At 43.0% G+C, this 57,671-nt stretch carries 58 protein-coding genes, 1 tRNA gene and 1 other annotated feature (1 of these 60 running past the window's edge); of the genes, 57 read left to right on the top strand and 2 right to left on the bottom strand.

Annotated elements, in window-relative coordinates; all coding sequences use genetic code 11:
- The 8 genes from tatC to HMPREF1040_RS05095 form a co-directional block, all read left to right on the top strand.
- Positions 1–588, top strand: the 3' portion of a protein-coding gene (tatC, locus tag HMPREF1040_RS05130) for a twin-arginine translocase subunit TatC (protein WP_007392837.1). Its footprint begins 144 nt before the window's first position; only the last 588 of its 732 coding nucleotides appear in the window; its start codon lies off the left edge, out of view; its stop codon occupies positions 586–588.
- A 186-nt stretch (positions 589–774) separates the two neighbouring features.
- Complete coding sequence (locus tag HMPREF1040_RS05125; protein WP_007392905.1) at positions 775–4,209, top strand: pyruvate carboxylase; 3,435 nt, start codon at positions 775–777, stop codon at positions 4,207–4,209.
- 431 nt (positions 4,210–4,640) lie between these two features.
- Positions 4,641–5,978 (top strand): H2O-forming NADH oxidase, encoded by a 1,338-nt coding sequence (gene nox, locus HMPREF1040_RS05120; RefSeq protein ID WP_007392886.1) that lies wholly within the window; start codon positions 4,641–4,643, stop codon positions 5,976–5,978.
- A gap of 100 nt (positions 5,979–6,078) precedes the next feature.
- Positions 6,079–6,281 (top strand) — a binding site (T-box leader).
- A 39-nt stretch (positions 6,282–6,320) separates the two neighbouring features.
- On the top strand, positions 6,321–8,981 hold the full coding sequence (locus HMPREF1040_RS05115) for a valine--tRNA ligase (protein ID WP_007392815.1): 2,661 nt from the start codon (positions 6,321–6,323) through the stop codon (positions 8,979–8,981).
- Positions 8,982–8,993: 12 nt separating this feature from the next.
- Positions 8,994–10,298, top strand: a complete 1,305-nt coding sequence (locus HMPREF1040_RS05110) for a folylpolyglutamate synthase/dihydrofolate synthase family protein (protein WP_007392908.1) — start codon at positions 8,994–8,996, stop codon at positions 10,296–10,298.
- A 187-nt stretch (positions 10,299–10,485) separates the two neighbouring features.
- Positions 10,486–10,764: a hypothetical protein gene (locus tag HMPREF1040_RS05105; protein WP_007392923.1), complete on the top strand. Its 279-nt coding sequence runs from the start codon at positions 10,486–10,488 to the stop codon at positions 10,762–10,764.
- A gap of 160 nt (positions 10,765–10,924) precedes the next feature.
- A complete protein-coding gene (locus tag HMPREF1040_RS05100) occupies positions 10,925–12,163 on the top strand; it encodes an O-antigen ligase (RefSeq protein ID WP_007392848.1) in 1,239 nt (412 codons plus the stop codon).
- 87 nt (positions 12,164–12,250) lie between these two features.
- Entirely contained in the window at positions 12,251–12,901 is a 651-nt protein-coding gene (locus HMPREF1040_RS05095) for a redox-sensing transcriptional repressor Rex (RefSeq protein WP_007392845.1), read from the top strand.
- A 67-nt stretch (positions 12,902–12,968) separates the two neighbouring features.
- Here the strand turns inward: HMPREF1040_RS05095 and HMPREF1040_RS05090 are convergent, their stop codons facing one another.
- Complete coding sequence (locus HMPREF1040_RS05090) at positions 12,969–14,372, bottom strand: FAD-binding oxidoreductase (RefSeq protein WP_007392836.1); 1,404 nt, start codon at positions 14,370–14,372, stop codon at positions 12,969–12,971.
- A 183-nt stretch (positions 14,373–14,555) separates the two neighbouring features.
- Between HMPREF1040_RS05090 and HMPREF1040_RS05085 the strand changes: the two genes are divergently transcribed.
- From HMPREF1040_RS05085 to HMPREF1040_RS04870, 44 genes are all read left to right on the top strand, one after another.
- The gene (locus HMPREF1040_RS05085; protein WP_007392869.1) at positions 14,556–14,876 is read left to right on the top strand and encodes a septum formation initiator family protein; all 321 of its coding nucleotides are present in this window, start codon (positions 14,556–14,558) and stop codon (positions 14,874–14,876) included.
- A 107-nt stretch (positions 14,877–14,983) separates the two neighbouring features.
- Positions 14,984–15,409: a S1 domain-containing RNA-binding protein gene (locus HMPREF1040_RS05080; protein ID WP_007392893.1), complete on the top strand. Its 426-nt coding sequence runs from the start codon at positions 14,984–14,986 to the stop codon at positions 15,407–15,409.
- A 174-nt stretch (positions 15,410–15,583) separates the two neighbouring features.
- Complete coding sequence (locus tag HMPREF1040_RS05075; protein ID WP_007392928.1) at positions 15,584–16,510, top strand: Ppx/GppA phosphatase family protein; 927 nt, start codon at positions 15,584–15,586, stop codon at positions 16,508–16,510.
- A 2-nt stretch (positions 16,511–16,512) separates the two neighbouring features.
- Positions 16,513–17,808 carry a tRNA lysidine(34) synthetase TilS gene (tilS, locus tag HMPREF1040_RS05070; protein ID WP_007392910.1) on the top strand — a complete coding sequence of 432 codons (1,296 nt, stop codon included), beginning with the start codon at positions 16,513–16,515 and terminating at the stop codon, positions 17,806–17,808.
- On the top strand, positions 17,742–17,882 hold the full coding sequence (locus HMPREF1040_RS08400) for a hypothetical protein (protein ID WP_369688067.1): 141 nt from the start codon (positions 17,742–17,744) through the stop codon (positions 17,880–17,882). The genes tilS and HMPREF1040_RS08400 overlap by 67 nt, the downstream gene beginning before the upstream one ends.
- Positions 17,866–18,405: a hypoxanthine phosphoribosyltransferase gene (hpt, locus tag HMPREF1040_RS05065; RefSeq protein WP_007392851.1), complete on the top strand. Its 540-nt coding sequence runs from the start codon at positions 17,866–17,868 to the stop codon at positions 18,403–18,405. The genes HMPREF1040_RS08400 and hpt overlap by 17 nt, the downstream gene beginning before the upstream one ends.
- 132 nt (positions 18,406–18,537) lie before the next feature.
- Positions 18,538–20,457, top strand: coding sequence for an ATP-dependent zinc metalloprotease FtsH (gene ftsH / locus HMPREF1040_RS05060; RefSeq protein WP_007392867.1), 1,920 nt, complete (start codon positions 18,538–18,540; stop codon positions 20,455–20,457).
- A gap of 181 nt (positions 20,458–20,638) precedes the next feature.
- Positions 20,639–21,610 carry a biotin--[acetyl-CoA-carboxylase] ligase gene (locus HMPREF1040_RS05055; RefSeq protein WP_007392822.1) on the top strand — a complete coding sequence of 324 codons (972 nt, stop codon included), beginning with the start codon at positions 20,639–20,641 and terminating at the stop codon, positions 21,608–21,610.
- Positions 21,611–21,757: 147 nt separating this feature from the next.
- Entirely contained in the window at positions 21,758–22,522 is a 765-nt protein-coding gene (locus HMPREF1040_RS05050) for a type III pantothenate kinase (RefSeq protein ID WP_007392842.1), read from the top strand.
- The gene (gene dusB, locus HMPREF1040_RS05045) at positions 22,506–23,510 is read left to right on the top strand and encodes a tRNA dihydrouridine synthase DusB (RefSeq protein ID WP_007392913.1); all 1,005 of its coding nucleotides are present in this window, start codon (positions 22,506–22,508) and stop codon (positions 23,508–23,510) included. The genes HMPREF1040_RS05050 and dusB overlap by 17 nt, the downstream gene beginning before the upstream one ends.
- 77 nt (positions 23,511–23,587) lie before the next feature.
- A complete protein-coding gene (gene greA / locus HMPREF1040_RS05040) occupies positions 23,588–24,073 on the top strand; it encodes a transcription elongation factor GreA (RefSeq protein WP_007392916.1) in 486 nt (161 codons plus the stop codon).
- Positions 24,074–24,089: 16 nt separating this feature from the next.
- On the top strand, positions 24,090–25,598 hold the full coding sequence (gene lysS, locus HMPREF1040_RS05035) for a lysine--tRNA ligase (RefSeq protein WP_007392888.1): 1,509 nt from the start codon (positions 24,090–24,092) through the stop codon (positions 25,596–25,598).
- A 115-nt stretch (positions 25,599–25,713) separates the two neighbouring features.
- Positions 25,714–25,790 (top strand) — tRNA-Arg (locus HMPREF1040_RS05030).
- 562 nt (positions 25,791–26,352) lie between these two features.
- The gene (locus HMPREF1040_RS05025; protein ID WP_007392870.1) at positions 26,353–27,234 is read left to right on the top strand and encodes a phage replisome organizer N-terminal domain-containing protein; all 882 of its coding nucleotides are present in this window, start codon (positions 26,353–26,355) and stop codon (positions 27,232–27,234) included.
- A 41-nt stretch (positions 27,235–27,275) separates the two neighbouring features.
- Positions 27,276–27,464 carry a hypothetical protein gene (locus HMPREF1040_RS05020; RefSeq protein WP_007392856.1) on the top strand — a complete coding sequence of 63 codons (189 nt, stop codon included), beginning with the start codon at positions 27,276–27,278 and terminating at the stop codon, positions 27,462–27,464.
- A complete protein-coding gene (locus HMPREF1040_RS05015) occupies positions 27,448–27,987 on the top strand; it encodes an N-acetylmuramoyl-L-alanine amidase (protein ID WP_007392897.1) in 540 nt (179 codons plus the stop codon). The genes HMPREF1040_RS05020 and HMPREF1040_RS05015 overlap by 17 nt, the downstream gene beginning before the upstream one ends.
- Positions 27,988–28,001: 14 nt before the next feature.
- Positions 28,002–28,202 (top strand): hypothetical protein, encoded by a 201-nt coding sequence (locus tag HMPREF1040_RS05010; protein ID WP_007392814.1) that lies wholly within the window; start codon positions 28,002–28,004, stop codon positions 28,200–28,202.
- Between the two features lie 49 nt (positions 28,203–28,251).
- A complete protein-coding gene (locus HMPREF1040_RS05005; protein WP_007392835.1) occupies positions 28,252–28,473 on the top strand; it encodes a DUF2922 domain-containing protein in 222 nt (73 codons plus the stop codon).
- A 63-nt stretch (positions 28,474–28,536) separates the two neighbouring features.
- Positions 28,537–29,073 (top strand): sigma-70 family RNA polymerase sigma factor, encoded by a 537-nt coding sequence (locus tag HMPREF1040_RS05000; protein ID WP_007392883.1) that lies wholly within the window; start codon positions 28,537–28,539, stop codon positions 29,071–29,073.
- Positions 29,074–29,365: 292 nt separating this feature from the next.
- Positions 29,366–30,172 (top strand): pyridoxamine 5'-phosphate oxidase family protein, encoded by an 807-nt coding sequence (locus HMPREF1040_RS04995; protein ID WP_007392816.1) that lies wholly within the window; start codon positions 29,366–29,368, stop codon positions 30,170–30,172.
- Between the two features lie 51 nt (positions 30,173–30,223).
- A complete protein-coding gene (locus tag HMPREF1040_RS04990; RefSeq protein WP_007392819.1) occupies positions 30,224–31,195 on the top strand; it encodes an AraC family transcriptional regulator in 972 nt (323 codons plus the stop codon).
- A 574-nt stretch (positions 31,196–31,769) separates the two neighbouring features.
- Positions 31,770–33,221, top strand: a complete 1,452-nt coding sequence (locus tag HMPREF1040_RS04980; protein WP_007392824.1) for an S-layer homology domain-containing protein — start codon at positions 31,770–31,772, stop codon at positions 33,219–33,221.
- 364 nt (positions 33,222–33,585) lie between these two features.
- Entirely contained in the window at positions 33,586–34,074 is a 489-nt protein-coding gene (locus tag HMPREF1040_RS04975) for a molybdenum cofactor biosynthesis protein B (RefSeq protein WP_007392926.1), read from the top strand.
- Positions 34,075–34,148: 74 nt separating this feature from the next.
- Positions 34,149–34,712, top strand: a complete 564-nt coding sequence (cobU, locus tag HMPREF1040_RS04970; protein WP_007392882.1) for a bifunctional adenosylcobinamide kinase/adenosylcobinamide-phosphate guanylyltransferase — start codon at positions 34,149–34,151, stop codon at positions 34,710–34,712.
- Positions 34,709–35,455 (top strand): adenosylcobinamide-GDP ribazoletransferase, encoded by a 747-nt coding sequence (gene cobS, locus HMPREF1040_RS04965; RefSeq protein ID WP_007392907.1) that lies wholly within the window; start codon positions 34,709–34,711, stop codon positions 35,453–35,455. Before cobU ends, cobS begins: the two co-directional genes overlap by 4 nt.
- 24 nt (positions 35,456–35,479) lie before the next feature.
- Positions 35,480–36,133: an alpha-ribazole phosphatase gene (gene cobC, locus HMPREF1040_RS04960; RefSeq protein WP_007392866.1), complete on the top strand. Its 654-nt coding sequence runs from the start codon at positions 35,480–35,482 to the stop codon at positions 36,131–36,133.
- Positions 36,134–36,141: 8 nt separating this feature from the next.
- Positions 36,142–36,858, top strand: a complete 717-nt coding sequence (locus HMPREF1040_RS04955) for a pseudouridine synthase (protein WP_007392872.1) — start codon at positions 36,142–36,144, stop codon at positions 36,856–36,858.
- Positions 36,859–36,921: 63 nt separating this feature from the next.
- The gene (locus HMPREF1040_RS04950; protein WP_007392859.1) at positions 36,922–37,989 is read left to right on the top strand and encodes a Xaa-Pro peptidase family protein; all 1,068 of its coding nucleotides are present in this window, start codon (positions 36,922–36,924) and stop codon (positions 37,987–37,989) included.
- A 14-nt stretch (positions 37,990–38,003) separates the two neighbouring features.
- Complete coding sequence (efp, locus tag HMPREF1040_RS04945; protein ID WP_007392844.1) at positions 38,004–38,561, top strand: elongation factor P; 558 nt, start codon at positions 38,004–38,006, stop codon at positions 38,559–38,561.
- Positions 38,562–38,623: 62 nt separating this feature from the next.
- Positions 38,624–39,013, top strand: coding sequence for an Asp23/Gls24 family envelope stress response protein (locus HMPREF1040_RS04940; protein ID WP_007392900.1), 390 nt, complete (start codon positions 38,624–38,626; stop codon positions 39,011–39,013).
- Between the two features lie 8 nt (positions 39,014–39,021).
- A complete protein-coding gene (gene nusB / locus HMPREF1040_RS04935; protein ID WP_007392917.1) occupies positions 39,022–39,447 on the top strand; it encodes a transcription antitermination factor NusB in 426 nt (141 codons plus the stop codon).
- Positions 39,444–40,391 carry a peptidase gene (locus tag HMPREF1040_RS04930; protein WP_007392858.1) on the top strand — a complete coding sequence of 316 codons (948 nt, stop codon included), beginning with the start codon at positions 39,444–39,446 and terminating at the stop codon, positions 40,389–40,391. Before nusB ends, HMPREF1040_RS04930 begins: the two co-directional genes overlap by 4 nt.
- Position 40,392: 1 nt before the next feature.
- The gene (gene xseA / locus HMPREF1040_RS04925) at positions 40,393–41,601 is read left to right on the top strand and encodes an exodeoxyribonuclease VII large subunit (RefSeq protein ID WP_007392891.1); all 1,209 of its coding nucleotides are present in this window, start codon (positions 40,393–40,395) and stop codon (positions 41,599–41,601) included.
- Complete coding sequence (xseB, locus tag HMPREF1040_RS04920) at positions 41,585–41,824, top strand: exodeoxyribonuclease VII small subunit (protein ID WP_007392903.1); 240 nt, start codon at positions 41,585–41,587, stop codon at positions 41,822–41,824. The genes xseA and xseB overlap by 17 nt, the downstream gene beginning before the upstream one ends.
- Positions 41,811–42,698 (top strand): polyprenyl synthetase family protein, encoded by an 888-nt coding sequence (locus HMPREF1040_RS04915; RefSeq protein WP_007392929.1) that lies wholly within the window; start codon positions 41,811–41,813, stop codon positions 42,696–42,698. The genes xseB and HMPREF1040_RS04915 overlap by 14 nt, the downstream gene beginning before the upstream one ends.
- A 15-nt stretch (positions 42,699–42,713) precedes the next feature.
- Entirely contained in the window at positions 42,714–43,517 is an 804-nt protein-coding gene (locus tag HMPREF1040_RS04910; RefSeq protein ID WP_007392877.1) for a TlyA family RNA methyltransferase, read from the top strand.
- Between the two features lie 9 nt (positions 43,518–43,526).
- Positions 43,527–44,399 carry an NAD(+)/NADH kinase gene (locus HMPREF1040_RS04905; protein WP_036257673.1) on the top strand — a complete coding sequence of 291 codons (873 nt, stop codon included), beginning with the start codon at positions 43,527–43,529 and terminating at the stop codon, positions 44,397–44,399.
- 5 nt (positions 44,400–44,404) lie between these two features.
- Complete coding sequence (locus HMPREF1040_RS04900; RefSeq protein WP_007392884.1) at positions 44,405–44,986, top strand: class I SAM-dependent methyltransferase; 582 nt, start codon at positions 44,405–44,407, stop codon at positions 44,984–44,986.
- Between the two features lie 30 nt (positions 44,987–45,016).
- Complete coding sequence (gene argR / locus HMPREF1040_RS04895) at positions 45,017–45,472, top strand: arginine repressor (protein ID WP_007392863.1); 456 nt, start codon at positions 45,017–45,019, stop codon at positions 45,470–45,472.
- Between the two features lie 7 nt (positions 45,473–45,479).
- Positions 45,480–47,186, top strand: coding sequence for a DNA repair protein RecN (gene recN / locus HMPREF1040_RS04890; protein ID WP_007392911.1), 1,707 nt, complete (start codon positions 45,480–45,482; stop codon positions 47,184–47,186).
- Positions 47,187–47,245: 59 nt separating this feature from the next.
- A complete protein-coding gene (gene dapB, locus HMPREF1040_RS04885) occupies positions 47,246–48,043 on the top strand; it encodes a 4-hydroxy-tetrahydrodipicolinate reductase (protein WP_007392862.1) in 798 nt (265 codons plus the stop codon).
- A 22-nt stretch (positions 48,044–48,065) separates the two neighbouring features.
- Positions 48,066–49,100, top strand: a complete 1,035-nt coding sequence (locus tag HMPREF1040_RS04880; RefSeq protein WP_007392849.1) for an aspartate-semialdehyde dehydrogenase — start codon at positions 48,066–48,068, stop codon at positions 49,098–49,100.
- Positions 49,101–49,114: 14 nt separating this feature from the next.
- On the top strand, positions 49,115–50,008 hold the full coding sequence (gene dapA, locus HMPREF1040_RS04875) for a 4-hydroxy-tetrahydrodipicolinate synthase (protein WP_007392834.1): 894 nt from the start codon (positions 49,115–49,117) through the stop codon (positions 50,006–50,008).
- Positions 50,009–50,183: 175 nt separating this feature from the next.
- Entirely contained in the window at positions 50,184–50,435 is a 252-nt protein-coding gene (locus HMPREF1040_RS04870; protein ID WP_007392901.1) for a heavy-metal-associated domain-containing protein, read from the top strand.
- 42 nt (positions 50,436–50,477) lie between these two features.
- Here HMPREF1040_RS04870 and HMPREF1040_RS04865 read toward each other — a convergent pair whose 3' ends face one another.
- On the bottom strand, positions 50,478–51,332 hold the full coding sequence (locus tag HMPREF1040_RS04865) for a LysR family transcriptional regulator (RefSeq protein ID WP_007392857.1): 855 nt from the start codon (positions 51,330–51,332) through the stop codon (positions 50,478–50,480).
- 148 nt (positions 51,333–51,480) lie between these two features.
- Between HMPREF1040_RS04865 and HMPREF1040_RS04860 the strand changes: the two genes are divergently transcribed.
- From HMPREF1040_RS04860 to HMPREF1040_RS04840, 5 genes are all read left to right on the top strand, one after another.
- Positions 51,481–52,734: a diaminopimelate decarboxylase gene (locus HMPREF1040_RS04860; RefSeq protein ID WP_007392906.1), complete on the top strand. Its 1,254-nt coding sequence runs from the start codon at positions 51,481–51,483 to the stop codon at positions 52,732–52,734.
- Positions 52,735–53,558: 824 nt separating this feature from the next.
- Entirely contained in the window at positions 53,559–54,653 is a 1,095-nt protein-coding gene (gene tnpB, locus HMPREF1040_RS04855; protein WP_007392868.1) for an IS200/IS605 family element RNA-guided endonuclease TnpB, read from the top strand.
- A gap of 216 nt (positions 54,654–54,869) precedes the next feature.
- Positions 54,870–55,265 carry a TnsA endonuclease N-terminal domain-containing protein gene (locus HMPREF1040_RS04850; RefSeq protein ID WP_218015435.1) on the top strand — a complete coding sequence of 132 codons (396 nt, stop codon included), beginning with the start codon at positions 54,870–54,872 and terminating at the stop codon, positions 55,263–55,265.
- A gap of 244 nt (positions 55,266–55,509) precedes the next feature.
- Positions 55,510–56,025 (top strand): transcription repressor NadR, encoded by a 516-nt coding sequence (locus HMPREF1040_RS04845; protein ID WP_007392875.1) that lies wholly within the window; start codon positions 55,510–55,512, stop codon positions 56,023–56,025.
- A gap of 102 nt (positions 56,026–56,127) precedes the next feature.
- Positions 56,128–57,441 (top strand): MFS transporter, encoded by a 1,314-nt coding sequence (locus HMPREF1040_RS04840; protein ID WP_007392921.1) that lies wholly within the window; start codon positions 56,128–56,130, stop codon positions 57,439–57,441.
- Positions 57,442–57,671: the final 230 nt, after the last annotated feature.

Here is a 57,671-nt window from a genome sequence, read left to right as displayed (position 1 = left end):
GACATCGTAAGATGGCTTACCAAGCCGGCGGGCAAAGTGTATTTTTTAACGCCAACAGAAGTTTTTTTTGCCTATCTCAAACTATCCCTTTGGCTTGGCTTTTTGATCGCCTTACCCGTTTTGGTCTATGAAGGGTGGGCATTTTTTGCCCCTGCCTTTGAACCGAATTTACGGAAAATAGGGCGGCGTTTAGTCCCGGGCGGTGTTGCACTCTTTTATATAGGTCTTGCCTTTGGCTATATCCTAGTGCTACCAACGGCGATGACCTTCTTTTTGAGCTTTTCTACGCCACAATTAGCACCGTTATTTTCGTTTGGTGCGTATTTATCCTTTCTTATTATGTTTTTATTACCTTTTGGCATTGTTTTTGAATTGCCCCTTATCTTTTTCTTCTTATCGTGTTTAGGTATTGTTTCTGCGTCTACTTTACGCCATAAACGGAAATATTTTATCGTCTTTTCCTTTATTTTTGCTGGAATTATTTCGCCGACGACGGATATTTTTACGCAGACGATGATTGCTATTCCCATGCTCATCTTATATGAAGTTAGTATATGGTTATTAGCGTGGCAAAACAAGAAAACATAAGCAGATTACCAATGATGTAGAGCATATCAATGTGTATAAATATTTTTTGTATACAGTATATATTCGCTTATTATGCGTTCTATGCTTGTAATGTACGGACAGTTTGATATAATAAAAAGCATAGTGTACGATGCCATATTAGGCGTACCATTAATTGATTACATGACTTATCAGGAGGTTTTTTTCATGAAAAAAATTCGTTCGGTTTTAGTTGCAAACCGAGGTGAAATTGCAATTCGCGTATTTAGAGCCTGTAACGAAATGGGCATTCGGACGATTGCAATCTATTCTAAAGAAGATTCATTGTCATTACATCGCTTTAGAGCAGATGAATCTTATTTAGTAGGAGAAGGGAAAAAACCGGTTGATGCTTATTTAGATATTGAAGATATTGTTCGCATTGCTCATGAACATGATGTTGATGCGATCCATCCCGGCTATGGATTTTTATCGGAAAATGCTGATTTAGCAAAACGATGTGAAGAAGAGGGCATCATTTTTATCGGTCCACGTGTAGAACATTTAATCATGTTTGGCGATAAAATCAATGCTCGTATTCAAGCGAAAAAAGCGGGCATTCAGTATATCCCCGGCAGCGATGGTCCCGTGATGAACTATGCAGAAGTAGAACGCTTTGCTAAAGAAGTTGGGTTGCCAATTATGCTTAAAGCCGTAAATGGCGGTGGCGGTCGCGGGATGCGTATGGTTAATAACATGGTTGACTTGCGTGATGCGTATGATCGGGCAAAATCGGAAGCCCAATTGGCTTTTGGCAACGATGAAATTTATTTAGAAAAATGCATTATCAACCCCAAACACATAGAAGTACAAATTATGGGCGATGAACATGGTAATGTCATTCATTTATACGAACGGGACTGTTCCGTGCAACGGCGGCATCAAAAAGTCGTGGAAGTGGCACCGGCTTTTTCCTTGCCGGTTGAATTGCGGCAACGCATTTGTGCAGCTGCCATTAAACTAATGAAAAACGTGAATTATGTCAATGCAGGGACCGTAGAATTTCTCGTCACAGCCGATGGCAATTTCTATTTCATCGAAGTCAATCCGCGTGTGCAAGTAGAACATACGATTACTGAAATGATTACGGGAATTGACATCGTGCAGACGCAAATCAAGGTTGCCGAAGGATATGCCTTAGATAGCGACACCATCGGTATTCACAGTCAAGATGACATACGGTGCTTGGGTAATGCCATCCAATGTCGTATTACAACAGAAGACCCGATGAATAATTTTATGCCTGATTCGGGTAAAATTATGGTTTATCGTAGCGGTGGTGGCTTCGGCATTCGCTTGGATAGTGGTAACGCTTATACGGGAGCTATTATTACCCCTTATTATGACTCCTTGTTAGTAAAAACGGTTTCCAATGCCCTTACTCATGCTGGTGCTGTACAGAAAATGCTCCGTGCATTAAAAGAATTCCGTATTCGTGGCGTTAAGACAAATATCGGTTTTCTTATTAATGTACTAAGAGAACAATCCTTTGTCGATGGTTCATACGATGTTAATTTTATTGATGACCATCCTGAATTATTTAACTTGCCGGTAGTACAAGATCGGGGAACAAAACTCTTAAAATATATTGGTGAAACGACCATCAATGGCTATGGTGGTGCTGGTCATACGGAAAAACCTGTGTTTGAACCACTACAACTGCCGACCGTTCCTGAAGGCCCCTATCCAGACGGGACAAAGCAACGCTTTGACAGTCTTGGTGCAGAAGGCTTTTGCAAATGGGTATACGATCAAGAGCAAATATTCTTAATGGATACCACGATGCGTGATGCCCATCAATCTCTACTTGCCACGCGGGTTCGCTCCATTGATATGCTGCGTGTACTTGAAGCATCTTCCAAAAAATTATCGCAACTATTTTCTTATGAATGCTGGGGCGGTGCTACCTTTGATGTAGCCTATCGCTTTTTACAGGAAGACCCGTGGGAACGGTTGCGAGAAATGCGTGCAAAATCGCCGAATATCCTTTTACAAATGTTGATTCGCGGGGCCAATGGTGTTGGCTATACAAGCTATCCCGACAATGTGGTAAAACAGTTTGTCCAATTGGCTGCTAAAAATGGGGTTGACGTATTTCGTATCTTTGATTGCTTGAACAGTTTGGATAACATGTATGAAACCATTCAAGCCGTCCGTGAAACGGGGAAAATTGCTGAAGTCGCTCTTTGTTATACGGGTGATATACTCGATCCATCCCGTTCTAAATACGACCTGGCATACTATGTGAACATGGCCAAAGAAGTAGCCAAAGCAGGTGCTAACATTGTCGCCATAAAAGATATGGCCGGGTTACTTAAACCGGAAGCATCATATCGCTTGATTTCAGCGTTAAAAGACGTCCTTACCGTACCGGTACACTTGCATACCCATGATGGTGCAGGTAATGCGGTAGGTACGCTCTGCCGTGCCGTAGATGCAGGCGTAGACATTGTCGATGGCACGTTCTCCGCCTTTGCCGGTGGTACAAGTCAACCGAGCATGAGTACTTTTTATCATGCTATTCAAGGCAAAGCACGGAAACTTAACTTGGACGTTCAGGCGATGGAAGAAATGTCACGTTACTGGGCATCCGTTCGCCCTTACTATAAAGGCGTAGATAAAGCGGAAGCCTATCCGAGTACATCCGTTTACTTCCATGAAATGCCGGGTGGGCAATACTCGAATTTACATCAGCAAGCAAAATCCGTAGGCCTAGGCGAGCGGTGGCAAGAAATTCAAGCGATGTATCACCAAGTGAGCATGATGTTTGGTGACATCATCAAAGTTACGCCATCTTCTAAGGTTGTCGGCGATATGGCACTCTTTATGGTGCAAAATAATTTGACGGAACAAGCTATTTACGAAAAAGGCGATATTCTTGACTACCCCCAATCGGTCGTAGAATTTTTTGAAGGTCGCTTAGGTGTACCTTATGGCGGTTTTCCGGAAAAGTTGCAAAAAATTATACTCAAAGGTCAAAAGCCGTTAAGCGAACGTCCAGGGAAAATGTTAGCTCCCGTAGATTTTGAAGGTGTCCGCAAAAAATTAGCCGATGCAGGCTATAAACATGACGATGAAGACGTTAACGCTTTTTGCCAATACGACAAAGTATTCCGCGACTATAATGAAAAACTCAAAATATATGGCGATGTGAGCGTTCTTGATACCCCCACTTTTTTCTTTGGCATGAATAAAAACGAAGAAATACATGTCGAAATTGAAAAAGGGAAAGACCTCATTATCACCCTCATCAACATTAGCGATCCCGATGATAGCGGTACTCGTACGATTACGTTCCTCTTTAACGGGGTGGAACGGGAAATCCAAGTTGTCGATAAGAGTATCGACTTACAAACCGTATCAAAACGAAAAGCCGATCCAACCGTACCGGGCGACATCGGTGCTACCTTATCGGGATCTGTCGTGAAAATACTCGTCACGAAGGGACAAAAAGTGAAAAAAGGTGAACCCTTAGTCGTTACGGAAGCGATGAAGATGGAAACAACCATTACCGCACCCCTTAGCGGTACGGTCGGTGAAATTTACGCCACCAAGGGGCAACCCATCATTAGTGGCGATTGCCTTCTTGAGATTATTGAATAATATAGAGTCAGCTAGAAAACACATATTCTACATTCGTAGGATATGTGTTTTTTTGTAGATGCATAAAACGGAAGAAGTAACAGGCGATCTCATATGCGTAAACACGTATAATAAAGCGACCGGTCGTAGATAAAGACATAAGCCATGCCGGTGTTTTCGGCAGAGGCGAACAAAGAAAGGACGTAACCTAAATGATATGCTGCATACATGGGGAGGGGGAGTAATGCGACCTAGCTCCCCCGTAGGTTGTATACTGTAAGCCGCTCTTAGGGATGCTTGCATTTAGCTATGTTTTTTAGGCATATCATGTGTTAGTAATTCCTATATCTATTATTGACAAGCAAGGGGTGAAAGTTTATACTTGAGTAAAATAGTAGAAATAAAAACGTAAGGTTTTTATTTTGAGTGAAGCATATAAGGAGGAAGGTATTATGGCAAAAATTATTGTAGTAGGGTCAAACCACGCAGGTACAGCAGCAATTAACACGATTTTGGACAATTATAAGGGAAATGAAGTCGTCGTATACGATAAGAATACGAATATCAGCTTTTTAGGCTGTGGGATGGCTTTATGGATTGGACAACAAATTCATTCAGGCGATGGCCTCTTTTATGCATCACCCGAAGGCTTAGCAGCAAAAGGTGCTAAGATTCATATGAATGCGGAAGTAACGGCTATTAATCCAACAAAGAAAACGATTACCGTTACCGTTGATGGCGTAGAAAAAGAAGATTCTTATGATAAATTGATTTTAGCAACCGGTTCTAATCCGGTAGTGCTTCCTGTTCCCGGACATGATTTGGAAAATATCCAATTGGTAAAATTGTATCAAAATGCCAAAGAAGTTATTGAAAAATTACAAGCACAACCAGACATTAAAGATGTAGTTGTTATGGGTGCCGGTTATATTGGCGTAGAATTGGCAGAAGCCTTTGAACGCTTGGGCAAACATGTGGTTATGTTAGATATGGCGGATCGCATTATGCCACGTAATTTTGATGTGAAATTCACGGATATGATGATGGAAAACATGAAAGCACACAACATTGAAATTCGTTTGGGCGAAGGTGTGCAAAAATTTGAAGGTAAAGATGGCAAGGTTTGCGCTGTTGTTACGGATAAAGGCACGTATAAAGCAGATATGGTTATTTCCGCTGTTGGCTTTAAACCGAACTCCGCATTAGGTGGCGATTTGTTTGCTCGTTTTGCTAATAATGCCTACTTGACGAATAATAAATTTGAAACGAGTCAAAAAGATATTTATGCTATTGGCGATTGCACGACCGAATTTGATAATTCAACGGGAAAAGAATCATACATTGCGTTGGCTACGAATGCTGTTCGTAGTGGCGTGGTAGCTGCTCATAACGCATGCGGTACGGCAATTGAATCTCTGGGTGTACAAGGGGCCAGCGGGATTTGCATTTATAACTTGAAAATGGTTACTGTCGGCTTGACGGTTGCCGCTGCTGCAAAAGCAGGTATTGAAGTAAGTTATACTGATTTTGAAGATACGCAAAAACCGGCGTTTATGGAAGTTGAAAATCCAAAGGTTTCTATTCGCATCGTGTATCGTAAAAACGACCGTGTTGTCGTAGGGGCACAATTGGCTTCGACGTATGATATGTCTGCACAGATCAATATGTTCTCCTTAGCTATTCAAGAAAAAGTTACTATTGATCGCATTGCCTTGTTAGACTTGTTCTTTATGCCTCACTTCAATCAACCTTATAATTATGTGACAATGGCAGCTTTAACGGCTAAATAATAGGAAATTTATGCTTGATAAAAAAAGGATTATCGTTTGCATGCGATAATCCTTTTTTTGCATTGACAAAAAAAATAAACTTGTTAAAATGATATACAATAAAAAAGCAATGAGCGGAAGAAAATAGTGCGTAGCGGTCAGAGAGGCAACGGTAGCTGAGAAGTTGCTCCGGTATAGCTATTGTGTCACCCGTGAGCTGACAAGAGGAAAGGCTTGTTCGGATACAGCCGTTATCTGTATTAAGTGGTCGCAAGGCGACAATATAGGTGGTACCGCGGAAGGCAGCATACTTTCGTCCTAGGGGATGAAGGTGTGCTTTTTTAATTGTAAGGAGGCGTTTAGATGAAGTGGAATAAAGAAAAGTTAGGAAGTTATGCACCTGGTGAAATAGAAACATCGTGGTATGAGCACTGGGAAAAAGCAGGTTATTTTCATCAAGAACCGGAAGCAGGGAAGGAAGCTTTCAGCATTGTTATGCCTCCACCGAATGTTACTGGCCAGTTGCATATGGGGCATGCGTTGGATAATACGTTGCAGGACATTTTAATTCGTTTTAAGCGAATGCAAGGGTATAATACGAATTGGATTCCCGGTACGGATCATGCTGGTATTGCTACGCAAGTAAAGGTCGAAGAAGAGCTGGCAAAGGAAGGGAAAACACGCTATGACATTGGTAGAGATGCTTTTTTAGAACGCGTGTGGGACTGGAAAAACAAGTATGGTGAACGCATTGAAAAGCAAATTCGCCGCTTAGGGTCGTCTTGCGACTGGAGTCGGAAACGCTTTACTATGGATGAGCAATGTGCTCGGGCGGTGCGAGAAGTCTTTGTTTCCCTTTATGAAAAGGGACTTATTTACCAAGGTACGCGTATTACGAATTGGTGTCCGCAATGTCATACGGCTCTTAGTGATATTGAAGTGGATCATGTGGATGAACAAGGGCATTTATGGTACATTAAGTATCCCCTTGTCGGCGAAGATGCATATATTACGGTCGCTACGACGCGACCGGAAACCTTGATGGGTGATACCGCTGTGGCGGTTCATCCGGAAGATGAAAAACTACGTCAGTTTATCGGTAAAAAAGTGCGTATTCCCCTGGTTAATCGAGAAGTAGAGGTTATTGGGGATACGTACGTAGAACGAGAATTTGGTACAGGTGCGGTAAAGATTACCCCGGCACATGATCCGAACGATTTTGAAATGGGCGTACGCCATAACTTGCCTTCTATTATGGTGATGAATTTAGATGGCACGATGAATAGTGAAGCCGGGAGTGCCTATGAAGGGATGACCCGTGAAGCCTGCCGTAAAGCAGTCGTAGCAGATTTACAGAAGCTTGGTTTATTAGATCACCAAGAAGACTTAGCTCATGCGGTAGGCCATTGTTCCCGTTGTCATACGACGATTGAACCGTTTGCGACAAAGCAATGGTTCGTTTCGATGAAACCGTTGACAACGGCGGCGTTAGAAGCGGTTTCCGCGGGGAAGACATCCTTCATTCCCGAACGGTTTGTGAAAACCTATAATCACTGGTTAGAAGACGTGCATGATTGGTGTATTTCTCGTCAATTGTGGTGGGGCCATCAAATCCCTGCCTGGTATTGTGAGGATTGTGGTAAAACCTCCGTCGCACGTGAAGATATTACCCATTGTATGCATTGCCAAAGCACCAACATACAGCGTGATCCGGATGTGTTAGATACATGGTTTAGCTCGGCCTTATGGCCGTTTTCCACGCAAGGTTGGCCGGATAAAACAGCAGATATCGAACAATTTTTCCCAACGAGCGTATTGGTTACGGGATATGATATCATCTTTTTCTGGGTAGCACGGATGATGTTCATGACGTGTGAATTTATGCAAGACATTCCCTTTGAACACGTCTTTATTCATGGGTTGGTACGAGATAGTCAAGGGCGGAAGATGAGTAAATCTCTCGGCAATGGAGTGGACCCCTTAGGCGTATGTGAAACATATGGAGCCGATGCCTTGCGGTTTACCTTGGTGACAGGCAATACGCCGGGTAATGACATGCGGTTTTATATGGAACGGGTGGAAGCCAATCGGAATTTTGCCAATAAAATTTGGAATGCCGCAAAATTTGTTATGATGAATGTGGAAGATTACGATCCGACCTATGTTCCTCAACGTGATGCGTTGACGCTCGCCGATCGCTGGATTATGACGACCTTCCATGAACGGGTAGCACAGGTGACAGCCGATTTAGATCGCTTTGAATTAGGGGCTGCTGCCGATAAGGTGTATGACTTTATTTGGAATTATTTCTGTGATTGGTATATCGAATTGGCCAAACCACGTTTATATACATCCGATGATGCCGTTGATCGGCGTACCGTTCAATACGTATTGGTCTATGTATTGACGCATACGCTCGAATTATTGCATCCCTTTATGCCCTTTGTGACGGAACACATTTGGCAACATGTACCGCATGAAGGCGAAAGCATTATGCTTGCACCATGGCCAACGGCACAGGCAGAATGGCTATTTACAGAAGATGCCAAACAAATGCAAGTGCTTATGGAAGCGGTGAAAGGAATTCGTAATTTGCGGGCCGAATCACATGTGCCGATGGGGAAAAAAGCACCGGTCATCTTTGTACCGGCTAATGAAACAGCGGCGACATTGTTACAACAACATGAACAATATTTCCGTATTTTAGCTTTTGCCGATAAGGTAACGATTTTATCACCGCAAGCGGATAAACCTACGAATGCTGTCGTGGCAGTAGCCCCCGGCATGGAAATGTACGTGCAAGTGAAAGATTTGATTGATGTGGATAAAGAAATGGCACGTGTACTCAAAGAACAGGGAAAAGTACAAAAAGAAATTGAACGGCTCGAACACAAGCTGAACAATGCGGGCTTTTTAGCGAAGGCTCCTGCGGATGTAGTAGACAAAGAAAAGGAAAAATTAGGGTCTTATCAAGATAAATTAGAGATGCTCACACATCGCTTAGCAGAATTAAAGCAATTGTAAGAGGTGACAGGTATGACCTATGAAGAAGCGGTACAGTATATTGAACAGGCGAGTTCCTTTGGTATCCAACTGGGACTTTCGCGGATTACCGCCTTATTGGATATATTGGGAAATCCTCAACGGCAGTATCAAACGATACACGTGACGGGGACGAATGGAAAAGGCTCAGTAACGGCGATGGTAACAGCGGCATTAGAAGCGGCCGGCTATCGGGTAGGTCGCTATACATCGCCCCATTTGGAAACGTATCGAGAACGAATTTATGTACATGGGCAACTCATTTCGGCACCTGATTTTGCCGAGGCTATCGCTACGGTACAAGAAGGGGTCAACCAATTGACGGCATCCGGACAGGAAGCACCCACAACGTTTGAAATGCTTACAGCTGCCGCTTTTTGGTATTTTGCAGAAAAAAAGGTAGACTACGCCGTCATTGAAGTTGGCTTAGGGGGATTATTGGATTCAACGAATGTGATCACACCGGTTGTATCCATTATTACGAATGTCGATTTTGATCATATGAAATATTGTGGGCATACGATTGGCGAGATAGCTACGCAAAAAGCAGGGATTATTAAAGCGGGTGTACCCGTGGTGACAACGGCTACGGGCGAGGCCTTACAGGTCATAGCCAAAAGGGCGTATGCGAAACAAAGTCGCCTGTACGCATTGCATCATGGCTTTGACGTCATGCCGTTACCGCCGGGGGAAGATAAGACGACCCAAGCGATACGGGTGACGACAACCGCAGGCAAAACCATTGACGTGACCTTGCCTTTATTAGGACAGCATCAGCAGCAGAACGGTGCCGCCGCAGTGATGGCACTACTGGAACTGGCACGTACACGCAAGGCATTGACACGTACCGCTATTTGCCAAGGACTTGCCCACGTGCGTTGGCCCGGTCGTTTCCAAGTACTGACGGTACAAGGCAAGCAAGTGGTCATTGATGGTGCACATAACCCCGCAGGGATTACCTCCTTTTGTCAGACCTATGAACAGGTATTTGCACGTAGACCGCGGATATTCGTCTTTTCCGTACTAGCCGATAAGGATTATACGCACATGATACAAGAACTGTTTCGTTCAGATGATGAGGTCTATGTAGCTCCCGTACCCAATCCGCGTACGGCCGATCCAAAGGTGTTATGTCCGCAATTGCCTTGTCACGCTACGCCGTGTCAATCTTTGGAAGAGGCGGTTGATCGGGCGTTTACACACGCAACGGCTGAAGACGTCATTTGCCTCGTTGGTTCTCTTTATATGCAAGGTGTTGTACGAGCCTATCTGCGTGAACACTATCAGGCGAGTCTATGAGCAAGAACGTGTATACATTAATTTTGTTGTTAAATTGTAGTGCTTTTGTCATGAAAATGTGTTAAAAAAAGTTTACAAAAAACAAAAAAATGAGTATAATAAAAATATAATACTTAAGTATATACGGAATTCGTGCAAAGATTTTCGTGTATAAACATTGTGTAATATGAATGGGTGATGAATAAGGATGAACAAGCAGAGTGAAGCAGTAGAAATGGAACCAGTTCAACGAAAGACGAAGAAAAAAAATGATGCCATTAAGTTAGAACGAAAACGCAAATTTATTAAAATGTGGAAAAATTGGTTGTTTGATATCAATAAGTCAGAAGTAGATATTGCTAGAGAAATAGGCTTATCACAGCAAGCCTTTAATGCTAAGATGCGTAATGCGACAATTCGCTATACCGAATTAGCCGATATTGTTGAACAGCATGGATACACGATTGAAATAACAAAAAAACACTAACGTTAATGTAAAAATCACTCAAAACACCTATCCTGCAGATGTAGGATAGGTGTTTTTGGTAGATCCGGAAAATAGAAAAAAATGGCGGCTTTCCGTCATTTTTTTTTAGCTAGTCAGAAAGCGTCCGGTTTAGTATAATAACACGAGGAGGAAACGGACAATGGGTATTTTTACATATCATGTACGAGACCAAAAAGAAAAAGCACGGCAGCATATTTTGTACGCGTTGGCAGGAACCATCTTCTTTATGCCCTTGCAGCTGATAGCGATGGAAGTGTGTTTTATCCTTACGTTGGGCTTAGCCATTTATTATATGGCACGGTATGGAAGACCACGGCAGAGCAGCCAACCCTTAAACGTACCGGCCATATGCTTTGGTATCGTTGCCCTGCTATCCCTACATGCGACGGCGACACCCTTACGTAGCACGGCCTTTTACATCTATACGCTAGGGCAATATTTGGCACTGTATTATGTGGTACAAACCTTTGTCCGTGGCGCCGGGGAACGAAAGCAACTGTGTTATGTTTTTTTACTTGCCGCTGCGGCGGTTACCGTTTGCGGCTTTGGGCAATACATCCTTTCGCCTGTCGAAACGAATATATGGGTGGATAAAGACGCCTTTCCCTTCTTGTCGCGGCGGATGTATGCACCCTTATATAACCCGAACTTATTGGCACAATTTTTAGTCATTGCCCTTTGCGTCAGTATTAGTGTGCCTTGCAAGCATCCCTATCTGGTATGGGGCAAACGCATCCTTACGTTGGCGTTGGTCGGTGCGGTGATCTTAACCTACTCTCGCGGTGCCTGGCTCGCCTTGGCCGCCTTGTGCTTGTATTTGGGATGGGTAGAAAATAAACGCTGGTGGCTGTGGTTTTTGTGTGTCCCCCTTCTCTTTGGTTGGTACCATGACACCCTCTATGCACGGTGGATATCTCTTTTTTCCGTGAGCCAAGAAGACACCTCCCTTGCTATGCGGTGGTCCATGTGGAAAGCCGCCCTTACCATGGCCGGCACGCATCCCATTTTGGGTATTGGCTGGGGCGAATTTAAAACGATTTATCCCCAGTACAATTGGTTCATTAAGCATGCAGGCATTTGCATCTATCATGCACATAACATGTTTTTAAATATCCTCGCCGAAACGGGCATGACCGGCTTTTTTTTCTTCCTGTGGTTTTATGGAGGAAACTGGTATTACGCACGGTGTTACGACATTCATAACCATCAAGAAAGCTACATCCCCTTACTCATGGGGGGCATTATCATCGGTACGACCGTTTGTGGCATAGGTGATTTTGACTTGTTTGCAACGCAACTATCCATGACCTTTTGGCTGTGGTGCGGTATATTTGCCAATTGGTTTAGCGAAAATAATTTGCGAAATAATTCACACTAATATATAATAATATCATAGAATAGGATGTACTATCGTATGTATACTCATAATATAGGGGAAATACGCTAGTTGGAGGAATGATACGTGATGAGACATAAAAAAGGAATATCGGATGCCGTAATTGAACGATTACCATTATACTATCGAGATTTATTGTTATTGCGAGATGCGGGTATTGATATTATTTCCTCAGAAAGATTAGGGGAACGGTTAGGCATTACACCTGAACAAATTCGGAAAGACTTAACCTGTTTTGGTGCGTTTGGTAAAAAAGGGGTAGGATATTATGTTAGTGAACTGTGTCAACAAATTGTCGAAATTATCGGTTTGCAACAACATTGGAAAATAGGCATTGCCGGTATTGGCCATTTAGGTTGGGCCCTTGCTAACTATAAGACCTTTGAACGCTTAGGTTTTCGCACGATGGGGTTATTTGACGTGGATCATCGGATTATCGGACAAAACGTCGGTGGCATTACCGTAACATCAAGTGTCGATATGGGGAAAATTATTCGGGAACAACAAATTCAAATCGGCATTATTACGACCCCTGCATCGGTAGCCCAACAAGTGGCCGATGACATGGTCGCCGCTGGAATCAAGGGGATATTGACCTTTGCCCCGTTACGATTAAATGTACCTAATAACATTTTTGTTTTTCGGGAAGATCTCTCTATCGGGTTGAGTCGAATTTCTTATTACTTGACAAATTATTCAGATAAAACAGATACCTTTTAATAATATAGGTATAAGCATAACGGAAAAAACACCCTTTTTCATATAGAAAAAAGGTGTTTTTTTTGACCTATTTTGATATATCAAAGATTTTGCCCGGATTCAGTACATATTGTGGATCTAAGGCTTTTTTTATCGTTTTCATCAGGGCTAACGTGGCAGGATCGGTAAACCGTTCCATTAAATCACGCCGTTTGGCACCGATGCCATGTTCGCCGGATAAACGCCCGCCTAGTTGATATAAGGCCGTGTACAGTGCCGTTTGATTTTCGGTGACCCGTTTTTGCCAAGTAAGATATGATTCTTCGGCTGGTTTTAAAATATTAAGATGAATATTGCCATCGCCAATATGACCGGCAATGCGTGTGATAAGGTTATACTTATGTGCCAGGTCGGCAATGATGTGGAAAAACTCGCCTTGCTTTTCTATGGGAACGACTACATCCTCTTTACTGACGAGCAAACTTTCTGCCCGTACGGCTTCAGCAAAGGCCTTACGGGCACGCCAAATCTTTTTATAATCGGCAACGAGAATATCCGTTGCTCCTTGACGCTGACAAATCGTGTCGATGCTTTCTAAGGCCGGCTCTATTTCCTCTTCCGTACCGTCCATTTCGATGATGACATAATTGCGTTTGTCCTTTCCCGGTAAAGGTTCATGCAAATAGGCCTCAATAGAACGTAAGGTCGGTTCATCCATAAACTCTATACATGTCGGCAACAAGCCCGCTTGTAACAAACAAGCCGCCGTGTCGATCGCCTTCGTTGGCGTGGGAAAAATGGCGAGAATATCGACAATCTGTTTAGGCCTTGGCAAAAGCTTGAGCGTTGCTTGCGTGATGATACCCAGCGTGCCTTCTGAACCCGCTATGAGCTGTTCTAAACAATAGCCGGTCGATTGTTTTTTTAAGCGTGCTCCCGTCTGTACGATATCTCCTGTGGGCGTCACAACCGTAAGTGCATAAATCTGATGACGGGTTGTTCCGTATTTGACGGCTCGATTGCCGCCCGCATTGGTCGCAATATTACCGCCAATACAGCAAGAATCACTACTACATGGATCACCTGCATAAAATAATCCCTTAGCTGCGGCTGCGGCTTGTAAATCTGCCGTGCGTACACCCGGTTCGACAATGGCATATAGCCCCGTAGGATCAAGTGCGAGAATGCGATCCATTCGTTCCGTACTTAGGACGACACCACCATACAGGGGAACGGCACCACAGGCTAACCCCGTACCACCGCCCCGGGGTACTACGGGAAAATGGGCGACATTTGCTAATTTTATGATAGCGGCAATCTCTTCGGTCGATTGGGGAAAGACAACTGCCTCAGGTAAATGATGGTACGTCGTATCACTGACTTCATCATGGCTATACGTTTGCAACACGTCCGGCTGCGTACGGACAAACTCCTCGCCAACGATAGAGGCAAGCTTTTTTAAGGTTTTTTCTGTTAATTTTTGATACGTCATTCCGATCCCTCTTTAATTAGTTATTTTACTTCTATTATATAGAATTTTGCTAAATAAGATAGTCTTTTTAATGAACAAATCGAATTGAGCCAAAGCGATAAATAGACTATTTTTCAGAATATGTGGTATACTAACTACATATATTGGAATTATCCTAGGCAAATTAAAGGAAGGGAATATGTCGTGGCACAAGAAAATAGACGCCGTCCCATACGGGCTATAAGACGAAGAAAAAGAGAAAAAGATAAAGTGGCCTACCTATATCATAAAATACTTCTTCTTATTATCATTATCGGCTGTCTTTTCTTAGGATATCGCTTTTTTTCACTGTGGCAGATTCATGAGAATATGCAAGTAACGGTACAACAAAAACAAGTGTTGCAAAAAGAAAATCAAAAACTTAAACAACGCAAAGAACAACTCAATGATACACAGGAAATTGAAAAAGAAGCAAGAGAACGATTTGGCCTTGCTAAACCGGGGGAAATTCCTTATAAGAAATAAATTAGAAGTTATTATATTTTTGATTGAAATTTTTTAGCTTTTTGAGTATAATAACGATATACGCTTTAGCAATAATGCTGAGCATACAAGGAGGAATATAAATCAGCATGACAATCGAAGTGGGTAAGGTGTTTGAAGGAATCGTTACAGGTATTACAAAATTTGGTGCATTTGTAGAATTGCCTGATAAAAAGGTAGGCTTAGTACATATTTCTGAAGTGGCCAATGAATATGTAAAAGATGTTCATGATTTCTTAAAAGTGCAAGACAAGGTACAAGTAAAAGTTTTAGCGGTAGATGAAAAAGGAAAAATTGGATTATCTATCAAGCAGGCACAGTCAGCTCCGGAAAGAAAAGCAGTTCGTCCGCATCGGGAGTTTCACACCAATGGTGAGCATCGACATGTTTCTACCTCTTCATCTTTTGAAGATCGGTTGAGCAAATTCTTAAAAGAAAGCGATGAACGTCTTATGGATTTGAAACGAAATACGGAATCCAAACGAGGTGGCCGTGGTGCACGGCATGCTGATTAATTTCGAATGAGAAATTTAGGGGCAAAAGAGCATTCCTGCTTGGAATGCTCTTTTTGGTTTCTCGTTATCTCTTTGTTCTTGTTATTTCTTTGTTCTTGTTATCTCTTTGTGGTTTCTCATTATCTCTTTGAGGTTTTTCTTTTATTTTAATTATTATAGACTGGAGTGGTAATTATGAACGTGCAAGAGTATGCAGTAATTGATATGGGGTCTAATTCTATTCGCCTTATGATCGGTGTAAAGGCAGACGATGCTAAACCTTGGCGATTTACACCTAAGGATGTCATCATGACTCGGTTAGGTGAAGGCGTCGACAAAGGAGGGGCTCTTTCCGCAGAGAGTATGGAACGCACGCTTGAGGCCTTAGCCACATGGCGGAGTCGTTTGTTGTATGTTCCCGTCTGTGTCGTGGCAACGAGTGCCGTGCGAGACGCTAGCAATGGGAATGCTTTTTTAGCTGAAGTGCGTGCACGTTTTGGCTGGCATTGTCGTATTATTACGGGCAGCGAGGAAGCTTTATTGGGATTTTACGGTGCAACTGCCAACATGGACCCGAAGGCCTGTATATTGACCCTTGATATAGGCAGTGGTAGCACGGAAGTCGCTGTCGGTACAAGGAACAATGTCCATTGGTCACATAGTTATGACATGGGGGCAGTACGATTAAAAGAACGGTGGGAAACCGAATTGCAATCTTTTGAAAAGGCAGTCGCACATTGCAATGAAACTTGGGTGCCAATGGATGTGAAGCCCACGCATATCGTGGGGATAGGAGGCACCATTACCACCGCTGCGGCGATGGTACAAAAACTTAACGTCTACGATCCCCAAAAAATTAATAACTATTCTTTAGCACTTAAGGATGTAATTGAACTCATTCCGCGGCTTTCTGCCCTTTCGCAAGAAGAACGTCTAGCTATACGGGGCTTACCGCCACAACGACGCGATATCATTATACCGGGGTTGCTTATTCTTTGGTCCTTTATGAGTCACTATAAGTATATGAATATTATCGTCAGTGACTGTGATTTGATGGAAGGTGTGTTTTATCGTCACGCCTTCCATGATGCAGCGTGGCGGAATGGACCTAATACGAAGTAATGATGAAAGAACGAATACTCGCTTATTGCCGGCAATTTCATTTACTTGAGCAGGGAGAGCGACTTATTGTCGCTTGTTCAGGTGGCCCCGATTCACTGGTGTTACTGGACATATTGGCCCAACTACGTGAAATATATGCATTGCAGTTGATGGTGGTTTATATCCATCATCATCTGCGTGCTGCGGCGGATGAAGAAGTGCGTTTTGTACAAGCAGAAGCAGCCAAACGGCAATGCCCTTTTATGACGTTAGGCGTGGATGTGCCGGCCTTGGTAAAAGCACGTAAACAATCGGTAGAAACGGTGGCACGGCAAGAACGGTATCGTCTCTTGCGAGAAGCTAAAGATAGGCAAGGTGCTACGGCAATTGCCGTGGCACATCATCAACACGATCAAGCGGAAACGGTGCTACACCATTTCTTGCGTGGTAGCGGCTTGACCGGCTTATGTGGCATGGCACCACGGACAGGCGACATCATTCGCCCCCTGCTTGGTGTATCTCGTACGGAAATTATGCAGTATGTACAAGAACAAGGCTTACAGCCACGGGAAGACGAAACGAATCGGGACACGACCTATTTACGCAATCGCTTACGGTGGGACGTGCTTCCCTTATTACAGCAGATCAATCCTGCATGCGTGACCGACATCAGTCACATGACAACCATACTTCAAGCGGAAGAAACGTGGATCCAAACGATGGTCCAAACGTCCGCTCGTCATATCGTACAACGTCAAGGCGAGGATATATACATTAAGCAAGCCCCCTTTCTTGCATGCCCCGTAGCGTTACAACGGCGTCTTCTTCGGTACGCCTATGAAACCCTTTGCGGCGAGCGACAAGGTCTTTCCTTTACACACGTTGAAACCTTGCGTGCTTTATTTCAGAAAGAAACGGGGAAACAATTTTTTACCCGTCAATGGCGAGCTGTACGCACGTACGATGCAGTCATCTTGACGAGGCAAAGCAACACGCCTCTACGTGACGATACAGCCTGTGTGCCTATTGACGGTGTGGGCGATTATGACTTAGGCATGGTAAGGATACACTTGGATATTGACCGTCTGTATGGCAACGCATGTACGGATGGGCAAATCGATTACGCACGGATACCGGACGGGGCGGTTTTTCGCTATCGTAAACCGGGGGATTACCTGTGTTATCACGGGTATACAAAAACGCTAAAAAAATGGTTACAAGAAAAAAAATACCCGCTGCAAGACGGGGACAATTGCCCCTTTTATGCAACGGTTCACAAGTACTATGGATATACGGCTTTCCGCCGTTTCCGGCAATAGCCATACAACATGACACGAAACACATTGGTAGAATCACATTAGTAGGAGGCACGGTAGATGCATCAAGACATTAAAGAAATATTATTTACAGCAGAACAAATTCAAGCACGGGTAGACCAATTAGGTGCGGAAATTTCACGAGATTACGCTAATAGAGAAATTCTCTTGTGCGGTATTTTAAAAGGGGCCGTTACCTTTTTTGTCGACTTGGCAAGACGGATTGACGGTGCTGTCCAATTTGACTTTATGAGCTGTTCCAGCTATGGCGATGGGGTTACCTCAACGGGAAATATTGTGATTCGCAAAGACTTGGACACAGACGTTGCGGGCAAAGACATTTTAATCGTTGAAGACATCATCGACACGGGTATTACCTTACATCATCTTGTCAAACACTTGCAAGAACGCGGTGCTCATTCGGTGAAATTGGCAACGCTGCTCAGCAAACCGGCACGGCGGCAAGTAGACGTGCACGTTGACTATAATGGCTTTGACATCCCCGATGCCTTTGTCGTGGGGTATGGCCTCGATTACGCCGGCAATTATCGCAACTTACCGTATATTGGCATTCTAAAAGAAGCGGTTTATACAAAATGAAATATACATGAATGTTCCTAGATAAATGGGGATGTTTTATAAAATAGTTGTTGCTTCTTATGAATTGTGGTAAGATAAAACCATATAATTTGAATGTCGTGTATATAAATACGATGCGAAAGGAGCAGTATTTTGAGTAAATTTGCACGTAATGTACTTTTGAACTTATTAATTATTGTAGCAGCCGTTACTATTATTAACGCATTAATGGGGCGTCATGTTGATAAGACAGAAATATCGTACACTGATTTTTTAAATCAAATACAAGAGAAAAAAGTGGATGCCGTACAAATTACGGCGGATCACCAAATTGAGGGGCAATTAAAAGACGGCACGGCTTTTACATCGTATGCACCAACGGATGCTGCCTTGCTACCGGCATTGCATGAAGCAAATGTGAACATTGTCGCTAAACCACCCAAACAACCATCATGGTGGATGAGCTTACTCAGTTCGGCCTTGCCGATCATTATCCTGATCGGGGTATGGTTCTTCATTATGCAACAAACCCAAGGTGGGGGCGGCCGTATCATGAACTTTGGCAAAAGTCACGCTAAGCTGCATGGTGAAGGAAAAATTAAAGTATCCTTTGCGGACGTAGCCGGTGCGGATGAAGCGAAAGAAGAACTGGCTGAAATTGTAGGCTTTTTGCGGAATCCTCAAAAATATAATGACATTGGAGCGAAGATACCCAAAGGGGTTCTCTTATTTGGCCCTCCCGGGACAGGGAAAACCCTCTTGGCTCGTGCCGTTGCCGGCGAAGCTGCCGTGCCATTTTTCAGCATTAGCGGTTCCGATTTTGTGGAAATGTTTGTGGGCGTAGGGGCTTCACGTGTGCGTGACCTCTTTTCACAAGCCAAGAAAAATGCACCTTGCATTGTCTTTATTGATGAAATTGATGCGGTTGGACGGCAACGTGGTGCCGGTCTTGGCGGTGGGCATGATGAACGGGAACAAACGCTCAATCAATTACTCGTTGAAATGGATGGCTTTGGTGCGAACGAAGGCATTATCACCATTGCGGCCACGAACCGTCCGGACATCTTAGATCCGGCCTTGTTGCGTCCGGGAAGATTTGACCGTCAAATCACGGTCGATCGTCCTGACTTACGGGGACGGAAAGCTATTTTGGAAGTACATGCCAAGGGTAAACCCCTAGGTTCTGACGTAGATTTGCGGACGATTGCGAAAAAGACCCCCGGTTTTACGGGTGCCGACTTGAGCAACCTGCTAAACGAAGCGGCCTTGCTGGCAGCTCGTTCCAACAAACGAATTATCAACATGCCGGAAATGGAAGAAGCAAGTGAAAAAGTTTGCTTTGGTCCTGAACGGCGGAGTCATATTATCAGTGAAAAAGAAAAACGGCTAACGGCTGTACACGAATCAGGCCACGCCTTAATTGCTTACTTACTACCGGAAGCCGATCCGGTACATAAAGTAACGATTATTCCACGAGGACGTGCGGGTGGCTACACGATGATGTTACCGGAAGAAGAACGTTCATACGAAACAAAATCGTACTATCTTGCCCAAATTCGCGTTGCCTTGGGTGGCCGTGCGGCTGAAGAAGTATACTTCAACGAAATCAGTAGTGGTGCTTCCGGCGATTTACAAAACGTAACCAACATCGTTCGACAAATGATTACTCGCTTAGGCATGAGCGAAAAATTAGGACCTATGATTTTTGGAGAACAACAAGAACAAGTTTTCCTGGGCAAAAACTTAGGCCACGAACGAAATTACGGAGAAGGCGTAGCAGAACTTATCGACCAGGAAATGCATGACATTGTCAGCACTGCATATAAAGACGTATTACAAATGCTGCGTGACCATCGTGACACGTTGCAACGTATGTCGGATGCTTTGATCGAAGAAGAAACGATTAACAGTAAAGAAGTAGATAACTTAGTTCGCTATGGAACGTTGACGGAACCGACGGCTAAAACGGAAGAACCCGTTGCTCAAACAACAAGCGGTGCCGACGGTGAAGAAGAACCTTCCGATCGGAGTAAAGAAGTCGGCTTCGATAATCAAGACACTGTAGATAATTAAGAAATCATACATTCTCCTTACAGAGGCGTGAGGAGAATGTTTTTTTTGTAACATAATCGTCCCCTTTTGTAACAATGTTGACATAATTAATATCTATGCTAGAATTATGATAGGTTATTAACAACATGAACATAAATTGCGATAATAGAACGGATCTGCATGCACGAGTTGAGGTGAAACGATGAGACAAGATATCTTAGATTACTTATTAGCCCATCAAGGGGAATTTATATCAGGACAACATATTTCTGAAGCATTAGGTATATCGCGGACCGCCGTTTGGAAACATATACGGGTGTTGAAAGCACGTGGTTATAGCATTGAATCGTATACCAAACGCGGTTATTGTTTACGGGAAGCACCGGAATTAATCGTTCCGAAAGAAATCATGGAACAACCTGGTACGGCCGTCTTTGGTAAACGGGTTGAATACGTAGAACGGATCGATTCAACGAATAACTACGCTAAAAAATTGGCTGATGCAGGTGCTCCGGAAGGAACACTCGTTATCGCCGAAGAACAAACGGGAGGACGCGGTCGTCTAAACCGTTCCTTTTTATCCCCCTATGCCCAAGGGCTATGGTTTTCTCTCATTTTGCGACCGCACGTATCGCCGCTGGAAGTATCCAAACTGACGTTGCTTGCGGCCGTGGCAGTCACTCAAGTATTGCGGAAAGCCGGCCTTATTGACTGCGGTATCAAATGGCCGAATGATGTGTTAGTAAACGGCAAAAAAGTCGTGGGCATTTTAACCGAACTCAACGCATCGGTGGAACAGATTAATTACGTTGTCATGGGCATTGGCATCAATACGGGCATTCAGAAGAAAAAAATACCGCGTGACCTCAAAAAAATTGTCACCAGTTTTGCCATTGAAAATGTTGACGTCAAACGGAATGAACTCTTAAAAGAGATACTTGTTGCCTTTGAACGCCTTTATTTTACCGTTGCCGAACAAGGATTTACATCCGTTCTCGAAGAATGGAAACGCCTTTCTTGCATGCTCGGAAAAGAGGTAGAAGTATCCTCCATCGACCGCGTATTTCAAGGTAAAGCGGTTGATTTAGACGAATGTGGCAACCTCTTAGTCGAAACATCAGCGGGAATGGAACGCGTGCTAGCCGGCGATATTCACGTTCGCTCTGTCGAATAATCTAATTGTAAGCGTGACATAGACTTATTTTCTACGATAAATAAGTCTATGTTTTTTATTGTGAAATAGTACACAAAAGCTATTCAAGAACAGAAAACTTTGTTATTATAGTAGACGTAGTTATTTTATTATAGGGGAGTTTGCTATATGTTATTAGTTATAGATGTAGGTAATACCAATATCGTATTAGGTGTTTTTCAAGGTGAAGAATTATTAGATCATTGGCGTATTTCGACAGAACGCTTGCGGACGACTGATGAATATGGGGTTTTGATACGCAATTTATTTTACTTAAACGGGGTCAATGCGGATGCGATTGATGCGATTATCATCTCTTCGGTGGTACCGCCGGTGATGCCCACGTTAGAACGGATGTGCCAACGGTATTTTGGGCTGGTGCCACTTGTTATCGGGCCGGGAGTCAAAACGGGTATGGATATTAAATACGATAATCCGCGTGAAGTCGGTGCCGATCGCATTGTGAATGCTGTCGGTGCTTACCATAAATACGGCGGACCGGTGATCATCATTGACTTTGGCACGGCTACAACCTTCTGTGCTGTCGACAAAAAAGGCAATTACCTCGGTGGTGCCATTTGCCCCGGCATCGGTATATCTACAGAAGCCCTCGTGCAGCGTACGGCTAAATTGCCACGCATTGAAATAAAACGCACTCCGCGTGTCATTTGCCGGAACACCGTAGAGAGTATGCAAGCAGGTGTCTTCTATGGCTTTGTCGGTCAAGTGGATGGGTTGATTTCGCGGATACGGAAAGAACTCGGTGCTACGGCAAAAGTCGTTGCCACGGGCGGTCTTGCTGTTGTCATTGCCCCGGCAACCAAATCGATCGACGTTGTCGAACCGTTGCTTACCTTGGAAGGATTGAGAGTTATTTATGAACGAAATCGCTAAGCCCTTGCAGATTGGGGATGTTTGCCTTGATGCACGGGTGATCTTAGCCCCGATGGCAGGGGTGTGCGATATACCGTATCGCCTTATTGCACGTGCACATGGTGCGGCTCTTGTTTGTACCGAAATGGTGAGCGATAAGGGTCTTTTATACCACAATGAACGCACACAGGAGATGCTCGCCCTCGCTGCGGACGAACATCCCGTGTCCCTGCAAATCTTCGGCTCCGATCCCACGTCTATGGCCCGTGCGGCCGAAGCGGTTGAGCGAGCCGGTGCGGACATTGTTGACATCAATATGGGGTGTCCGGTGAAAAAAGTAGTCAAAAATGGTAGTGGTGCTGCTCTGCTACTCGACCTGCCACGGGCAGAAGCCATCATTAAAGCCGTTGTTGGGGCCGTGCATATTCCCGTCACCGTTAAAATGCGTACCGGTTGGGATGCCCGGCATATTGTCGCCCCCGAACTTGCTAAACGAGCACAAGCCGCCGGTGCGGCTGCTGTGGCCGTCCATGGTCGCACGCGGGAAGCCTTATACAGCGGTACCGCCGATTGGTCGGTCATCAAAGATGTCGTTGCAGCGGTGACTATTCCCGTCATCGGGAATGGCGACATTCGTAGTGGACCCACGGCTGTATCCTGCTTGGAGCAGACCGGCTGTGCCGCCGTCATGATTGCCCGTGCCGCACAGGGAAATCCATGGATTTTTTCCCAAGTAAATCACTATATCTCTACGGGCAAGGAAGAACCGCTACCCACACCCGTAGAAAAATACAAGCAAATGCTTGCTCACTTTGAGGCGTTACTCGCCTATAAAGGTGAATATATCGGTATCCGTGAAATGCGTACCCATGCCTCTTGGTATACTCGTGGTCTACACGGAGCCGCGGCCTTACGCGAACGCATTAATCGCACTCGTTCGGCGGCAGCCTTTCGTTCCGTCGTCCAAGAAATGCTCGAAGAGGCAGAAAAGTTTGACATAGGTACGTGATTTGCCTATAATTAAATTTACGATAAAAATATTATAGATAAGATAGCAAGGAATATATTGAATAAAGGAGTACCATCATGAATTACGAAACATTGATTACGCAAGAAGGCTTACAAAAATTAAAAGATGAATTGAATGAATTAAAATCGGTTCGCCGTATTGCCGTATCCAAACGCATCCAAGAAGCTATTGCCTTAGGCGATCTTAGCGAAAACTCAGAATACGATGATGCGAAAAACGAACAAGCCTTCATTGAAGGGCGTATTGCCGAATTGGAAGGAAAAATTCGTACGGCGAAAATCATTCAAGAATCAAACGACAGCACTGCAAAAGTACGGCTGGGTTCACGTCTTATCTTAGAAGATGTGGAAACGGGTGAACGCTTTGAGTACACTGTCGTAGGTACAGCCGAAGCCGACCCCTTTAACAATAAAATTTCCAACGAATCGCCCGTAGGCAAAGCCATTTTAGGTAAAGTTATCGATCGGGAACAACCTACCGTTGTGAGTGTAAAAGCACCGGCTGGCGAATTGTGCTATCGGATACTACCACCGGAAGAATAAGGGGAGAAGGAATACTATGGCAGATACAAAGCAGACAGAACAGACAACACAAGACATAGAAAAAGTAAATGACCAAATGCAAGTACGGCGGGATAAGATGCAACAATTTATTGATGCAGGTATTTATCCATTTGGTGAAAAATATGAATGGGATCATCATACACAAGACGTAAAAAAAGCTGCTGAAGCACTCGAAAAAGAAGAAACGCCCGTACGCGTAGCGGGTCGTTTGATGGCCTTACGCCGTCACGGGAAAACGGCCTTTTGCGTACTGCGTGATATCAGCGGGGAAATACAACTCTATTTCCGTAAAGATATATTAGGCGAAGCATCGTATGATCTCTTTAAACTGCTGGACATTGGTGATATCATCGGCGTAGAAGGGACGGTCTTTACAACCCATACGGGGGAAACGACCATTCGTGTCTTAGGGTGGAACCTTTTGTCGAAAGCCTTACGTCCTTTGCCGGAAAAATTTCATGGCCTGACGGACAAAGAAACACGGTATCGCCAACGCTATGTCGACTTAATCGTCAATCCTGAAGTGAAAGACACCTTTATCAAACGGGCTAAGATTATCAAAGGCATACGCCATTACCTGGAAGAAAAACAATTTTTAGAAGTGGAAACGCCCATGCTCCATACCATTGCCGGTGGTGCGGCGGCCCGTCCCTTTAAAACCTATCATAACGCCTTAGACATGGAAATGTATTTGCGAATTGCCCCGGAACTCCACTTAAAACGCTTGATCGTGGGTGGCTTGGAACGGGTATACGAACTCAATCGTTGTTTCCGTAACGAAGGCATTGATACTCGTCACAATCCTGAATTTACGACGGTCGAACTATACCAAGCGTACGGCGATCTGGAAGACGTCATTTCCATTACGGAAAACCTCGTAGCTGAATTGGCCCGCTCTCTTTATGGCACTACGAAGATCACCTACATGGACACCGAAATTGATTTGACTCCGTCATGGAATCGCATGACCATGGTCGAAGCGATTGCCCATTATACGGGTGAAGACTTTACGGGGATTACGGATGTCACTACGGCCCGGGCAATCGCCGATAAATTACATGTACCCTATACGGACTTTGATGGCGTGGGTAAAATAATTAACGCTTGCTTTGAAGAATATGTAGAAGAAAAACTTATTCAACCGACAATCATTACGGGGCATCCCCTGGAAATTTCACCACTTACGAAACAACAACGGGATAATCCTTTGTTTACGTATCGCTTTGAAGCCTTTGTCTATGGTCGGGAATTGGCTAACGGCTTTTCCGAATTAAATGATCCCTTAGATCAACGGAATCGTTTTCTTGCACAGATGGAAGAACGCGAACGCGGCGATGATGAAGCCCATCAAATGGATGAAGACTATTGTCGTGCGTTAGAATACGGCTTGCCGCCTACGGGTGGGTTAGGCATCGGCATCGACCGACTGGTTATGCTCTTAACTAATAGTGCTTCCATCCGGGACGTCTTATTATTCCCCACCATGAAACCGACGGAAAGATAAGAAACAAGGAACATCATTATATATCCATACAACAAAAGAGGCCTCTAGCCGGGGTCTTTTTTTGTTCCTTGACAAGGTATAATGATTTATGTATAATAAATAAGTCACTAAACGTGACTCGGTAGCTCAGCTGGATAGAGTGACTGACTACGAATCAGTAGGTCTAGGGTTCGAATCCCTACCGGGTCACCAGAAAAAAAGATGTTACAACCATTGGTTGTAACATCTTTTTTTTTATCTTTTTTTTTTGTCATATATAGTCATCTAAAACAAGGGGAGAACACGCCTTGTCTACATGTATATCTTATGTCCGCAGCGTGTCATGCGTGTGTCAGCGTCCCACAGTATGCTTGTTTGCTTAGGCATAAATCCCCTAGGTAAGCCATTTCTTTTTTTTATCTCTTATATAAGAAGAGATAAGAAGAGATAAGAAAAGAAGAAGAAAAGATAAAAAGAAAAAATAAAATAAATTAATAAAAATTTAATCTTTTCAACCAATAAATTAAATTAACTAAGCATGATAAAAAAATACCCCTAAAGAAAGTAGAAACATAAAGCAGAAGGATAATATCTTTTGTTCTATGATAAATTATCATATAAAAATTAATATTTTATAGAAAATACCGTATAAAATTAAAGAGAAAAAGAAAATTTATGTAATTTCAAAAAAAGTGTCCCTTTTTCCTCGCTCGATGGTAATAAATAGTAGAAGGGTAAATTTCCCAACCACGTAAACCCAAAGGAGCGAGCGAAAATGCAACGACTGCAATGGTTAAAAATCGATATCGGAATCATGGATGATCCACGCATGATGTATATGTTAGAACAAAAACGAGGTGCCGAGTTGTTTACTTTTTGGATCTACTTACGGGCTCTCGCAGGTAAAGTAAATGATCACGGTAGAATCAGCGTGACGGGTAGTGTACCCGTAGCGATGAAAACCTTTGCCATGCGATTGCGTAAAAAAACGGCTTTCATCATGGAAGCATTAGCATTGTTTGAGTCGTTGGAATTGATTAGTCGTGATGAAAATGGGGTTATCACGTTGTTGGTTTGGGACGAAATTCAAGGCGTAACCGTGAGCAAACGGGATGTGTCGCGGTCACGTGCTGTGGGCAGTCCGCAGGCGATACCACCCGCAGCAGCGAAAACGCCGGTGACACCACCCGCAGCAGCTGCTACCAAAGTGGTAACCGGGGCTACTGCTGCTACCAAAGCGGCAGCACCGACAAAGACGGCCCTACGCAAGATGTCGCCGCGTGATACCTATCCCTTTACGCAAGCGAAAGCGGAAGTAAAAACGATGTTGGCGGCTTGTCGTCAAACCTTGGCAGAGAACTTTACCCTCGTACCGGAATCCATACCGACGCCGCAGCAAACGTCACCCAAACCGCGTATATACATGCCCTTTACGGAAGCAGATTACATCAAACGCTGTGTGGATGACATTACGGAGGAGGAGCGAAGTACGTATGGCATTGAAATTCATCATGCTTATCAAGCATACTGTAAGGAAGTGCAGAAAAAAAGCCGTTGGTTTACACGGATGCGGCGAGGTGACGAACGGTTAGAAACGTTTATTAGTGCTACCCCTTTATGGGCGGCATCAACGATAAAAAGAAAGGAGACAGGATGAACAAAATAATTCAATTCTTAAGGAGTCCTGTAGGAGAGATCATGGTGTATGTTATACGCTTTATCTTTGACCGCTATGCTATTTCTCCGCAGGCTCGACGGCAGACCGGCGAGGGCGATACATCCCTCGTAGGTATTGCCCTTGGTGGGCAAGAGGCAGCCGTACAAATGTCCGTCCAGCAAGACGGAACAACTACGCGAAAGGAGCAAAACGATGAAAGTATTTCTTAATCCGGGACACGATCGCAAGCTTGATTCAGGGGCCATCAATCGTACGCTTAAATTACGGGAATGCGATTGGGCATACGACTTGGGTATTCGTGTCAAACGCTATCTGGAAGAGCAACAAGTGACAGTCGAAATGGAACAACAAGACAATCTTTATGAGGTTTGTGAACACGCCAACAAAAGCGGGGCAGATCTCTTTGTATCCTTGCATTTTAATGCATTTAATACGCGTTCCAGTGGGACAGAGGTATTCGTGAGCAATACACCGCCTAGTGTACTTTTAGGTCATATCATTCTTTCCCATATACACGCTGTATTGCCCTTGCCTAATCGGGGGATTAAGGAACGAATGGAGCTGTTCGTTCTCCGACAAACGATCATGCCGGCCGTCTTAGTTGAACCGTGTTTTATTGATAATAATGCTGATGTGCGTATGTATACAGGGAAAGAAGATGCCTGTGCCAAAGCTATTGCCACAGGGATCATGCAATATCCGACCCTAACGAATCACGCACAAAAGGGCTAAAGGAGGTGAAATATATGTCAGAACAAAAAAGCGTAACTGCAAAAATGAAAGTGTGCATGGTAGCTAATGGTAAAAACCATTCGTTTACGATGGCGAAGCTGAAAAGCGATGCTAATCCACAGCAAATTTATGCCGTAGGCAAGGCTGTGGGTGCATGGCAAGAAGGTGATGTGACAGAAGTGCATGAAATCGTGGACACGAAAATTGAAGGCTAAGCTAATAACGTGTCAGCAGGTGGTGTCATGAAGAAAGGAGGTGGAGTAGATGAATAAAATTACTAGTACCCTACAAATTGCGTTGGCAACAGAAACAGGCAAATGCGTACGCTATTCGTTAAAAAAACCGAAAAATGATTTAACGAAACAAGCTGTAGAAGAAGGCGTAAAAACGCTGTTAGAAGCGAAGATTTTTGCCGTAGACGGGCATGACTTAATGACCTTAAAAGAGGCGATCATGGTACGTCGTACAGTAGAACCGATAGCCTAACAAAAGAATATGGCGGTGCCGTTATATCCTGGCGGCACCCCTCATTTTAAGGAGGTTAGATCAATGGACACAATAAGGCACTATATACGAGAAATGCAACAAGGTGATATGCGCAACGTGGGTACATTAATTGAGATGTTTCAACCTTTCATGTGGAAGCTAACCAGGCAACATCGTGATATTTTGGAACAAGATGAGATCCAAAGTATTTGTACTATCGCTGTTTTTGAGGGGGCGAAAGAATACGATTTAGCCAGTGACGTGAAAGCTGTTTATTATTTCTTTAGTAAAATGAGTAATGCCGTTCGCCGAGAGATACGGCGTACCCTCCTTATGCGGATGCAATTACGTAAAGGAGAGCAACAAGAAGTGCAATATTTCGTTTGTCCGGTTGATGATATTGCGTATGCTCAATTAGTATACTTTATTGAAGAAGTGATCAAAGATAAAACTCCTATGGAAAAAGACATTATTCGTGATTATCTACATAGATCTTATACATTTCGAGATTTAGGGAAAAAATATAACATCACTGCCAAAAAAGCTAGCCGTATTGTTCATCGGTTGCTGGAGGAACTGCGTAGGGAATGGAAAAAATAACACGTAGCGTTAAACTTGTCAATCTACGTTTCCCGGTGATGTGTGTATAAGGAAAAACGGTAGCATAAGAGGCCTCCTTTTTTAGGCGCGAGGAGGTCTTTTATGATGAAATAGGGATCATGCTTTTGCACAAGGCCGCATAACGGGAAAGGGGGAGGTAGTTGTCTTGTCCGGGGGAAGGGAATGTGGGGAAATATGTTTCGTGCTGATGTTTTTTTATTGACAATTTCTATCGATGTCTTCATAATAAATATGATACGTTTTATTATGTAACTAATATGGGGGCGATAATATGGCAAATTCATTATTTTTGTATAAAGGAGAAGATGCTAAGCGGGTGGCATGTATGATGAGCAGTATTGTATGCATGGGACGGTATGCACCCTTAGCAGCTACGGTGAATATGAAGTCGTACGGACGGTTGGTATTCGTGCTGGAAGAAAATGAAGTGGCTGCGTTAGCAACCTATGCGATGCCGGAAGATCATCCAAAATGGTTGGGGTTGGTAGTAGTAGGAAGTCATGCTGAATATATGATGAATATTCCTAATTTAGGCGATTTTTCCTTTACGGCCTTTGTTGATAAAACGGTGTTGGAACAGGAAGCGATTGTTGCTGCTGAAGGGATGACGAGAGCGATTAAGCTGCCGCATAAAAATGATCCCGATGTATTACAGGCGATGGAAACGTTTTTACAGGCCCATAATACGTGTGCGTTAGCGACGGGCTGGGGTGAAAATGTACATTCTACGCCTATTGAATATATTTATCATCAGGGTAAGTTGTATATGTTTAGTGAAGGCGGTAGAAAGTTTGCGTATTTGTATCGTAATCGTTATGCGAGTGTGTCCATATTTGATCCGTTTACGGATTTTCAAACGATTGGTGGTTTGCAAATAGACGGCACAGCACGGTTCATCGAACCGGATGATGAGGAATATGCCGGTATTGCGGCGGCACGTGGGCTTACGTTGGAAAAATTAAACAAGATGGCCGTCATGTTGCATGTTATTGAAATTACACCGCATAAAGCACGCTTTTTGTGGGGCGGCTTTATGAAAGAACATAAAGCACCTAGTCAGATATATGTGTTTGCTTAGTAGCAAGAGGAAAGAAGGTAGTAGCGGTAAAACCTAACGGGAGGGGCCAATATGACAGATTGCGAAAAAAAAATGCATGTAAATGGTATGGGGGACATGAAAGTTATTGAATCGACTAAGGAACGAACGATTGTTTCTTTTAAAAATAAGGAAGGCGAAGTGACGCTTACGCGTTGTCCCGTATTTCCCGGGGTAGATGTGATGTATATTGACGCACATATTGAGTCGTTTTCGTTTGGGGGACCGCCATTACCCAATGTTTTTGCTATTAATCATTGCGAGGACGGGCGGGTCGAGTGCCAATTCAATAATGGCGAGTATTTGTATATGAGTCGTGGGGATATGTCGATTAGTTGGCGTGATCATGGCGAGTATTGCCATACATCGTATTTTCCCTCTTCTTTTTATCGCGGGTTATCGTTAAAGATAGATGTGGGAAAAGCAGAAGCGACGATTCGTCAATTATTGGATGATCCCGCGTTGGAGTTGAGCGCGTTGTGCAATCGCTTTTGTGGGCATTCATCGTTTGGCCTGTTGTTGGACGAAAATCCGAATATGAAACACTTGTTTTATGAATTGTATCATGTGCCTGAGTCGATTCGCTTTCGCTATACGCGGTTAAAGGTGTTAGAAATCTTGCTCTTTTTGGGTACGCTTAAACCGGAACAGGAAACACAACGCACGTATTTGACAAAACGTCAGGTTGATGTAGTAAAAGCCGTGCATGAGGAATTAACTTCGCGGATGAAAGAACGCGTGACGATTGAACGGTTATCGGAAAAATATGGTATTGCACCTACAACGCTAAAACGGTGTTTTAAAAGTGTGTATGGTAGTACGATTGGGCAATATATTAAGGATTTTCGTATTGCCGTAGCCAAGCGGAAGTTACAATTAAGTGATGAGAGCATTTTGGCTATTGCCAATCATGTGGGATATGAAAATAGCAGTAAATTTGCTGTGGCCTTTAAAAAAGGAACGGGCATGTTGCCGAAAGAGTATAGAAAAAAATTTCAGGAATAAGACAAAAGAAATAAAATAAAAATAAATGTCTAAATGGATTATTTTGTGACTGTTTGGAGTAGAATTGGTAATAGGGATGGGATATACTATATCTGTAATTATCATTATCCCCGTAATGATAATAGTGTTTCGTAATGATGAAATGGCACTACCCCATAGGACCCCTCTCCTTTACCATTTCGATTGCGAAACCTACAAAAAGAGCACAGCAGGCAATCTTTTGTCGGCTGTGCTTTTTTTGTGTAAAGAAAATGATAAAAGGGCTATTTATAATAAAAGTATAGTATTTATACAGCATGTTTGGGAATTACTAACGAGCAATAGGGTAATATAAATGAATTTTTTTTCTATTTTGGAAGACTCTTTTTTAGGAAGGGATACGAGAAAGCAGTGATTTACCGCAACCTAAAAGTAATGAGAAAACAGAAAAGGACGCATGTTAATGAAAATAACATTCAAAAAGTTTGACAATATAGTAAAGTGTGTTATAATGACTGTATCACTAAAGTGATACAGTATGATGTTGTCGGTAGACCCTGAATAGTAAAAGAGAGGAAACAAGGAATACTCGCCAATGAACTTCATGGGAAAGCAAGGACAACATCAACTATTTTATGAAAAGAGGTTGATTGTCATGAAGAAAAACAAAGTATTAGCTGCGTTAGTAGCTACGATGGCTGTTGGTGCTACATGTGCTTTTGCAGCTAACCCGTTTGTTGATGTTCCTGCTGATAGCTGGGCTTATCAGTCTGTTGTTTCTATTGCTAACTCCGGTATTATCCAGGGTGTAGATGGCAAACATTTTGAAGGTAATCGTAACATTACTCGTTATGAAGCAGCTGAAATCACGGCTAAAGCGTTGGCACATGCGAATCGTGCAAATGCACAACAACGTGCTGTTATCAATCGTTTAGCACAAGAATTTGCAAGCGAATTGAATAATTTGGGCGTGCGTGTTTCCGATTTGGAATCTCGTGTAGGCACGGTAAAACTTTCGGGTGATGCACGGGTTCGTTTCCGTCATCAAGCCGGAGAAGAAAGTGTAGCACAGAAATGGAAAAAGGGAGCAAAAGATGGCGAATTTGTTGCTGATGGCGCTGCTACCAAGAAAAAAGCTGAAGCTCAAAAATCCGGTGATGCATCCTGGGATTACAATGTACATTTAAATGCAGATGCCGCAGTCAATGATAAAACAACCGTGCATTTCGGTGTATTTACGGATGATCAGGGATTTGACAGCACGGCTAAAGCAGATGAATTGCATGCCTTTGTTAACAATGCAAATATCGAATATGCACCTACGGATAGCTTGAATTTACAAATTGGTCGTATTGATGGATATACCATGGGTAATGCCTACGGCTATCAATATGGTGACGTTTTAGACGGTGCTATCGTTAAACAGCAAAATGATCAGTTCGCTATTACGGCAGGTTATGGTAAATTAGTTACTTCGAACCCGAAAGTAAAAACTGGTTTTGGTGAAGTAGAAGGATTCTTCGGTGATGGTGCCGCAGCCGGCGTATATTATAATAGCTTCAATAAACTTGATGACTTAAAAGCCGAATCTTTATGGGGTGCTTATGCTACAGCTAAAGTAGGCGGCAATGTAAGTGCTATGGTTAATTACGAACAGGTTAACCAGACCAAAACGGCTAAAGATGCAGCTAAAAAAGCTGGTCAAAAAGAATCCCCGGCTGTATGGGTTGGTCAACTCAAATTTAATGATGTAGATCAAGAAAAAGCTGGTAGCTGGGATGCATGGGTAGAATATCTCCACGCTGAAGATGGTGCAATGGTAGGAAACTCTTCCGCATCATGGCGTGCAGATACGGAAAATGTTAAATCTTGGGGCATTGGGGTAGATTACACCCTTTCTAAGAATGTTGTTTTAAAAGCAGCTCAAACATTAGGCTCGAAGTACATCAATAAAAAGGTTTCGGGCGAAAAGAAAGATGGCGGTACAACGACGACGGTTGAATCACCGGCAGAATATACGACAGTTTCGTTGAACTTCTCGTTCTAATAAGGACTGGAAAGCACATTTGTAAGTGCTTTTATATAGGAATATAATTTCACCCGATATACGGCGTAATTAGTAATGATACTGATTACGCCGTATTTTTTATGGCTTATCCCTTGTGTATTTTATATGGCTTATCCCTTGCATGGAGGACATAGGGTTACCCTTTTTTTCGGTTCAGGTACATGCATACCGTAAGAATATAGCGTAGGGACCATGCTTTTGTGGGGGTATTGTGCAGGAATAAGGACGGGGATATTTTTTTGATAAATGTATCTTGCCATAAAAAAGACATTTTCTTTACGCCGTATCAATGGTATAATAAAAAAAAGACACTTAGTTGCAACGGAATAAAGGAGGGAGTGAATTGCTGGAACGGAAGGGAGAACGACCGTTACGTACGGCCATATTGACGATTAGTAATAGTCGTACGTTTTCTGATGATACCAATGGTTTAATGATTCAGTCAGCCCTTACGAATTATGGGCATCATGTCGTGGATTATGCTATTGTTAAGGATGATCGTGATGCCATTACACGACATATTCATGAATGGGTATGCAGTGTAGATATGGTTATTACTAGTGGTGGAACAGGCTTGGCTGAACGGGATGTGACCTTGGAAACGCTTACGCCGATGATGGAAAAGACGATTCCCGGCTTTGCAGAGATGTTGCTTTTCTTTGCGTATCGCCGCTCGTGCGGAGTGGAGGCCTTAGCGTATCGTTCGGTAGCAGGGTTAATTCATCAATGTTTGGTATTTGCCTTACCGGGGTTGCCCAGTTTAATTAAAATAGGCATGGAACAGATTATTTTACCGGAAGCCAATCATTTGTATGGAGAAATAAAGAAATAAGTGGTATGTAAGCGTTTCCTCTTTTTTATCGAAGAGGAAACGTTTTTTGACGGTAGAAGAGAGAAAGGAGTCGTATGAAATCATCTTTTTTTTTATGTACGGGCGGTACGAGGAGCGGTAAAAGCGAGTTTGCCGAACGCTTGGCGATGACCCTGCCAGGCAGGCATGTATATGTAGCAACGGCACGCGTAGATGATGAGGAAATGCAACAACGAGTGGCCTTGCATGTTAAGCGGCGATCGGCTGCCTGGCAGACCGTGGAGACGACATCGTGGTTAGCACCGACGGTACGGCTATTATGGCAAACGGCTGATGTTGTGTTGGTGGATTGTATTACCTTGTATTTGGCAAATGTTTGGGGGACGCATCCTGATGATGAGCTTGAAACGTATATTTTAGCAGATATAAAACAGTTGCTAGCTGATTTTTTTTCGTATGATCATAAGTCGCTGATTATGGTGACCAATGAATTAGGGAGCGGGATTGTACCGGCTGATGCGATGACGCGGTTATATCGAGATATAGCCGGGAAGGTAAATCAGTATTTGGCACAGCAGGCACAGTCGGTGTACTTTTCGGTTAGTGGGATTACCATGGAAATTAAGCAGCAGCAAGTGGTTCTTAAGGAGTCTTTATGATAGCATTTTTAGTAGCATTGCAATTTTTAACGCGGATTCCCGTTACGAAGGGCGTCATATGGACGAATGAACGCTTTGGGCGTTGTCTTGTCTTTTTTCCGCTTGTCGGGATGGTTCTCGGCTTGCTGTTGTGGGGCTGGTATGCCGTATGGATACAGTGGCTGGATTCGTTTTATGTAGCTATTATCGTGACGGGAACGTGGCTTTTTCTTACAGGGGGCATTCATGCGGATGGCTATATGGATACGGCGGACGGCATCTTCTCAGGACGGGATAGGCAGACGATGCTTGCTATTTTAAAAGATAGTCATGTCGGGGCAAATAGCGTGATGGCCTTTGTTTTTCTCGTATTGTTGAAGGTGTGCTTTTTGGCGAATGTGTCACCGCGGCTTATGAGTAGCGTCTTGGTGGGGGTTCCCGCAGCCGCACGGCTGGCCACGGTTACGGGCGTTTCTTGTTTTCCCTATGCACGTAAAACGGGGTTGGGGCAGATTTTTAAAACCTATGCACCGGCATATACGTTAGGGGGGGCTATTGTGTTGGCACTTCTTCCCTGTGTGGTGGGGGGCATGTTTTATTTGGTTTTACTTGGGTTTTCTATATGCATTTCCTTAGTGGTGAATCGATATATTACGTCGCTCTTAGGTGGCCTTACGGGCGATACGTATGGTGCCGTGGTGGAGTTAATAGAAATGCTTTTGTTGGGGTTGGCTGTAGTCTTACCACAAGTAGGCATAGGGTAATCATATATATGGGAGGAATGTAGGATGATTAGGTTATATTTAGTTCGTCATGGTGAGACGGATGGCAATGTGAATAGATGGTATCAAGGAACAACGGATATCCCCTTAAATGAGCGAGGGCGAGCACAAGCAAAGGCCTTGAGTCATTATTTTGCGTCGATTCCCTTTACGGCGATTTATAGTAGTACCCTTTCGCGGGCCAAAGAAACGGCGGAGATTGTTGCGGCACCGCATGGTCTTAAGGTACAACCGTATGCGGAATTAAGCGAAATTAATTTTGGTGCATGGGAAGGGCATACATACGAAGAAATTCAGCAGTTGTGGCCCGGTGAAATTGATGCCTTTTATCGCTCTCATGGTACGCAGCGTGCCACGGGCGGCGAATCTTTTTGTGATGTCAAGGAACGGACGGTAGCGAAAATTCATGAGCTTATGCAGCAACATCATGATGGCGATCAGGTGATGATTGCTTCGCATGGAGCTTCTATTCGGTGTATGTTGTTTGGCTTACTTGATTTGGAAATGTCACGTATTTGGCGGTTTCAACAGTATAATACGGCGTATAATATCATTGAGTATTATGGTCAGCGGAATGTGGCGACATTGATTAATGGTATTGCTCATTTAGAAGGCACTACGGGGTGTCAAACGAATTGGACGAATACGAATAGATTATAGGTGGGAAGATGAAAAAATCAATGCGGTTAGATAAGATATTAAGTCATAGTGGATATGGTAGTCGCAAAGACATAAAGGCGTTTTGTAAACAGGGGAATGTAACGGTGGATGGCGTGGTTTGCAGGGATAGTAGCTTGCTCGTGCAGCCCGAAGCGGTTGATATTCGCGTGCAGGGGAAAGTACTTTCGTATGAAGCCCATTATTATCTCCTGTTGCATAAGCCGAAGGACGTTATATCGGCTAGGCGTGACGAAAAGGAAAAAACCGTCGTGGATTTATTGCCCCCGCTATATGCTCATGCCGGTGTGTTTCCTGTCGGCCGCTTGGATAAGGATACGACCGGCTTGTTGCTATTAACGAATGATGGGACGTGGGCCCATCGTATTATGTCGCCTAAAAAACATACGGCGAAAAAGTATGAAGCCGTTGTTGCAGGCCAGATCCCTGCGGATATCCAAACGTGCTTTGCCACCGGCTTGGTGTTGCGTGATGGCACGGTTTGTCAGCCCGCACAGGTTCAGATACGGGAAGCGAATGTCTTAGACATCACCATTTATGAGGGGCAGTATCATCAGATAAAACGGATGTGTGCAGCCGTAGGGCTTAGGGTGTGTCACTTGCATCGCCGTGCTATTGGGGGATTAGTACTAGATGATACCTTGCCTATGGGTGCATGGAGAAAATTAACAGCAGAAGAAAGAGAGTTACCTTTTGTATGTAAATAATTCTATTCAAAATAGTTTCAATATGGTATGATAAGATGTACAGTAGATGTAGGAGAATCATAAATGGTACAAGAAAATGTAACGCGATTACGAGCGTATATGCAGTCCATTCAAGCTACGGCTGTGTTGTTGTTGCAACCGGAAAATATCCTTTATTTTAGTGGGTTTACGGGTGGCGAAGGCGCACTTGTCGTTACGGCAACACGAGCGGAATTATGGACGGATGCACGCTATTTAGAGCAAGCGGCCCAACAAGCCGGCTTGTTATATGAAATTAAAAATCATCAAGGAAAATTGGCATCTTGTATTGCCCGGACGTTGACGGCTGAACAGGTGGCGACCGTGGCATATGAACCACAGGGGCTTACGTATTTTATGTATGAAGCCTTAGCACAAGAAACGACAAGTTCCTTTGTTCCTGCTGATGTGGTGTCCTTGCGAGCCGTTAAACAACGGGCTGAAATCGCCTATACACGCCGTGCGTGTGCTATTGCCGATAAGGCGTTTGCCCAAACGGTAGCGGAACTTCACGCAGGTATGACGGAGCGTGAAGTGGCAACGATGTTAGAAAGTAAGATGCTGTTGTTGGGTTCAGAAGAAAAATCGTTTACGACAATTGTGGCATCAGGTACCCGTTCGGCTATGCCTCATGGTACAGCTACGGATAAAGTGATTGAAGTGGGCGATTTTGTGACGTTCGATTTCGGTGCCGTGTGCCATGGCTATCATTCTGATATGACGCGTACGCTTGTTATGGGGCGTGCTTCAACGGAACAAAAGGAATGGTATGCGTTGGTACAGGAAGGGCAACGCCTGGGCGTGTCGTTACTTCATGTGGGGGCCTCTTGTCGGGATATAGATGCACAAGTACGAGCGTTTTTTGCACAACATGGGGTAGAAAGGTATTTTACGCATTCGTTAGGACATGGAACAGGGTTAGAAATTCATGAAGCACCGGTATTATCCCCGCGGTCTACGGAAACATTAAAAGAAAATATGATAGTTACGGTAGAACCGGGATTATACATAGAAGGCAAATATGGTGTCCGTATTGAGGATTCCCTTGCCATTACAGCGACAGGCTGTGAATTATTAACACAGACATCAAAAGAATTGATGGAACTGGTTTAGGAGGAATTTTAAGGATGATTACAAGTAATGATTTTCGACCAGGCGTTACGATTGAAATTGATGGTCAAGTATGGCAGGTTGTTGAATTTCAACACGTAAAACCGGGCAAGGGAGCAGCCTTTGTTCGGGCGAAAATTAAAAATTTGGAAACGGGCGCCGTTGTAGAAAGAACTTGGAATGCCGGTGAAAAAGTGCAAGATGGACATGTTGATCGTAGACAAATGCAGTATTTATATGAAAATGACGGCATGTACTGTTTCATGGACAATGAAACGTATGATCAAATTGAATTGAATAAGGAAAATCTTGGTACGGCAATTAATTTTCTAAAAGAAGATATGACTGTATCCGTGATGATGTTCAAAGGGAAGGTTATTGGCATCGATTTACCGGCTGCTGTGGCTTTAAAGGTTATTGAAACGGATCCGGGCGTACGCGGTGATACGGCAACAGGTGGCAGTAAGCCGGCGAAGTTAGAAACAGGGTATGTGGTTAAAGTGCCGCTCTTTATTAATGAAGGGGAAGTACTTCAAATTGATACGCGTACGGGCGAATATATGGGTAGAGCATAATACAGCGGTTTTAAAAAGCGATGAGTGTATCATCGCTTTTTGTGAATTTAAGGGAGATAGGTATGGATAAGGAAATAACGGCTAAGTGGGGAGATGTTCATATTTCGCAGCGAGCGATTTCCTTGCTGGCGGCTAAGGCGGCACGAACCGTTACGGGGGTAGCTGATTTAGAGGCAACGTTTGCGGAAACGGCAGCCCTTAAAATGGGACGCCATAAGCCCGCGTATGGTGTAGAGATAATGATACATGAGCAGGAAGTGGAGATTACGTTACGGCTGGTTATTTGTTATGGTTGTCGTATACCTGATGTGGCTTTAGCAGTACAACAAAAGGTGAAACACGAGGTGGAACAGATGACGGCGTATCAGGTAAGCGCGGTGCATATTGATGTACAGGGCATTGATTTTGACCATCCGGTGACAAGCGGTGATGGCGACGGTGAAAGGGGATAATAGGTAGCGTGAGTAGACATAAAGAGCGACAGGAAGCGTTAAAAATTTTATATTCGCGGGAATTTCACTTGCCGGGAGATGTGCAGTTTGCAGAGCGAGAAATATTGGATGATGTTGTCGCAGAGGGGAGTGAGCAAACAGCGCCGCTCGCATCCTATGTTACGCAGTTAGTGCAGACGGTGACTGACCATAAAGCGGAATTAGATGCGATTATTTCTGAATTGGCTATCGATTGGGATATTACGCGATTTAATTATACGGAAAAAAATATCATGCGGTTAGCCTTAGCGGAATTGGTGTATAATACAGAAGAAATCCCTGCAGCGGTCATCTTGAATGAAGCGGTTATGCTGGCAAAAGAGTTTTGCGGTGAAAAAGCGGCTCGGTTTATTAATGGGATGTTAGGAACTTTTTACAGGAAGAGAACACGATGAAAGCATTTATAGGAATTGATACGAGTTGTTATACGACTTCCCTTTGTTTGGTAGATGCGAAGTTTCGGGTGTTAGCAGATGTCCGTAAAGTGTTGCAAGTGCCGGTCGGTAAGCGTGGTTTGTCACAATCGAATATGGTTTATCAACATACGCGTAATCTGCCTGAATTATTTGAACGATTGCGTCCGTTGTTTAAACAATATGCGGTTGCGGGCATAGGCGTGACGAATCAGCCGAGGCGTAATGAACATTCGTATATGCCGGCTTTTTTAGCCGGATTGGGCTATGGCCGTTCTTTATCTGCTTTATTGGGGATACCCTTATATACGATTAGTCACCAAGAAAATCATGTGTTAGCAGCTATGCGTTCGTTAGGGGAGGTATGGGAAGAGCCGTTTTTTGCGTTGCACGTATCGGGAGGAACGACCGAGTTAATTCGCTTCTTACGGCAGTCTGCGGTGTGGCAGGCAACTTGTATCGGCGGTACGAGTGATGTGAGTGCGGGCCAATTTATTGATCGCATCGGCGTAGCCTTAGGCTTTTCCTTTCCTGCGGGTGTGCATGTGGAGCAAGAGGCACTAGCTGAACGAGAAGCAGTAAAAGGGGATGTCGTGTTTTTTAAGGATGGGTATATTAGTTTTTCTGGACCGGAATCGCAGGTGCAAAGAGAGATAAAAAAAGGAAGGCATCCGCATGCATATTATTGTAAGTGGACGCTGGTGACGGTATGGAATGGGCTTGTTCGCTTATTAGAAACGGCACTTGCACAGGGGATGACGCGTTTAGTTGCCGTAGGAGGGGTCATGTCGAATAGGTATATTCGCAGCCAGATGGAAGCCTTTTGTCAACAAAGAGGCATTCAACTTGTCTTAGCACCTCCCGGATATAGTTCTGATAATAGTGCGGGTGCCGCTTTTTGGGCGGCCTGGCAAGAAAGAGGCTAATATGGAGTGTGAATCCGTTACGGCGGTAGTTCGCCGTTTAAAGCATAATGTAGAAGGTGATTATACGCTGCGAAATATTGCGATGGTAGGCAATATTTTAGGCTTGCAACGAGCTTCGGCCGGACATTATTACATGTCTTTACATGATGAACAATGTTCCATACGGGCCATTTTTTTTAGAGGTCGTGTAGGAGCTATGATGGATGCCGTCAAAGAGGGCGATCAAGTAGTTGTTGTAGGATCGTTAAATGTATATGAAAAAGGAGGTTCTGTATCGTTTATTATTGAACGACTTTTTTCTCAAGGCATAGGCACGCTACAACAGCAATTGGAAGCACGTAAAAAAGCACTTGCCGCAGAAGGGCTTTTTGATGAAGCCCATAAAAAAATGTTACCCCGTTTTCCTTGGCGTGTAGGGGTATTAACGTCAAAAACAGGGGCGGTGTTACATGATATTCATAAGATTGCGGCAGAGCGAAATCCGTATATTGACATTTGTTTGTATCCTATTCCGGTGCAAGGCGAGGCGGCTATTCCGGAAATTGTGCAGGCCTTACATGAAGCAGGTAATAATGAACGGTTGGATATATTGATTTTAGCTCGTGGCGGCGGTTCGTTAGAAGATTTATGGTGCTTTAATGATGAACAGGTCGTGCGTGCCGTATTTCAGACAAAGGTACCTATTATTACGGCGATTGGCCATGAAACGGATACTACGTTAGTGGATTATGCGGCGGATGTACGGGCGGCGACACCTACGCATGCTGCCGAGTTGGCTTTTCCGTCCATTACGGATATAGAAATGACGATTGCTCAAATGATGGATGTGGCAACGAAGCGTATACAGGTGTATATAGATGATTATATGCATAAGGTAGAACGGACGCTGCTGTCCGTGCGTCCTGAACAATATAAGACCGTATTGTCGTTACGTCAGGAACAGGTAGAGGCACAGTTGCGTCTGATGACACAGCGGTTAGCCTACATTTATGAACAGAAACAAGGGCAATTGGAAACACTTATGGCACGGCTTAATGGAGATAATCCGGCACGGTTAGCTGCCAAGGGGTATGGCCAAGTGTGTTGCAGGCGGCAACGGGTAAAACGAATAGCGGAGGTATCCGTTGGCGATTTGTTAGACATTCAACTGGTTGATGGGCAAATTCAAACAGTAGTAAAAGGAGTGAAACCGTATGATAAGGGGCAGTAAACAATTAACCGATTTTGAAGCGAATTATGAAGCGTTAGAATCCTTAGTCAAAACCTTGGAAAGCAAAGATTTGACGTTGATGGAATCGTTAGAAGTATATGAAAAAGCAATGAAAATGGGTGCTGCTTGCTCCCAGGCATTGGAACATGCACGCCAACGCGTACAGGCATTGGCCGAGGTGCAAGGGATTTCGGCACAGGAGTCAAGCGATGACGACATGTGAGGCGTATCTAAAAAAGCAAAAACAGTTGGTGGAAGCACGGTTACAAACCTTGTTACATACGGAGGATAAAGGGTTTGCATCGTTATATGAAGCGATGAATTATAGTTTACTCGCCGGGGGCAAACGGGTGCGACCAACGTTGTTACTGGCTACGGTAGAAGCGTTGGGTAAAACAGCGGCACCGTATCTGGATGTGGCTTGTGCGTTAGAATGCATACATACGTATTCGCTGATTCATGATGATTTGCCGGCGATGGATGATGATGCGTTACGGCGGGGGAAACCAACGAATCATGTGATGTTTGGTGAAGGTATGGCTATTTTGGCTGGCGATGGGTTGCTTACGTTTGCGTTTGAATTATTAGCCGCACAGCAGCAGATTGAGGCGGCGAAAAGGTGCCAATGCATGGCCGTTATTGCTCGTGCTGCCGGCCCCGCCGGGATGGTAGGCGGACAGGCCTATGATTTAAATGCTGAAGGTAATATGCATATTGGCGTAGAGGGATTACAATTTATGCATTACCATAAAACAGGAATTATATTTGAAGCGGCGATTGAAATAGCGGCTATTTTGGCGGACGCAACACCGGCTATTCGAGATTGTTTGCGGACATATGCCTATCAGTTAGGGTTGACATTTCAAATTACAGATGATATATTAGATTATTCCGGCGATGCAGCTATGTTAGGAAAACCGGTCGGTAGTGATGCCAAAAATCATAAGGCGACATATGTGACGTTATTTTCCTTAGCAGAAGCACGGTCGATGGCTCAAGAAGCGGCGACAAATGCGATTATGGCGGTGTCTGCATTGGGTGAAGAGGCGTGGTTTTTACGTCAGCTGGCAACGTATCTGCTGCAACGTGTGAGGTAAAAGAAGAGGGTATCTATGCAACAAAAAGAGCGACTGGATGTACTTTTAGTAGAAAAAGGGCTTTGTGAAAGCAGGGAAAAGGCGAAAGCTACCATTATGGCCGGGCTGGTGTATGTCGATAATAAGCGCGTGGATAAAGCGGGGACGAAAGTACTCGTGTCGGCACCCGTTACGGTAAAGGGAAAGGTCATGCCGTATGTCGGGAGAGGCGGCTTAAAATTGGAAAAGGCGATTGCTTCTTTTTCGCTTTCTTTAGAGGCTAAAACGATGCTGGATATCGGTGCTTCAACGGGTGGTTTTACAGATTGTGCCTTGCAACATGGTGCGGCTAAAGTATTTGCCCTGGATGTGGGATATGGGCAATTGGCGTGGTCGTTGCGTACGGATGCACGGGTCGTCAATATGGAACGTACGAATATACGGTATGTCACCTGTGAGGATATAGGAGAACCGGTTGATTTTATTTCTATTGACGTTTCCTTTATTTCGATTTTAAAAATTATGCCGGCGGTGGTTCCCTTATTACGGTGGGGCGGACAAATGGTCACCTTAATTAAACCGCAATTTGAAGCTGGTAGAGAATGCGTTGGCAAAGGCGGTATTGTGCGTAATGAAGCCGTTCATCGTGAGGTGTTGTTGCGTGTTATTGCGGGCATTCATGCACAGGGCATATCCCCCTTAGCGTTGACGTTTTCGCCGATTAAAGGTGCTGATGGTAATATTGAATATTTGTTGTTTTCTTGTAAAGAGGAAACACCGCGACTGCTTGTTACGCCGACGATGATCGATGCGGTCGTTAAGCAGTCTCATGAATTGTAGGTGAGCAGGTTGCGTATTGGAATTTTTCCGAATTTAACTAAACCCGAATGCGGGTTGTGGATCCCTTCGTTTATACAAGTATGCGAGAAACATGGGGTGGATGTGGTATTACCTTCTTATGTTTTAGAAAGTACACAAGCCATATATCGATCCATTGATGCTGCGTATTATCAGCCATGTGATGAACTGATGCCAACGATTGACATAGCCTTCATTTTAGGCGGCGATGGAACGGTACTGAAAATGGCCCGTTCATTTGCCCTGGCACAGGTGCCGGTGTGTGCGGTTAATTTTGGGTCTTTAGGATTTTTATTTGAAGTAGAACCGACGGAAGTAGAACATTGGTTGACCCGTATATTGGCTGGGGATTATCATATAGAAGAACGCATGATGCTGAGTGCTGCATTATGTGAGGGCGAGAACGTAAGCAAGGTCTTGCCCCTGGCGTTAAATGAAATTGTTATCGCCCATGGTAATGTCGGGAAAATGGTGCGGATCGATGTGTATATTGATGGTCATTTTGTTCAGCAATATCCCGGTGACGGTATTATCGTTTCTACGCCTACGGGGAGTACGGGATATAGCTTTTCCGGGGGAGGTTCGATTGTCGCCCCACAAGTAAAATGCCTGATGGTTACGCCGATTTGTCCCCATTTACTCTTAAAGACGCCGTTTATATTGGACGAACAAGCGGTGCTTACATTTTCTTCTGCCCCGAGTCGGAATAGTGTTCGCATTTCCATTGACGGGATGACGGATCAAGAACTTCCGCGTACGGTATCCTTGCGGGTAAGTCGGTCTGACTATGCATTGAAAATGATTAGATTTACAGAAAAGTATTTTTATACTAATTTATTTACGAAGTTGGCAGGAAAGAGTTAAGCGTAATGGAAATGTTACATCATGCCGTATCCCTTTGTCATATGCTCTTACGTCCCTATCTGCAACAGGCACATGTCGTGGTGGATATGACTTGCGGTAATGGCAAGGATACGGTGTTTTTAAAGCGATACATGCAAGATGGCGCACGCTTGTATGCCTTTGATATACAGCCGGTGGCCATAGCACGAACAAAAGAGCGATTGCTTCAGGCGAAGGTGTGGGATCCGTCGATTTGTTTGCGGTGTGGCTCGCATGAGCAATTGGTCTTGGCAATAGAAGAAAATATTGATATTTGCGTGTTTAATTTAGGTTATTTGCCAAAAGGTAATCATGACATTCAAACTACATGTGCCACTACCATAAAAGCTATTAAATTTTGCTTGCATAAACTTTCTGAAAATGGGATAATTATGGTAGCTGCATATCCAGGTACACCCATAGGTAAAGAGGAAGCATTGGGGCTTGCTTCTTTTTTACAGAAGCTACCGCAGTCGATGTTTCATGTATCTTTATGGAACCCGTTAAATCAAATACATGAACCGCCCATTTTATATATTATTCAAAAAAGAAAAACAAAAGGACGATAGGCTTACCGGAAAAAAGGAGAGGTTTAAAACATGAAGAGATTTCGATATGCAAAAATAAAGGAAATTGTACAGTCCAGACCTATTGAAACACAGGATGAATTAGCTAAGGCCCTGGAAGAAGAAGGCATTGACGTGACACAAGCTACGGTTTCAAGAGATATAAAAGAATTAATGCTCATTAAAGTACCGACTAGTGATGGTCATTATCGATATGCTCTTTCGCCTGAACAGAATTTATTGATGTCTAAAAATCGTATGGTACGGTTATTTCAAGATTCGGTTGTACGGGTAGATTCTGCGTTAAATCAAGTGGTTATTCATACCTTGCCGGGTTCGGCTAATCCTGTTGCGGCAGCAATTGATCATGCCCGTTGGGAACATGTCTTAGGTACCTTGGCCGGGGATGATACTATTTTGATTATTATGCGTAGCGAAGAAGCAGTCAAACCATTGGTAAAACTTCTGTTTTCGTTAATGAATGAATGAGGTTTTTATGCTACAGTATCTTCATATTAAGCATTTTGCGTTGATTGAAGATGTACACATTCACTTTGGCGATGGATTGACGATTTTTACCGGTGAAACCGGTGCAGGTAAATCGATTCTTCTTGATGCTATTGGAATGTTAGCCGGAAAGCGTGCTTCAGCTTCCTTCGTGCGACAAGGCACGGAGTCATTTTGGGTTGAAGGCGCTTTTTTTCTATCTACACCAGATGAAGCATTACAACGCATTTTGTTAGAAAATCATATTGAAATGGAAGATGGCCAATTGGTCATTGCAAGAAAATGGCAGCGCAATGGACGAGGAACGGTATTGGTTAATGGGACACTGGTACCGCTTGTGGTGGCAAAACAAATCGGCGATTATCTTTTAGATATTCATGGGCAATACGATAATCGCTTGATTTTTGATCCCTTGTATCATGTCGATTTATTGGACGGCTTAACACCGGAGGTACAGGCGGCACGTGCTGCTTATGATGAGGTGTATCGCACATGGCAAACCCTTGCCCATGAGGTAAAAAAATTAAGTCATGATGAAAGTGAAAAAGCACGTCTGTTATCGGTGTTGGATTTTCAGATAAAAGAAATTGAAAAGCATAACTTAAAAATAGGCGAAGATGAAGCATTAGAGAAAAAAGTTCGACTAGCAGCAAAGGGCGAACATATCAAAAATAATATGCGTGAGTTGGTATATACGTTTGACGGTAGTGATAGGCAAGCCGGGGTCTTAGAACAAGCGGAAACGGTGCAACGCCTGTTAGGGAAGATGGGGACGTATGAACCCTTGTTTCAACAAGTCGAAGCACGCTGGGAAACGCTGGTGTATGAGCTGAAAGATGTCTATGAGAGCCTCGTGACATATGCTGATGACGTTGAGTTTGATGAACAGGCCCTTGATGCAATGCAAGAACGACTTGCGAAAATGGAAAAGTTAAAACGAAAATATGGGCCTTCTATTGAGGATATTTTAGCGTTTTTACAACACGCAAAGCAAGAATATCAGCAATTAGAAGATGTGGATAATCAGCTGGCACGGGTAAAAAAGAAATTGGTCGACGCACAGCAGCAGGCAAAAGAAAAAGCACAAGCATTATATGACGTGCGTCTTCACGTAGCCAAGCAGTTTCAACAGTCGATGACAGAAACGCTGGGAAAATTAGGCATGCCGCATAGTCAAATCAGGTTTCACATCGAACCGATGGAAACGGTAACGGCGATAGGGGCGAAGGTAGTCGAATTGTATTTTTCCGCTAATAAAGGGGAAGCGGTTCAACCACTAGCGAAAATTGCTTCGGGCGGTGAAGTTTCGCGTATTGCCCTGGCTTTAAAATCCATCGGGGAGCGGAAGCAATCAGATAAAACAAGAATTTTTGATGAAATTGATGTCGGTATTAGCGGTCAAACGGGGGTACAAGTGGCGAAGCACATGCATCAATTATGTCAGCAGGAACAGGTTTTTTGTATAACCCATTTGCCGCAAACGGCAGCTGCGGCAGATAAGCATTATGTTATTTATAAAAAAGAAGAAAAGGGACGGACGATTTCACAAGTTAAATTGCTTTCACCACAAGAACATGTGCAAGAGATTGCACGTATGTTTACGGGCGATGATGTGCGAGAAGAAGGGATAGAGGCGGCACGAACGTTAATTCGCCAAAGTAAAGATGCAGATGAAAAGGGAAATTCCTTGACGTAAATTGAATAAAGGGTATATAGTAGGATTACCTTTTTTATGAATATAAGGATGGTGATAGTATGATTAGTGTACTTGTCAATGGTGCAGATGGACGAATGGGAAGTGAAGTTGTCAAAGCCGTAATAGCTGATCCGGAATTAAGGTTAGTCGGTGGGGTTAGTTTATCTCATGTCGGTGAAGATATAGGTACGGTCATTGGTATTCCCTACACAGGCCTGTGTATAGTGGATGATCTTAAAAAGGCGTTACAACTATATCAACCACAGGTTGTCGTTGATTTTACAACGCCTGCCGCCATTTATAAAAATGCGGAAATTTGTTTACAGCAGGGTGTTAATATGGTTGTCGGTACGACCGGGCTGACGGCAGCACAGCGTGAACAGTTAGGCAAATTAGCCACGGCGAAAGAGGTAAGTATTTTTATTGCACCTAATTTTTCCATTGGGGCAGTACTTATGATGCGATTTGCTAAAGAAGCGGCACCTTATTTGCCGGATGTAGAAATTATTGAATTGCATCATAATAATAAATTAGATGCACCTTCAGGAACGTCGATTATGACTGCCAATTATATTGCGGAAGCACGGCAAGCCGCTAAGGTGGAAGCCGCCGTTGATCGGACGCAAGAAAGCTTGGCTGGGGCTAGAGGGGCGACAGTAGCCGGTATTCCTGTCCACAGTGTACGGTTGCCCGGGTATGTCGCTCATCAGCAGGTGCTGTTTGGTGGCTACGGAGAATTATTGACGATTCGACATGATTCATTAGATCGTAAATCGTTTATGCCCGGTGTGATCTTAGCGATAAAAAAAGTTCAGACAAAGATAGGATTGACATTTGGGTTAGAGCATTATTTATAATAAGAGAGGAAGTTGAAAGACCATGAAAAAGCCTGTTGTAGCTATTTTGGGTGCCACCGGGGCAGTAGGACAAGAATTTATTCGCTTAATTGAGGAACGCCAATTCCCTTATAGTAAGTTGATTTTGTTGGCATCATCGCGTTCGGCCGGAAAAAAAATGAGTGTTAATGGCCACGTATATACCGTAGAAGAAGCCACGCCGGAGTCATTTACGGGTGTCGATATAGGGCTATTTGCGGGCGGCGCTATTAGTAAGACCTTAGCACCTGAAGCAGCGAAACGGGGTTGTGTTGTCATTGATAATTCAAGTGCCTTTCGTATGGATAAAACGGTACCATTGGTTATCCCTGAAATCAATGCGGCAGATATTGCAATGCATCAAGGCATTATCGCCAATCCAAATTGTTCGACCATTATTATGCTCATGGCGTTAAAGCCGATTTATGACTTATCACCCATTACGAAAATCATCGTCAGCACGTATCAAGCCGTATCCGGAGCAGGTAAAGAAGGCATTGAAGAATTGGAAACGGAAGTGAAAGACTTTTTACAGGGCAAAGAAATGGAAGCACATGTCTTGCCTACGAAGAGTTTAGATACGCATTATCCGATTGCCTTTAATCTTATTCCTCATATAGATGTGTTCTTAGATAACGATTATTCTAAGGAAGAAATGAAGATGGTACATGAAACGCATAAAATTTTACATAATGATACGATTGCCATTACGGCAACGACGGTACGAGTTCCCGTATTTCGCAGTCATGCCGAATCGATATATGTGGAAACGGAAAAACCTATTAGCGTAGAGGCCGTTCGGCAGGCACTTGATGCGTTTCCAGGCGTGCAAGTAGAAGATGATCCGGTACATATGAAGTATCCTATGCCGTTATATACATCAGAAAAATATGATTGTTATGTCGGTAGAATTCGTAAGGATTTATATAATGAAAAAGCTGTTAATTTGTGGGTTTGCGGGGATCAAATTCGCAAGGGGGCAGCGTTAAATGCCTTACAAATTGCAGAATATATGTTAGCTCATGATTTACTCTTATAAAGGAGTGATGGTAGATGAATCATTTTGGTAATGTTATTACGGCGATGATTACCCCTTTTCATGCGGATGGATCCGTTGATTATGAAGCGGCGGCTTCCTTGGCAACGTATCTGTGTGAACACGGTTCTGATGGGGTATTAGTTGCAGGTACTACGGGTGAAGGTGCTACGTTGACAGAACAGGAAAAGTTGACCTTGTTTACAACGATTGTGGATGCCCTAGGGAAAAAGGCCACCGTGATTGCTAACGTAGGAAGCAATAATACGGCTCAAACGATTGCGTTTGCACAAAAAGCGGCCAAAACGGGGGTAGATGCGTTATTGGTTATTACGCCGTATTATAATAAACCCAATCAAGCCGGTTGTTACGCCCATTTTGCAGCGGTTGCTCAAGCGGTTTCCTTACCCATCATTCTGTATAATGTTCCCGGTCGTACGGGGGGAAAAGTGGAAGCACAAACGGTGGTGCGTTTGGCCCGTGATTTTACGAATATTGTGGGCATAAAAGAAGCGAGTGGCGATTTGGTAGCAGCCACGGTGATTGCTAGAGATACGGCGGATGATTTCATGCTATATAGTGGGGAAGATAATTTGACGTTACCCTTATTAGCGGTCGGCGGCTGCGGTATCATTAGTGTGGCTTCCCATCTTATTGGCCCGGCGTTGCAAGACATGATAGTTGCATATAAACAACAAGATGTAGCAAAGGCATGCCGGTTGCATCAGCAACTGTTGGATGTATGTAACGGTGTTTTTTGTACGGTTAATCCGATACCCGTTAAAACATGTTGTCATATGCTTGGCTTAGCCGAAGAAGTATTTCGGTTGCCCATGGTGAAAGCGTCAGCCGCAGAGAAAGCATTTTTACGTACCATGTTAGAGAAGGCACAGATTATATCCCCTTCGTAAGGTAAACATAAAACAGCAGTTGATATATATCAACTGCTGTTTTTATATCGTTATGGGTACACCTATACGGATATTCATAGCCATTGTAACCAGGGTGTACCGCGGACAACTTGCATTCTTTATGGGTATTGCTTATAATAAAATATAATTTATGTATTCAACTAGGGGTGATTTTATGGGATTTATTAGTTCACTTTTTAAGCATGAACCAACAGGTATAAAAAAACAAATTTCTATTACGGGGATGACTTGTCAACATTGTGTGAAGCATGTTAAAGAGGCCTTGCAACAAATACAGGGCGTAAAGAAAGTAGATGTATCTTTAGCGGCGGGACAAGCAAGTGTGATTATCGCCGATGACGTGACGGACGACATGATGAAACAAGCCGTTGAAGAGGCAGGCTATCAAGTTACATCTATTCATTAAATATAGCGTAAAAAAAGTATTCACCGCGTGAATACTTTTTTTTTACCGTAAATGGCGAATGAGTTCCTCCGGGATAGGCGAAGGATTATGCGTGATATAGTAGCTATCCACCTTGGGCGGAGCGAAATCTAACAAGGGAATAATACGCAGATGACCCTGCCTTATATCATCTTCAATTAAGCTTCTGGGTAAAAACGTATAACCCAAGCCATCGAGGATATATTGGGGCAGTTTGGTGCTATTATCTATTTCCATAGAAAAACGATGATGCTTGGGAAATAAATCTTGAATATATATACCTACTCCTTGTAAGGCAAAATTGCAAAATAAATAATCAATATGGGGCAAATCATTTTTAGAAATACCTTCGGCATAATCGGTTATTTTTTTATGGCACACTAACACCAACGGATCCGTACGATAAGGCCGAGAAATATAGCCATCGCGAAATAAAGGACTAAAAGAAAAGACCGCATCCAACATATTTTCTTGCAACTGCAAGAGCATATCCGGCGTATGACTGATCGTGATAGCTAAGGAAATATTCGGCTTTGTGGCCAAAAAGGAACGGATCTTTTTTTGTAAGTGACATTCGTAAATCGTATTTGTCGTGCCTAGATGGATGTGCTGTGCATACGTAGGAGATTGTGTCACTTCTTGTAAGGCTGTCGTTTCCAGGCGAATAAAATGTTGTGCATAAGGAAGAAATTTTTGACCGGCGGTGGTTAAGGTCACTTGTTTGTGATTGCGAGCAAACAGCGATACCCCTAATTCCGCTTCTAAATCTTGCATGCGGTTGGTAATCGTAGATTGGGCTACATAAAGTTGGCGAGCCGTTTTGGTGAAATTTTTGATTTGTGCTAGAGCGAGAAACGTGCGTAAGGTGGTCGTATCCATATATCCTCCAATAATCATAAAAACGAATTGTAGTAATTAGAATAATCTATTTTACACATTGCATATGGGTATTATATAATAAAAAATAATGGTAGACAATTCTTGTGGTACTTTTTTATTTAATTTTTATATAAAAAGAGGGATAGGTATGAATAAGAAAATAGTTCCTTTTACAGAAAAGCAAATTCGCGACATGATTAAGCAATATCCAACGCCGTTCCATATTTATGATGAAAAGGCCATTGTTCAGAATGTACGAAAACTGATAAAGGCCTTTGCGTGGGCACCGTCATTTAAAGAATACTTTGCCGTGAAAGCCACGCCTAATCCGTACATTATGCGTGTATTGCAAAACGAAGGAGTAGGTGCGGATTGCAGTTCCCTGGCAGAATTAATATTGTGTGAAAAAGTGGGCATTACGGGAAAAGATATTGTTTTTTCCTCTAACGATACACCCAAGATCGAGTATCAAAAGGCCATGGAAATGGGAGCACTCATCAATTTGGATGATATCTCCATGATTGCTTATTTAGAAGAAATGGGACCCTTGCCCGATGCTATTTGTGTACGGTATAATCCGGGTCCGTTGCTACAAGAAGGAAACGCCATTATTGGTAAACCGGAAGAAGCAAAATACGGATTAACAAGAGAGCAAATTTTTGCAGCCTTTCAGGAATTGCAACAAAAAGGCGTTTCACATTTTGGCTTACATACGATGGTTGTTTCCAACGAATTGAATGTGTCAGGCCTTATTCATACAGCTAAAATGATGTTTGAATTAGCGGTGGAAGTAAAAGAAAAACTGAGCATTGCCGTAGACTTCATTGACTTTGGCGGCGGCATAGGCTTGCCGTATCGCCCGGAAGAATCATTTGTTGACTATGATGAACTTAGTGCAGGTATCAAGCGATATTTTGAAGAAATAATGCGTCCGCACGGGTTAGATAAAGTGAAATTGGCATTTGAATGCGGCCGTGCTATTACAGGCCCTTACGGCTATTTGGTGACGACAGCCATTCATCATAAACATATTTGGAAAGAATATATTGGCGTAGATGCTTGTATGGCTAATTTGATGCGTCCGGGGATGTATGGTGCGTATCATCACATTACCGTATTGGGTAAGGAAACACAGCCCCTCGATCATGTATATGATGTGACCGGATCCCTTTGCGAAAATTGCGATAAATTTGCCATTGATAGAGCATTACCGAAAATAGATGAAGGGGATATCTTAGTCATTCATGATACGGGTGCACACGGACATTCGATGGGCTTTAACTATAATGGAAAATTACGTTCAGCTGAGTTACTTTGGCATGAAGATGGCACGGTTACTTGCATTCGCCGTGCAGAAACAGTAGATGATTTATTTGCGACCTTAGATTTTTCGCAGCTATAAAATATACAGTTGCTTCTATCTCTTAAGCAGCTACATGTAGCTAATTTCTTTTTTTGAATTAGCGGCGTACTCCGTAGTCATACAGCGTACGCCGCTTTTTCGTATACTGCGGCTGCATAACCGCATCTATACAGAGCGTATGCGATTTACGCAAATAGCGAAACAAGGAACACCTTACCGGTCTTAACAAGGGGGGACGAAAAAAACGTACGCATTTATCTATGCACGCTCAGCAGAACAACTCTTTTAGCGTTGATTAGGTGTGCCACGCACACTCGTGACTTTAGTCATGAGTAAGTGGCATGTATAGTCCACATATTCAGCAATGAGTATGTGCCGAATAGTAATATTCGGAAATCTACTTAATTGCCGGAAACCCCTAAAGCTCAAAGTACTTAATGTATATTAAGTTACGAAAGTAGAAACAAATCTTTGAGATGGTGCAAGGTTAAATCCTAAACACTATGCAACAATGGGCAATCGGCAGCGAAGCCGATGTTACAAATAACATCGGAACGTTCAACGACTATCCTGAGAAGGAGTACTGTACAAGCGTATAGGAAATGGTAGAGATCCTTAATGATACAAGGATTAAGATATAGTCTGTGCTTTATCGAAAGATAGAGGTGCGAGTAGTGTCGCCGGTCGGACGTAGCGAATCCGATTGAACAACCATCCTCTCAAAAGTTTTACGGTTTTTACATATATTATATAAAAAATAATTTTATCCTTATTCCTATTTGAAATTAAAATTCATATGTTATAATTATGTTATCCAAGGAGGTAGCATAATGAATGTAACATACGGATGTGGATATATTTAAATGGAAAAAGCATTTAAAGTTAGAATATATCCGAATGAAGATCAAATACAATTGTTAAATCAAACATTTGGTTGTGTTAGATATATTTATAATTATTTTCTAAATAGAAAAATAAATCTCTATAAAGAGAATAACGAAAATCTAACTTACAACGAATGTTCTAAGGAACTAACCCAGTTAAAGAAAGAAAAAAAGTGGCTTGCAAATCCGGATAAATGTGCATTACAGAATACACTTAAAAATTTGGATGTAGCATATCGAAATTTCTTTAATAAACGAACGGGTTTTCCTAAATTTAAATCAAAAAAATTTTCTAAAGATGTTTACAAAACAAATTCTAATTTAAGATTTGAAAATAACAAAATTAAAATCCCCAAAATAGGATGGATAAGGATAAAAGGGTATAGAGAAATATCCGGAAGGATATTGTCTATAACAATTTCTAAAACTAAATCTAATAAATTTTTTGCTAGTATTTGCGTAACTGAATTTAAACCGAAACAGTTTGAGAAAACCAATCAAAATGTAGGTATAGATTTAGGACTTAAAGAGTTTGCAATTCTTAATACAGGTGAAAAAATTAATAATCTTAGATTTTTTAAAGAATCTCAAGAAAAATTATCCACGATGCAAAGAAAACTTTCTAAAAAAGTTTTTAAAAGCAATAATTATTTTAAATATAAAATTAAGGTAGCTAATTTTCAAGAGAAAATTAAAAATCAACGATTGGATTTTCTGCATAAAATTTCTATTAGGTTAGTTAAAGAATACGATATTATTTGCATTGAAGCATTAAAAGTTGAAAATATGATGAAAAATCATAATTTGGCTAAGTCGATTCAAGATGTTTCATTATCGGAATTTGTAAGACAATTAGAGTATAAAGCAAAATGGTACGGAAAAATAGTTTCTAAAATAGATACTTTTTATCCGTCCAGTCAATTATGTTCTAATTGTGGCTTTAAGAATATCGAAGTTAAAAATCTTAAAATTCGAGAATGGACTTGCCAAGAATGTGGTACTCATCATGATCGAGATGTTAACGCCGCAAATAATATCTTAATCGAAGGATTGAAAGTTTTAAATTCTATATAATATATGTAAGAACCGTAGGGCATACGGGGATAGCCTATTAAATTTACTCGATCACTACTTGAAATTATAATTATAATTTTAAGCAAATTGGGTGTAAATAGGAACCTCGTGACTTTAGTCATGAGAGGATGTCAGATACGCACAAAATCATGATAACATGAATTAAACATAGAAAAAACAATGGCTGTTCACTGGAAAACGTGTGTGCATGGTATAATGGAGAGCGTATTTTCTTCGGCTAAGTTTGATAGTTTGCCCGAACTTTTATTAGCACGAGTGTTAGAAAAAGATGCGGATGTGATTACCTGGCTAAGACCCGGGCAAAATGAATTTAATATCACATATAACCGCGGCAGGCATTATGTTCCCGACTTTGTGGTAGAAACGGAGCAATACTTTTATATCGTTGAAGTGAAAGGCGAAGATAAACTCAACGATGCCGATGTGATTGCCAAAGAAAAACAAGCCGTCAAATATTGTGAGGATGTAAGCGACTGGTCTTATAAGAGTCACAAAAAAGAATGGCGCTATGTATTTATTCCTTCTACGAAAGTACAAATAAACTCCTCCTTTAATACGCTTGCCAAGCGTTTTATGGTGACCAAGAACTGAACTGTACTCGTTTTTATAGAAGCCCGTTGCGACAACACGGGCTGCCCGTCAAACGGCTCCGGTAATGACGACAACAAGCACCGCCTGCTTCGTGCCACATGCACGGGAGGCGGTGCTTGTTTTTATGCGAAGGGGCGTTGCCGGTTGGTTTTTATCCTTTGGAAAAAGGGTTCTCAGGTGGTTGTATTTTTTAGTAGGCTTGCTTTCATGGTATAATTAAACCATATGTAAAGGGGAGATTGATATGGATAATGTACAACGGAGAAAACAGATTATAGAGATACTTAATGAAGCCGATGCCCCTGTGAATGGAACGACGTTAGCGAAAATGTGCAAGGTGAGTAGACAAATTATTGTCGGGGATATTGCTATGTTAAGAGCTAAAGGGCGTAATATTATTTCCACGCCGCGGGGATATCAGTTATTGCACGTAGAGCCGGTGGGTTGTCGGCGGTTAATGGTGTGTAAACATGGCGTGGAATTGATGCAGCTGGAATTAGAAACGATGGTGGATAATGGTGGTGTAGTGGAAAATGTGTTGGTGGAACATGAGGTGTATGGTGAATTAGAAGCAAAATTAAATCTTCGCTCACGGCGTGATTTGCAGCAATATATGACGTTGATGCAACAATCGCATGCTGCTTTATTGTCTTCTTTAAGCGGCGGCATTCATATGCATTCTATATTTGCTATGTCCGAAGAGGAGTTAGATGTTATTGAAGAAAAATTAGCTGCTTTAGGTATTTTATATAAAGGATAATGCAGGATAAGGAAAAAGAAAAATCTCCACTTGCTTTTTTGCGTGCTGACGTGTATTATATGTATATACAGCTGTCATGACAATAGAAAAGGTGTGATATACATGATTTTACAACGTTTGGAAGCATTGCCGGTTAGCAAGTTTCATTATAAATTGTTGCTCGTAACTGGCTTAGGATGGATGTTTGATTCTTTTGATACGGGGCTGATTGCATTTGTATTGCCCTTGCTTGCTAAAGAATGGGGCTTAACAACCGCACAAATGGGGGTTGTCGGTAGTATCGGTTTGGCAGGAATGGCGTTAGGTGCAGTCGTCTCAGGTTCTCTTGCTGATCGATGGGGACGAAAAAATGTTTTTTGTGTGACGATTTTGCTATATAGCCTGGCTACGGGGTTATGTGCATGGGCACCGACGTACAATATATTGTTATTGTGCCGTTTTTTGGTAGGATTTGGCTTAGGCGGCGAATTGCCCGTTGCGGTTACGTTAGTTTCTGAATATGTACCTGCTCGTGTGCGGGGACGGTTTATTGTTTTGTTAGAAAGTTTTTGGGCTGTTGGTTGGATTTTAGCGGCTTGCATTGCGTATTTCTTTATTCCTCAGTATGGGTGGCGTATTACCTTTGTGATCGGTGCGTTGCCGGCACTTTATGTATTTTTTGCACGCATTCATATGCCTGAATCTATTCGTTATTTAGTGGATAAAGGTAGGGTTAAAGAAGCGGAAAATATTATTCGGGCGTTAGAAAGAAACGTACAGCAGGTGGCAACTTCTGTGACTACGGAAATTGCCGCGGTTACGGAAAAACCTCATTTTTCTACGTTATGGAATCCGAATTATCGCGTACGGACGTTTTTGTTGTGGCTCGTATGGTTTGGCATCATTTTCAGCTATTATGGTATTTTTATGTGGTTGCCATCGTTAGTGTTTAAGCAGGGATTTGCTATTGTAAAGACCTTTGAATATGTCTTGATTATGACGTTAGCACAGCTCCCCGGATATTTCAGTGCGGCTTTATTAGTTGAATCGTGGGGACGAAAAAATACATTGGCTGTGTATTTGTTAGGAAGTGCTGTGGCAGGGTATTTCTTTGGTAATGCCGGTTCTGTGTCCGTCTTGCTTATATCGGGGGTATGCATGTCTTTCTTCAATTTAGGTGCATGGGGCGTTTTATATACGTATACACCGGAACAATATCCGACTGCTATTCGTGCGATGGGAAGCGGATGGGCTGCCGGTTTTGGTAGAATTGGCGGTATTGTTGCCCCGCTTTTAGTAGGTCATTTATTGGGGAAAGCCGTGGGTATGCATGTCATATTCTATTTGTTTGCACTTGTCTTTTTCGTTATTGCTGTTGCTATTTTATTTTTGGGACGGGAAGGTAAAAAGCAAGTATTAGAAGAGGCTAGTTTGTAAACGGTCATATAAGAGAGAGTAAAAACAAAAAGATACGATTTATCGTATCTTTTTTGTTTTTTAGCAAGGGAAGGTGGAGCGTGTTTGCTAGACTACAAAAATATAGGTGTAATTTTTGCCGGAAGTATTGACAGGTTTGCGTTTTAGTGATAATCTTTTGTATGTTACATCATAGTTATAGAAAAGAATAAAAATTATTTTATTGCTATTTTGTAAAAATCAAAAAAACG

The organism is Megasphaera sp. UPII 135-E, from assembly GCF_000221545.1.
In the GTDB taxonomy this organism is placed as follows: Bacteria; Bacillota; Negativicutes; order Veillonellales; family Megasphaeraceae; genus Megasphaera; species Megasphaera hutchinsoni.
Note: the sequence above shows the minus strand (reverse complement) of the source record. Positions and strands in the feature narration are given on the sequence as shown.

Excerpts from the sequence above, each read along its gene's own strand:
- HMPREF1040_RS05080 (WP_007392893.1), top strand. The coding sequence starts at position 14,984 with ATGACAATCGAAGTGGGTAAGGTGTTTGAAGGAATCGTTACAGGTATT.
- lysS (WP_007392888.1), top strand. The coding sequence starts at position 24,090 with ATGGCAGATACAAAGCAGACAGAACAGACAACACAAGACATAGAAAAA.
- HMPREF1040_RS05125 (WP_007392905.1), top strand. The coding sequence starts at position 775 with ATGAAAAAAATTCGTTCGGTTTTAGTTGCAAACCGAGGTGAAATTGCA.
- tnpB (WP_007392868.1), top strand. The coding sequence starts at position 53,559 with ATGGAAAAAGCATTTAAAGTTAGAATATATCCGAATGAAGATCAAATA.
- HMPREF1040_RS04845 (WP_007392875.1), top strand. The coding sequence starts at position 55,510 with ATGGATAATGTACAACGGAGAAAACAGATTATAGAGATACTTAATGAA.
- HMPREF1040_RS05090 (WP_007392836.1), bottom strand. The coding sequence starts at position 14,372 with ATGACGTATCAAAAATTAACAGAAAAAACCTTAAAAAAGCTTGCCTCT.
- HMPREF1040_RS05005 (WP_007392835.1), top strand. The coding sequence starts at position 28,252 with ATGAATAAAATTACTAGTACCCTACAAATTGCGTTGGCAACAGAAACA.
- xseB (WP_007392903.1), top strand. The coding sequence starts at position 41,585 with ATGATAAGGGGCAGTAAACAATTAACCGATTTTGAAGCGAATTATGAA.
- HMPREF1040_RS04915 (WP_007392929.1), top strand. The coding sequence starts at position 41,811 with ATGACGACATGTGAGGCGTATCTAAAAAAGCAAAAACAGTTGGTGGAA.
- HMPREF1040_RS04880 (WP_007392849.1), top strand. The coding sequence starts at position 48,066 with ATGAAAAAGCCTGTTGTAGCTATTTTGGGTGCCACCGGGGCAGTAGGA.
- recN (WP_007392911.1), top strand. The coding sequence starts at position 45,480 with ATGCTACAGTATCTTCATATTAAGCATTTTGCGTTGATTGAAGATGTA.
- HMPREF1040_RS04995 (WP_007392816.1), top strand. The coding sequence starts at position 29,366 with ATGGCAAATTCATTATTTTTGTATAAAGGAGAAGATGCTAAGCGGGTG.
- HMPREF1040_RS05115 (WP_007392815.1), top strand. The coding sequence starts at position 6,321 with ATGAAGTGGAATAAAGAAAAGTTAGGAAGTTATGCACCTGGTGAAATA.
- greA (WP_007392916.1), top strand. The coding sequence starts at position 23,588 with ATGAATTACGAAACATTGATTACGCAAGAAGGCTTACAAAAATTAAAA.
- HMPREF1040_RS05075 (WP_007392928.1), top strand. The coding sequence starts at position 15,584 with ATGAACGTGCAAGAGTATGCAGTAATTGATATGGGGTCTAATTCTATT.
- HMPREF1040_RS05050 (WP_007392842.1), top strand. The coding sequence starts at position 21,758 with ATGTTATTAGTTATAGATGTAGGTAATACCAATATCGTATTAGGTGTT.
- dapB (WP_007392862.1), top strand. The coding sequence starts at position 47,246 with ATGATTAGTGTACTTGTCAATGGTGCAGATGGACGAATGGGAAGTGAA.
- HMPREF1040_RS04840 (WP_007392921.1), top strand. The coding sequence starts at position 56,128 with ATGATTTTACAACGTTTGGAAGCATTGCCGGTTAGCAAGTTTCATTAT.
- HMPREF1040_RS04865 (WP_007392857.1), bottom strand. The coding sequence starts at position 51,332 with ATGGATACGACCACCTTACGCACGTTTCTCGCTCTAGCACAAATCAAA.
- HMPREF1040_RS04850 (WP_218015435.1), top strand. The coding sequence starts at position 54,870 with ATGGAGAGCGTATTTTCTTCGGCTAAGTTTGATAGTTTGCCCGAACTT.
- cobC (WP_007392866.1), top strand. The coding sequence starts at position 35,480 with ATGATTAGGTTATATTTAGTTCGTCATGGTGAGACGGATGGCAATGTG.
- cobS (WP_007392907.1), top strand. The coding sequence starts at position 34,709 with ATGATAGCATTTTTAGTAGCATTGCAATTTTTAACGCGGATTCCCGTT.
- HMPREF1040_RS04910 (WP_007392877.1), top strand. The coding sequence starts at position 42,714 with ATGCAACAAAAAGAGCGACTGGATGTACTTTTAGTAGAAAAAGGGCTT.
- HMPREF1040_RS04900 (WP_007392884.1), top strand. The coding sequence starts at position 44,405 with ATGGAAATGTTACATCATGCCGTATCCCTTTGTCATATGCTCTTACGT.
- HMPREF1040_RS04955 (WP_007392872.1), top strand. The coding sequence starts at position 36,142 with ATGAAAAAATCAATGCGGTTAGATAAGATATTAAGTCATAGTGGATAT.
- HMPREF1040_RS04980 (WP_007392824.1), top strand. The coding sequence starts at position 31,770 with ATGAACTTCATGGGAAAGCAAGGACAACATCAACTATTTTATGAAAAG.
- HMPREF1040_RS05100 (WP_007392848.1), top strand. The coding sequence starts at position 10,925 with ATGGGTATTTTTACATATCATGTACGAGACCAAAAAGAAAAAGCACGG.
- HMPREF1040_RS04990 (WP_007392819.1), top strand. The coding sequence starts at position 30,224 with ATGACAGATTGCGAAAAAAAAATGCATGTAAATGGTATGGGGGACATG.
- cobU (WP_007392882.1), top strand. The coding sequence starts at position 34,149 with ATGAAATCATCTTTTTTTTTATGTACGGGCGGTACGAGGAGCGGTAAA.
- tilS (WP_007392910.1), top strand. The coding sequence starts at position 16,513 with ATGAAAGAACGAATACTCGCTTATTGCCGGCAATTTCATTTACTTGAG.
- HMPREF1040_RS05000 (WP_007392883.1), top strand. The coding sequence starts at position 28,537 with ATGGACACAATAAGGCACTATATACGAGAAATGCAACAAGGTGATATG.
- argR (WP_007392863.1), top strand. The coding sequence starts at position 45,017 with ATGAAGAGATTTCGATATGCAAAAATAAAGGAAATTGTACAGTCCAGA.
- dusB (WP_007392913.1), top strand. The coding sequence starts at position 22,506 with ATGAACGAAATCGCTAAGCCCTTGCAGATTGGGGATGTTTGCCTTGAT.
- nox (WP_007392886.1), top strand. The coding sequence starts at position 4,641 with ATGGCAAAAATTATTGTAGTAGGGTCAAACCACGCAGGTACAGCAGCA.
- HMPREF1040_RS04950 (WP_007392859.1), top strand. The coding sequence starts at position 36,922 with ATGGTACAAGAAAATGTAACGCGATTACGAGCGTATATGCAGTCCATT.
- hpt (WP_007392851.1), top strand. The coding sequence starts at position 17,866 with ATGCATCAAGACATTAAAGAAATATTATTTACAGCAGAACAAATTCAA.
- HMPREF1040_RS05015 (WP_007392897.1), top strand. The coding sequence starts at position 27,448 with ATGAAAGTATTTCTTAATCCGGGACACGATCGCAAGCTTGATTCAGGG.
- HMPREF1040_RS04860 (WP_007392906.1), top strand. The coding sequence starts at position 51,481 with ATGAATAAGAAAATAGTTCCTTTTACAGAAAAGCAAATTCGCGACATG.
- dapA (WP_007392834.1), top strand. The coding sequence starts at position 49,115 with ATGAATCATTTTGGTAATGTTATTACGGCGATGATTACCCCTTTTCAT.
- HMPREF1040_RS04870 (WP_007392901.1), top strand. The coding sequence starts at position 50,184 with ATGGGATTTATTAGTTCACTTTTTAAGCATGAACCAACAGGTATAAAA.
- xseA (WP_007392891.1), top strand. The coding sequence starts at position 40,393 with ATGGAGTGTGAATCCGTTACGGCGGTAGTTCGCCGTTTAAAGCATAAT.
- HMPREF1040_RS05110 (WP_007392908.1), top strand. The coding sequence starts at position 8,994 with ATGACCTATGAAGAAGCGGTACAGTATATTGAACAGGCGAGTTCCTTT.
- HMPREF1040_RS04940 (WP_007392900.1), top strand. The coding sequence starts at position 38,624 with ATGGATAAGGAAATAACGGCTAAGTGGGGAGATGTTCATATTTCGCAG.
- HMPREF1040_RS05095 (WP_007392845.1), top strand. The coding sequence starts at position 12,251 with ATGAGACATAAAAAAGGAATATCGGATGCCGTAATTGAACGATTACCA.
- HMPREF1040_RS05025 (WP_007392870.1), top strand. The coding sequence starts at position 26,353 with ATGCAACGACTGCAATGGTTAAAAATCGATATCGGAATCATGGATGAT.
- HMPREF1040_RS04930 (WP_007392858.1), top strand. The coding sequence starts at position 39,444 with ATGAAAGCATTTATAGGAATTGATACGAGTTGTTATACGACTTCCCTT.
- HMPREF1040_RS05010 (WP_007392814.1), top strand. The coding sequence starts at position 28,002 with ATGTCAGAACAAAAAAGCGTAACTGCAAAAATGAAAGTGTGCATGGTA.
- HMPREF1040_RS05105 (WP_007392923.1), top strand. The coding sequence starts at position 10,486 with ATGAACAAGCAGAGTGAAGCAGTAGAAATGGAACCAGTTCAACGAAAG.
- efp (WP_007392844.1), top strand. The coding sequence starts at position 38,004 with ATGATTACAAGTAATGATTTTCGACCAGGCGTTACGATTGAAATTGAT.
- HMPREF1040_RS05055 (WP_007392822.1), top strand. The coding sequence starts at position 20,639 with ATGAGACAAGATATCTTAGATTACTTATTAGCCCATCAAGGGGAATTT.
- HMPREF1040_RS05020 (WP_007392856.1), top strand. The coding sequence starts at position 27,276 with ATGGTGTATGTTATACGCTTTATCTTTGACCGCTATGCTATTTCTCCG.